General features: G+C 53.3%; 54 protein-coding genes. 35 read left to right on the top strand and 19 right to left on the bottom strand.

The window, feature by feature from the left end; genetic code table 11:
* Positions 1–124: 124 nt before the first annotated feature.
* Complete coding sequence (locus C8R31_RS11550; protein ID WP_107694228.1) at positions 125–541, bottom strand: biopolymer transporter ExbD; 417 nt, start codon at positions 539–541, stop codon at positions 125–127.
* A 30-nt stretch (positions 542–571) separates the two neighbouring features.
* Positions 572–1,183, bottom strand: coding sequence for a MotA/TolQ/ExbB proton channel family protein (locus C8R31_RS11545; protein ID WP_107694227.1), 612 nt, complete (start codon positions 1,181–1,183; stop codon positions 572–574).
* Positions 1,184–1,479: 296 nt separating this feature from the next.
* On the opposite strand from C8R31_RS11545, the gene xseA reads away from it, so the two are divergent.
* The 5 genes from xseA to htpX all read left to right on the top strand — a co-directional run bounded on the left by xseA (position 1,480) and on the right by htpX (position 6,167).
* On the top strand, positions 1,480–2,823 hold the full coding sequence (gene xseA / locus C8R31_RS11540) for an exodeoxyribonuclease VII large subunit (protein WP_107694226.1): 1,344 nt from the start codon (positions 1,480–1,482) through the stop codon (positions 2,821–2,823).
* Between the two features lie 179 nt (positions 2,824–3,002).
* On the top strand, positions 3,003–3,377 hold the full coding sequence (locus C8R31_RS11535) for a DUF423 domain-containing protein (protein ID WP_107694225.1): 375 nt from the start codon (positions 3,003–3,005) through the stop codon (positions 3,375–3,377).
* Positions 3,378–3,400: 23 nt separating this feature from the next.
* The gene (locus C8R31_RS11530) at positions 3,401–4,603 is read left to right on the top strand and encodes a class I SAM-dependent RNA methyltransferase (RefSeq protein ID WP_107694365.1); all 1,203 of its coding nucleotides are present in this window, start codon (positions 3,401–3,403) and stop codon (positions 4,601–4,603) included.
* On the top strand, positions 4,596–5,114 hold the full coding sequence (locus tag C8R31_RS11525; protein ID WP_107694224.1) for a disulfide bond formation protein B: 519 nt from the start codon (positions 4,596–4,598) through the stop codon (positions 5,112–5,114). The genes C8R31_RS11530 and C8R31_RS11525 overlap by 8 nt, the downstream gene beginning before the upstream one ends.
* A 174-nt stretch (positions 5,115–5,288) precedes the next feature.
* A complete protein-coding gene (gene htpX / locus C8R31_RS11520) occupies positions 5,289–6,167 on the top strand; it encodes a protease HtpX (protein WP_107694223.1) in 879 nt (292 codons plus the stop codon).
* A 151-nt stretch (positions 6,168–6,318) separates the two neighbouring features.
* Here htpX and C8R31_RS11515 read toward each other — a convergent pair whose 3' ends face one another.
* Positions 6,319–7,329 (bottom strand): VacJ family lipoprotein, encoded by a 1,011-nt coding sequence (locus C8R31_RS11515; protein WP_258192683.1) that lies wholly within the window; start codon positions 7,327–7,329, stop codon positions 6,319–6,321.
* 103 nt (positions 7,330–7,432) lie between these two features.
* Complete coding sequence (murJ, locus tag C8R31_RS11510) at positions 7,433–8,971, bottom strand: murein biosynthesis integral membrane protein MurJ (RefSeq protein ID WP_107694222.1); 1,539 nt, start codon at positions 8,969–8,971, stop codon at positions 7,433–7,435.
* A 172-nt stretch (positions 8,972–9,143) separates the two neighbouring features.
* Between murJ and rpsT the strand changes: the two genes are divergently transcribed.
* A complete protein-coding gene (gene rpsT, locus C8R31_RS11505; protein WP_107694363.1) occupies positions 9,144–9,407 on the top strand; it encodes a 30S ribosomal protein S20 in 264 nt (87 codons plus the stop codon).
* A gap of 77 nt (positions 9,408–9,484) precedes the next feature.
* Here rpsT and C8R31_RS11500 read toward each other — a convergent pair whose 3' ends face one another.
* Positions 9,485–10,264, bottom strand: a complete 780-nt coding sequence (locus C8R31_RS11500) for a slipin family protein (RefSeq protein ID WP_107694221.1) — start codon at positions 10,262–10,264, stop codon at positions 9,485–9,487.
* Between the two features lie 16 nt (positions 10,265–10,280).
* A complete protein-coding gene (locus C8R31_RS11495) occupies positions 10,281–11,675 on the bottom strand; it encodes a nodulation protein NfeD (RefSeq protein ID WP_107694220.1) in 1,395 nt (464 codons plus the stop codon).
* A 116-nt stretch (positions 11,676–11,791) separates the two neighbouring features.
* Here C8R31_RS11495 and C8R31_RS11490 point away from each other — a divergent pair, with 116 nt between their 5' ends.
* The 5 genes from C8R31_RS11490 (at position 11,792) to C8R31_RS11470 (ending at position 17,893) form a co-directional block, all read left to right on the top strand.
* Complete coding sequence (locus C8R31_RS11490) at positions 11,792–13,771, top strand: aminotransferase class I/II-fold pyridoxal phosphate-dependent enzyme (protein ID WP_107694219.1); 1,980 nt, start codon at positions 11,792–11,794, stop codon at positions 13,769–13,771.
* 97 nt (positions 13,772–13,868) lie between these two features.
* Positions 13,869–15,041 (top strand): aspartate aminotransferase family protein, encoded by a 1,173-nt coding sequence (locus C8R31_RS11485; protein WP_107694218.1) that lies wholly within the window; start codon positions 13,869–13,871, stop codon positions 15,039–15,041.
* A gap of 77 nt (positions 15,042–15,118) precedes the next feature.
* Positions 15,119–16,045 (top strand): ornithine carbamoyltransferase, encoded by a 927-nt coding sequence (gene argF, locus C8R31_RS11480; protein WP_107694362.1) that lies wholly within the window; start codon positions 15,119–15,121, stop codon positions 16,043–16,045.
* A 90-nt stretch (positions 16,046–16,135) separates the two neighbouring features.
* Positions 16,136–17,353: an argininosuccinate synthase gene (locus C8R31_RS11475; protein WP_107694361.1), complete on the top strand. Its 1,218-nt coding sequence runs from the start codon at positions 16,136–16,138 to the stop codon at positions 17,351–17,353.
* 54 nt (positions 17,354–17,407) lie between these two features.
* The gene (locus tag C8R31_RS11470) at positions 17,408–17,893 is read left to right on the top strand and encodes a YajQ family cyclic di-GMP-binding protein (RefSeq protein ID WP_107694217.1); all 486 of its coding nucleotides are present in this window, start codon (positions 17,408–17,410) and stop codon (positions 17,891–17,893) included.
* Between the two features lie 24 nt (positions 17,894–17,917).
* On the opposite strand, the gene C8R31_RS11465 is transcribed toward C8R31_RS11470, so the two are convergent.
* From C8R31_RS11465 to C8R31_RS15855, 7 genes are all read right to left on the bottom strand, one after another.
* Positions 17,918–18,619, bottom strand: coding sequence for a type 1 glutamine amidotransferase (locus C8R31_RS11465; protein ID WP_107694216.1), 702 nt, complete (start codon positions 18,617–18,619; stop codon positions 17,918–17,920).
* Between the two features lie 136 nt (positions 18,620–18,755).
* Positions 18,756–19,277: a FecR domain-containing protein gene (locus C8R31_RS11460; RefSeq protein WP_107694215.1), complete on the bottom strand. Its 522-nt coding sequence runs from the start codon at positions 19,275–19,277 to the stop codon at positions 18,756–18,758.
* Between the two features lie 106 nt (positions 19,278–19,383).
* Positions 19,384–19,803 (bottom strand): biopolymer transporter ExbD, encoded by a 420-nt coding sequence (locus C8R31_RS11455; RefSeq protein WP_107694214.1) that lies wholly within the window; start codon positions 19,801–19,803, stop codon positions 19,384–19,386.
* Complete coding sequence (locus C8R31_RS11450) at positions 19,803–20,567, bottom strand: MotA/TolQ/ExbB proton channel family protein (protein WP_107694213.1); 765 nt, start codon at positions 20,565–20,567, stop codon at positions 19,803–19,805. Before C8R31_RS11450 ends, C8R31_RS11455 begins: the two co-directional genes overlap by 1 nt.
* A gap of 4 nt (positions 20,568–20,571) precedes the next feature.
* Positions 20,572–21,222, bottom strand: coding sequence for an energy transducer TonB (locus C8R31_RS11445; RefSeq protein ID WP_107694212.1), 651 nt, complete (start codon positions 21,220–21,222; stop codon positions 20,572–20,574).
* 2 nt (positions 21,223–21,224) lie between these two features.
* Complete coding sequence (locus C8R31_RS11440) at positions 21,225–21,716, bottom strand: redoxin domain-containing protein (protein WP_107694211.1); 492 nt, start codon at positions 21,714–21,716, stop codon at positions 21,225–21,227.
* Between the two features lie 141 nt (positions 21,717–21,857).
* The gene (locus C8R31_RS15855) at positions 21,858–22,385 is read right to left on the bottom strand and encodes a hypothetical protein (protein WP_146164589.1); all 528 of its coding nucleotides are present in this window, start codon (positions 22,383–22,385) and stop codon (positions 21,858–21,860) included.
* Here C8R31_RS15855 and C8R31_RS11430 point away from each other — a divergent pair.
* The 4 genes from C8R31_RS11430 (at position 22,296) to C8R31_RS11415 (ending at position 24,129) form a co-directional block, all read left to right on the top strand.
* Positions 22,296–22,868, top strand: coding sequence for an RNA polymerase sigma factor (locus tag C8R31_RS11430; protein ID WP_107694209.1), 573 nt, complete (start codon positions 22,296–22,298; stop codon positions 22,866–22,868). The two genes, C8R31_RS15855 and C8R31_RS11430, sit on opposite strands and share 90 nt — an antisense overlap.
* Complete coding sequence (locus C8R31_RS11425; RefSeq protein WP_107694208.1) at positions 22,865–23,239, top strand: DUF3619 family protein; 375 nt, start codon at positions 22,865–22,867, stop codon at positions 23,237–23,239. The genes C8R31_RS11430 and C8R31_RS11425 overlap by 4 nt, the downstream gene beginning before the upstream one ends.
* A complete protein-coding gene (locus C8R31_RS11420; RefSeq protein ID WP_107694207.1) occupies positions 23,221–23,613 on the top strand; it encodes a DUF3106 domain-containing protein in 393 nt (130 codons plus the stop codon). Before C8R31_RS11425 ends, C8R31_RS11420 begins: the two co-directional genes overlap by 19 nt.
* Positions 23,614–23,712: 99 nt before the next feature.
* Complete coding sequence (locus tag C8R31_RS11415) at positions 23,713–24,129, top strand: RDD family protein (protein ID WP_107694360.1); 417 nt, start codon at positions 23,713–23,715, stop codon at positions 24,127–24,129.
* A gap of 224 nt (positions 24,130–24,353) precedes the next feature.
* On the opposite strand, the gene tldD is transcribed toward C8R31_RS11415, so the two are convergent.
* The 3 genes from tldD to C8R31_RS11395 all read right to left on the bottom strand — a co-directional run bounded on the left by tldD (position 24,354) and on the right by C8R31_RS11395 (position 31,046).
* On the bottom strand, positions 24,354–25,814 hold the full coding sequence (gene tldD, locus C8R31_RS11405; RefSeq protein ID WP_107694205.1) for a metalloprotease TldD: 1,461 nt from the start codon (positions 25,812–25,814) through the stop codon (positions 24,354–24,356).
* Between the two features lie 31 nt (positions 25,815–25,845).
* Positions 25,846–26,709 carry a carbon-nitrogen hydrolase family protein gene (locus C8R31_RS11400; protein WP_107694359.1) on the bottom strand — a complete coding sequence of 288 codons (864 nt, stop codon included), beginning with the start codon at positions 26,707–26,709 and terminating at the stop codon, positions 25,846–25,848.
* Positions 26,710–27,203: 494 nt separating this feature from the next.
* A complete protein-coding gene (locus C8R31_RS11395; RefSeq protein WP_258192682.1) occupies positions 27,204–31,046 on the bottom strand; it encodes a YhdP family protein in 3,843 nt (1,280 codons plus the stop codon).
* 656 nt (positions 31,047–31,702) lie between these two features.
* Between C8R31_RS11395 and glnE the strand changes: the two genes are divergently transcribed.
* From glnE to C8R31_RS11370, 5 genes are all read left to right on the top strand, one after another.
* Positions 31,703–34,456, top strand: a complete 2,754-nt coding sequence (gene glnE, locus C8R31_RS11390) for a bifunctional [glutamate--ammonia ligase]-adenylyl-L-tyrosine phosphorylase/[glutamate--ammonia-ligase] adenylyltransferase (RefSeq protein WP_107694357.1) — start codon at positions 31,703–31,705, stop codon at positions 34,454–34,456.
* 248 nt (positions 34,457–34,704) lie between these two features.
* Positions 34,705–35,625: a branched-chain amino acid transaminase gene (locus C8R31_RS11385; RefSeq protein ID WP_107694204.1), complete on the top strand. Its 921-nt coding sequence runs from the start codon at positions 34,705–34,707 to the stop codon at positions 35,623–35,625.
* Between the two features lie 52 nt (positions 35,626–35,677).
* Entirely contained in the window at positions 35,678–35,884 is a 207-nt protein-coding gene (locus tag C8R31_RS11380; protein ID WP_107694203.1) for a zinc-finger domain-containing protein, read from the top strand.
* 202 nt (positions 35,885–36,086) lie between these two features.
* Positions 36,087–37,463: a phosphomannomutase/phosphoglucomutase gene (locus tag C8R31_RS11375; RefSeq protein WP_107694202.1), complete on the top strand. Its 1,377-nt coding sequence runs from the start codon at positions 36,087–36,089 to the stop codon at positions 37,461–37,463.
* A 202-nt stretch (positions 37,464–37,665) separates the two neighbouring features.
* Positions 37,666–38,151, top strand: a complete 486-nt coding sequence (locus tag C8R31_RS11370; RefSeq protein ID WP_317652002.1) for a low molecular weight protein-tyrosine-phosphatase — start codon at positions 37,666–37,668, stop codon at positions 38,149–38,151.
* A 124-nt stretch (positions 38,152–38,275) separates the two neighbouring features.
* Here C8R31_RS11370 and C8R31_RS11365 read toward each other — a convergent pair whose 3' ends face one another.
* Positions 38,276–41,149 carry an Rne/Rng family ribonuclease gene (locus tag C8R31_RS11365; protein ID WP_107694200.1) on the bottom strand — a complete coding sequence of 958 codons (2,874 nt, stop codon included), beginning with the start codon at positions 41,147–41,149 and terminating at the stop codon, positions 38,276–38,278.
* 411 nt (positions 41,150–41,560) lie between these two features.
* Between C8R31_RS11365 and C8R31_RS11360 the strand changes: the two genes are divergently transcribed.
* Together C8R31_RS11360 and C8R31_RS11355 are read left to right on the top strand one after the other, a co-directional pair.
* Positions 41,561–42,565, top strand: a complete 1,005-nt coding sequence (locus C8R31_RS11360; RefSeq protein WP_107694199.1) for an RluA family pseudouridine synthase — start codon at positions 41,561–41,563, stop codon at positions 42,563–42,565.
* A gap of 203 nt (positions 42,566–42,768) precedes the next feature.
* Positions 42,769–43,719 carry a S49 family peptidase gene (locus tag C8R31_RS11355; protein ID WP_107694198.1) on the top strand — a complete coding sequence of 317 codons (951 nt, stop codon included), beginning with the start codon at positions 42,769–42,771 and terminating at the stop codon, positions 43,717–43,719.
* Positions 43,720–43,894: 175 nt separating this feature from the next.
* Here C8R31_RS11355 and C8R31_RS11350 read toward each other — a convergent pair whose 3' ends face one another.
* Positions 43,895–44,602, bottom strand: coding sequence for an SAM-dependent methyltransferase (locus C8R31_RS11350; protein WP_107694197.1), 708 nt, complete (start codon positions 44,600–44,602; stop codon positions 43,895–43,897).
* Entirely contained in the window at positions 44,599–45,195 is a 597-nt protein-coding gene (locus C8R31_RS11345; protein ID WP_181320568.1) for a Maf family nucleotide pyrophosphatase, read from the bottom strand. The genes C8R31_RS11350 and C8R31_RS11345 overlap by 4 nt, the downstream gene beginning before the upstream one ends.
* Positions 45,196–45,423: 228 nt before the next feature.
* Here C8R31_RS11345 and C8R31_RS11340 point away from each other — a divergent pair, with 228 nt between their 5' ends.
* The 13 genes from C8R31_RS11340 to C8R31_RS11280 all read left to right on the top strand — a co-directional run bounded on the left by C8R31_RS11340 (position 45,424) and on the right by C8R31_RS11280 (position 57,331).
* Positions 45,424–45,924 carry a DUF177 domain-containing protein gene (locus C8R31_RS11340; protein WP_107694196.1) on the top strand — a complete coding sequence of 167 codons (501 nt, stop codon included), beginning with the start codon at positions 45,424–45,426 and terminating at the stop codon, positions 45,922–45,924.
* Between the two features lie 21 nt (positions 45,925–45,945).
* Positions 45,946–46,125 carry a 50S ribosomal protein L32 gene (rpmF, locus tag C8R31_RS11335; RefSeq protein WP_107694195.1) on the top strand — a complete coding sequence of 60 codons (180 nt, stop codon included), beginning with the start codon at positions 45,946–45,948 and terminating at the stop codon, positions 46,123–46,125.
* Between the two features lie 63 nt (positions 46,126–46,188).
* Positions 46,189–47,250 carry a phosphate acyltransferase PlsX gene (gene plsX, locus C8R31_RS11330; protein WP_107694194.1) on the top strand — a complete coding sequence of 354 codons (1,062 nt, stop codon included), beginning with the start codon at positions 46,189–46,191 and terminating at the stop codon, positions 47,248–47,250.
* Positions 47,247–48,206 carry a beta-ketoacyl-ACP synthase III gene (locus C8R31_RS11325; protein ID WP_107694193.1) on the top strand — a complete coding sequence of 320 codons (960 nt, stop codon included), beginning with the start codon at positions 47,247–47,249 and terminating at the stop codon, positions 48,204–48,206. The genes plsX and C8R31_RS11325 overlap by 4 nt, the downstream gene beginning before the upstream one ends.
* A 221-nt stretch (positions 48,207–48,427) precedes the next feature.
* On the top strand, positions 48,428–49,366 hold the full coding sequence (fabD, locus tag C8R31_RS11320; protein WP_375136132.1) for an ACP S-malonyltransferase: 939 nt from the start codon (positions 48,428–48,430) through the stop codon (positions 49,364–49,366).
* Positions 49,367–49,434: 68 nt separating this feature from the next.
* The gene (gene fabG / locus C8R31_RS11315) at positions 49,435–50,175 is read left to right on the top strand and encodes a 3-oxoacyl-ACP reductase FabG (RefSeq protein ID WP_181320567.1); all 741 of its coding nucleotides are present in this window, start codon (positions 49,435–49,437) and stop codon (positions 50,173–50,175) included.
* A 168-nt stretch (positions 50,176–50,343) separates the two neighbouring features.
* Positions 50,344–50,580 (top strand): acyl carrier protein, encoded by a 237-nt coding sequence (acpP, locus tag C8R31_RS11310; protein WP_091139682.1) that lies wholly within the window; start codon positions 50,344–50,346, stop codon positions 50,578–50,580.
* A 38-nt stretch (positions 50,581–50,618) separates the two neighbouring features.
* A complete protein-coding gene (fabF, locus tag C8R31_RS11305) occupies positions 50,619–51,857 on the top strand; it encodes a beta-ketoacyl-ACP synthase II (protein WP_107694190.1) in 1,239 nt (412 codons plus the stop codon).
* Positions 51,858–52,352: 495 nt separating this feature from the next.
* Positions 52,353–53,369: an endolytic transglycosylase MltG gene (mltG, locus tag C8R31_RS11300; RefSeq protein ID WP_107694189.1), complete on the top strand. Its 1,017-nt coding sequence runs from the start codon at positions 52,353–52,355 to the stop codon at positions 53,367–53,369.
* Positions 53,370–53,649: 280 nt separating this feature from the next.
* A complete protein-coding gene (locus tag C8R31_RS11295; RefSeq protein ID WP_107694188.1) occupies positions 53,650–54,597 on the top strand; it encodes a CoA ester lyase in 948 nt (315 codons plus the stop codon).
* A gap of 192 nt (positions 54,598–54,789) precedes the next feature.
* Entirely contained in the window at positions 54,790–55,980 is a 1,191-nt protein-coding gene (locus C8R31_RS11290; protein ID WP_107694187.1) for a malate--CoA ligase subunit beta, read from the top strand.
* Positions 55,981–56,868, top strand: a complete 888-nt coding sequence (gene sucD, locus C8R31_RS11285; protein ID WP_107694186.1) for a succinate--CoA ligase subunit alpha — start codon at positions 55,981–55,983, stop codon at positions 56,866–56,868.
* Positions 56,869–56,935: 67 nt separating this feature from the next.
* Positions 56,936–57,331 carry a hypothetical protein gene (locus C8R31_RS11280; protein WP_107694185.1) on the top strand — a complete coding sequence of 132 codons (396 nt, stop codon included), beginning with the start codon at positions 56,936–56,938 and terminating at the stop codon, positions 57,329–57,331.
* Positions 57,332–57,671 lie beyond the last annotated feature (340 nt).

The raw sequence follows: 57,671 nt of genomic DNA, 5'->3' as shown, positions 1-57,671 counted from the left end.
GGGCTCCAGCTTCAGACTCCGGGGTTGCTGGCTTCCTACTCCCGAGCCGATGTTGTTCAGCTGAGCTGCTCCGCCGGCGTTGTTCCCTTGGTGCGACGAGGGACACGGTGGCTTCGCAGGTGCCTTACCTGGAATTCTGAGTCGTGAAAGTGATGTGATTGTATCCCGCCAAACGTGCTGCTTCCATCACCGTTATTACGGACTGATGTGTCGCTGCCGCGTCGGCGCCGATGACAATGACCGGGTCAGGCCGATTCCCGGCTGCCTTGCGCAGGTCCTCGCTAATCTGCTCCGCGCTGGGGGACTCCACCTGATTACGATTGATCGTATAGCTCCCGTTGGCGCTCACCGTTATGTTGATGACATTCGGGGACTCCGTCGCTTGCTGCGATGTTGCCTGAGGCAGGCTAATCTCGAGTTCCGAGAATTTCGAGTAGGTAGTGGTAATGACCAGGAATATCAGAATGACCAGCAATACATCAATCATCGGTACCAGATTGATCTCCGGTTCTTCTTTTTTCCGTCCGCGCTGAAAATTCATGGGTATTCAGTTTTCCTGCTTTACCGATCGTCAGCCCTGCCGCTCTCCGTGAACGATTTCCACCAGTTTTAGTGCCTGCAATTCCATTTCTACCACCAGCTCGTCTACCTTGGCGCGGAAATGGCGGTAAAAAATCATGCTGGGGATGGCCACCAGAATACCGAATGCCGCATTGTAGAGCGCTACGGAAATCCCATGGGCGAGTTGGGCCGGGTTGCTGTTACCAGCAGGAGAGCCTGTCCCGAAAATTTCAATCATCCCGACCAAAGTGCCAAACAGTCCCATCAGGGGGCTCAAAGACGCAATGGTGCCAAGGGTGGTGAGGTACCGTTCCAGGTCGTGAGCAACGGCACGGCCGGCTTCCTCGATTGACTCTTTCATGATCTCCCGGGTACTTTTGTCATTTCTCAAGCCCGCGGCAAAGATTTGACCCAAGGGCGAGTGTTGTTGCAGGCGTGCAAGCATTTCGGGCGTAACGCCGCTGTTGCGGTACTCCCGCACCACTTGGGGCAGAAGATCCCTCGGCGTCACCATGCTCAGCCGCAAGGCCCACAAACGTTCGCCTATAATGCCGAGAGCAACGATAGAAGCTAATATGATCGGCCAGATCGGCCACCCGGCAGCTTGAATCAACGCGAACACCGACAATCTCCCGCAGCGCACAAATCAGAGCCGTAAATGTATCTTGCCCCTGTGATTTCAGCAAGAACGGCAGGGCTTTCTTTTCCACAATTGCTGTGGATAAGTTTGTGGGTAATATGGCGGCAGGACCAATAAGTCGTCCAGCCATAAGAACTTTTTCTGATTAGATTAATTTTTAAACTTCTATATAAACATTACAAAACATGTACTTATCGATTAATCTCTGAATTCCGGCGGTTTCCCCCGGAGAATCATGCAATTTTCGTGACAGATGTGGATTATTGTAGAATGTCAAGATGAACCTGTTTCTGGAAATGGAAATCGCTCGGGCCGTCCTGAGCGTAAGCGAATTAAACCGTAGCGCCAAGGACTTGCTTGAGCGCGCATTCCCATTGTTGTGGGTCGCGGGTGAAATCTCGAACATCAAGCGCTATGGCTCCGGACATTGGTACTTTACGCTGAAGGACGCGGATGCCCAAGTGCGGTGCGTAATGTTCCGGGAAAAAAACCAGTACCTGGACTGGCAGCCCACAGATGGCATGCGAGTGGAGGTGCGAGCGCTCGTGACGTTATACTATGCTCGCGGCGATTTTCAGTTGAACGTCGAGACCATTCGTCGCGCCGGACTCGGCGCGCTGTTCGAAGCTTTCGAACAGCTGAAGGCCAGGCTTGGCAAGGAAGGACTGTTCGACTCCGAGCGCAAGAAGCCTTTGCCCCCGTGCCCCAAGCAGATTGGAATCATTACGTCTCCAGCGGCTGCTGCGCTGCACGACGTGCTTTCGACCCTGCGGCGTCGGATGCCGTCGGTGCCGGTGATCATATACCCCGCACCGGTCCAGGGCGCGGGCGCTCCCGCAAAAATCGCCGCAGCTATTGAAAAGGCGGAAAACCGGGCTGACTGCGACGTGCTCATTCTATGCCGTGGCGGTGGCAGTATCGAGGATTTATGGGCGTTTAATGAGGAGGTTGTGGCCCGGGCGATTGCCGCCTGTTCCATTCCCATTATTAGCGGTGTGGGGCACGAGACCGATTTTACCATTGCCGATTTCGTGGCCGATGTTCGCGCTCCCACCCCAACGGGAGCCTCGCAACTGGTCTGTCCCGATCGGGAAGAGTTGGCCCGGCAGGTTGGAACCCTGGGCGCTCGCATTCATCGCGCTGTGCAACGCAGTCTTGAAAGCCGCATGCAGAGTGCTGATATGCTCGGCTGCCGACTGGAGCACCCCGGTAAGCGGATCGATGGCCAGCTTGCGCACTTGCAGCGTGTGCGCGAGCGGCTGGCGGGCTCATGGATGCGCAGGACCGAAAGCAGCTACTGGCGTTTACGCGAGCTTAGCCAGCGGATAACGATGGCCCGCCCGGATGTTTCCCTGATGACCGAACGCCAGCGTGAACTTCAGTTGCGCTTGCGCCGGGCCACGAGTGTTCGCCTGGATACACTCATGGTGGGTTTGCAGCGTCAGCGTGCGCATCTTGCTCATCTGAATCCCGAGTCGGTTCTTGAGCGCGGTTACAGTATCGCTTATGACGCTGACGGTGGCGTATTGCGAAGTAGCGACCAGATTGAGGTCGGCGATAAAATAAGGGTAGCGTTCTCGAAAGGGTGGAGCAGAGCGCGCGTGACAGAGAAGGGCAGCTAGGGAAACCGTAACTGCTGATCACTGGTGGACATTTAGGCCTCGCTGATGCAGACTTGAATGTGTCAGAGGTCGTGCATGTTCCGGGATGTCCAGTTTGCTGTTTTCCCCCATATCCCTGAAGTCCCTGATATCCCGGCGACTCATTCTTTTACTCCTCTCATCATGAAACGTAACTCCTCATGTCAAGAATCTTTTTATCGCTAGGTGCTATTAACGCTTTTATTTGCGTGGGTTTGGGCGCTTTCGGCGCGCATGGCCTGAAGCAAAGGCTTTCCGTCGACATGCTTGCCGTGTATCAAACAGGGGTGCAGTATCATTTCTATCACGCACTGGGTCTTATTGCGGTGGGACTCATACTGTTCCACTATCCCGGGTCCAGACCCGTGGCTATATCCGGATGGCTGATGCTTGCCGGAATCATCCTGTTTTCCGTAAGCCTCTACGCGTTGAGCCTCACCGGGTTGCGCGGGCTCGGTGTCATTACGCCGTTTGGCGGCCTCGCGTTTCTCAGCGCATGGGCGATGCTCGCTTATGGCGTGCAGGCCTCGAAATAGGGCACCGTAGCTTTGGCCTCCTTGTGACGCTTTATAATTTTTTCGCTCCTTGTCCGCGTGGGCTGGAGCCCGCGCTCATTACTGAGTTGGAGAAGCTTGGCGGCTCATCTGTCCTCGGGCGCGACGGCGGAGTGCAGTTCCAGGGAGATTGGCTGACCTGTTACCGCGCTAATCTCCAAAGCAGGATAGCCAGCCGCATTTTGTGGCAGGTCGCGAATGAGCCTTATGCCACTGAAGCGGACGTGTATGCCGCAGCCCGGGCATTGCCGTGGAGCCAGTGGTTTAGTCAGTCTCTCACGATCCGGGTCAAGGTGGCGGCGATAAGATGCCCCTTACGTAGCCTCGACTTTGTTACTCTCAAGATCAAGGATGCGGTTTGCGACAAATTTCGAGAAACGACCGGAGGGCGTCCGAACGTAGACACGGTGCAGCCGGACATGCGGATCCACGGCTTCCTTGATGCCCGGCGATTCTCGTTGTATCTCGACACGTCCGGTGACGCACTGTTCAAGCGCGGTAACAGAAAAAATACCGTCGCGGCTCCGATACGGGAGAACCTTGCGGCGGGAATCCTGCATCTGACGGGTTGGAAGCCGGGCGTTCCGCTGCTTGACCCGATGTGCGGCAGCGGCACATTTCTACTCGAGGCGGTCCAGGTCGCGCTGAACATTGCGCCAGGATCGGGACGGCGTTTTGCATTTGAAAAGCTGAAGAATTTTGATGCCCAGCAATGGAAGCAGCTTAAGGAGGAAGCCCTGGCCCGGCAAAGGCCACTATTGCGCCAGCCGATATTCGGCAGTGATCTGTATGGCGATATCCTGGCCGCCGCGCGGGCGAATTTAGCTGATGCGGGATTTTCGGAGGCAGTTTCGCTCAAGCAGGCAAACGTGCTGGAAATGGCGGCTCCCGCGGCCGCTGGGTTCCTTATTACCAACCCGCCGTATGGGGTGCGCATAGGCGAGCAGCAGCAGCTTGCAGAGTTTTACCCTCGGCTGGGGGATGCGCTGAAGAAGAAATTCAGCGGCTGGAGCGCATATATCCTTACCGCCGACCCGCTTCTGCCAAAATTAATCCGGTTAACAGCCTCACGGCGAATCCCTTTGTTCAATGGCGCGCTGGAATGCCGCTTGCTGGAATACAAGATGGTTGCTGGCGGGATGCGCAGGGTCAAAAATCCCCCGGCCTCGCCGGCCGCTACCCCTGGTCTTGAGGTCAACGATGGATAGTTACCGTCGAACAAACAGGGCGGGAAGAGGGATATTTTTTCTGGTATTTCTGGGTTGTATTGGCCTGATCGGTTACGCCCTCTATCTACAGTTGATAAAAAATCTGCTGCCTTGCCCGCTTTGTGTAGCTCAACGCATTGCATACTGGCTGGTCGGCGTGACAGCGCTGTTGGCTTTTTTCCACTCGCCCGGAGCAACGGGTAGCCGAATCTACCACGGTCTGTTGGCGCTCTTTGCTTTCGGTGGAGCAACTGTCGCGTTGCGTCAAGCCTGGCTGATACGCTATCCGGAGGCCTTCGAATGCGGTATCAGCCCGGAGGAAAGATTTTTGAATGCATTGCCGCTTGCCCGCTGGTGGCCAAGCATGTTTGAAGCAAACGGGGATTGCGCCGATGTGACCTGGAAGTTCGCTTCGCTTACTCTTCCGGATTGGTCGGCTATTTTTTTCATCATTTTTGGCGGGTTGGCTTTATATGGTGTCTTTTCAGCCAGGCGCCGTCGCCGCTGGTGAAGCTGATCAACAGTGGGCGGAGTTCTCCTTCTCAAATTCTTGCCTCTTTGAAAAAACGGAGGTTGCGACAATTAGCTTCAGTTTCTTCATCGATTGATACCGCCGCCTTCTTGAAAACTGTACTTGAATCCCTATATATGAGCCATCCTTCTCATCAGTAACAGGAACGCATCTATGAAACGAATTTTTCTCTTTGTTGTTACGAACCTGGCCATTCTCCTGGTCCTGAGTATTACCCTGCGCCTATTGGGCGTAGACCGCATGCTGGACGCGCAGGGCGGGATAGACTTTAACTCGCTGCTGATTATGGCGGCTGTGATAGGGTTTGGGGGTTCGCTGATTTCTCTCGCCATGTCCAAGTGGACTGCGAAACGCATGACTGGCGCGGTAGTGATCGAGCAACCATCCGATCCGACCGAACGCTGGCTGGTGGAAACTGTCCGGCGACAGGCCGAGCTTGCCGGTATTGGAATGCCTGAAGTGGCAATTTATGACGCGCCCGATGTGAATGCCTTTGCGACCGGCATGAACCGTAACGATGCGTTGGTGGCAGTGAGCACGGGCCTGCTTCAGAACATGCGCAAAGATGAAATCGAAGGTGTGCTGGCGCATGAGATTAGCCATGTTGCCAACGGCGATATGGTGACGCTCGCGTTGATTCAGGGGGTGGTTAACACGTTCGTGATTTTTCTTTCCCGAATAATCGGACATTTTGTGGATAGGGTGGTATTCAAAACTGAACGGGACTATGGCCCCGCTTTCATGATTACAAGCCTTGTGGCCCAAATGGTACTGGGGATACTGGCGAGTATGATCGTCATGTGGTTCAGCCGCCACCGCGAATTTCGAGCGGACGCTGGCGGCGCGCAGTTGGCCGGCCGGAATAAGATGATTGCTGCGCTGGAGCGACTGAAACAACGGCACGAGCCATCGCAACTGCCGGAAAGGCTGGCGGCATTCGGGATTTCTGGAGGAGAAGGCCGCTTTAAAGCCTTGTTCATGTCGCATCCTCCGCTTGAGGAGCGGATTGCGGCGTTGCGGGCGGTGGCCTGATTCTGATCCGTAAAAGGTATTAAAGAAGATATTTAAATTAAAAGAGGCGGGGGCATGTAATGCCCCCGCCTCTTTTGTTTTTTCTTATTCGCTTCGCTCTTTTCGAATGAGCTTGTCCTGGCCTCATTCAGACATGGCGCAATGCTTCGACTTATTCGGTATCTTCGTCTTCTTTTCTCTTCGGCGGGTTGCCGTCGTGTACCAGATTCCGCCTCCGCTGGAGATATGCTTCACGGATGAATTCATATTTATCCAGCGCTGCTTCATCTACCGTTTTTTCCGATTTAAGCAGGCCTGCCCGGGTATCAGCAGCGCGGGTGGATCCAACTATGGGCCCGATGAACGGCGCGACGAAGAAGCTGCCCACAAAAACAGGATCGGTCGCTATATCAAGCACACGACCTCCTGCGTCTCGCGTTGAACTGGGGCCAAGGAAAGGAAGAACGATGTAAGGCCCGCTTGCGACTCCGTGGTACCCGAGGGTTTGGCCGAAGTCTTCATCATGTTTCTCCAAGCCAATGCCGGTGGCCACGTCGGCCACGCCGGCCAAGCCCAAGGTACTGTTGACTATGACGCGCATGCTGCTCGTAAGCGCGTTATTGAACTTCAACTGTAGAAGATTGTTGAGCGTGACCGGGATATCATTCAAATTGGAAAAAACGTTTCCCACCGCTATTTGAAGGGGATCAGGCATCACCCATCTATAGCCGTTGGCGAGCGGTCGGAAGACGTAATCGTCAACCTTCTCATTAAAGCCGAAAACCTTGCGATTTACCGGCTCCCATGGGTCTTCTTTACTGCGAAAAGTTGCGGGATCCGCGGGCGCGGCATTCTTGAAGACCGGTCCGTCGAACGATTCCGACGCATCTTTCCGATTGTTGTCAGCCTTTACGCCTGTGCTGGCGGGAGCACTGGTCGTCGCGGGACTATTCGAAACGGAGGAAGCACTTGTCGTCGCGGGAGTAGTCGTAACGGCAGCAGCACTGGTCGCGGCGAGGAGAGTGGCGCTCGTGGAGTCGCTGGTACTCGCATTGGCGGGAATGCTCGTGCTAGCCGAAGTGTTCGTATCGGCCGTCGCGCTCTTATTGGTGGTAGCGCAGCCATTGAGGAAAAACCCCAAGAGTAACGATAATAGAATAGAAGGTTTGACGGTACGGGTCATATTCGAATTGATCAAAATTTGCGGTTAGGGGGAGCAAACGGCGACATTATATTGGCTAATTCACGTGCGGAATACATTTTTTTTCACGCTCGAAGAACACTGCTCAGGTTGTTCCGCGTCTGGCAAAATCCTTCAAACGGAAACCGAGCAGCCACAGCATGAGGAAATAGCTTATTCCTCCCGTTGCCACCACGGCTCCGAGCCGTAGCACACGGTCCGACGTCGCGCCTGCCAGCCATGAAGCTTCGGTACCTGAGCCAAACCAGAGTACCGCACCCATCGTCGCCAGCGCCAGCGCTATCTTTGCCATAAAAATGGCCCACCCCGGCTGTGGCTGGAATATTTGATGGCTGCGAAGTTTATAGTAGAGCATTCCTGCATTAAGGCACGCACCTAAACCGATGGCCAGCGCCAGCCCTGCGTGCTGCAGCGGTATGATGAACGCGAGGTTCATCAGTTGTGTCGCGGTGAGCGTTATAACGGCGATTTTTACCGGAGTCTTAATATTCTGCCGCGCATAAAATCCTGGAGCCAGCACTTTCACCAGGATAAGCCCCAGCAGCCCCACACTGTAGGCAATCAACGCATTCCGCGTCATCCACACGTCGTTGGCGGAAAACTGGCCATGATAAAACAGTGTGCTGATAAGCGGCGTGGCAAGTATCGCCAACGCCAGCGCCGCCGGCAGCGTTAACAGCATGGTGAGGCGCAAGCCCCAATCCAGCAGCCGCGAATATTCAGTGGTGCTGTTGGTCGCATAATACCGCGACAGCGACGGCAGCAATATGGTCCCCAGCGCAGCCCCCAGCAGCCCGGCGGGAAATTCCATCAGGCGATCAGCGTAGTAAAGCCAGGATACACTGCCGGTGATAAGAAACGAGGCAAATATCGTATTGATTAGTAGGCTAATTTGGCCGATCGATACCCCGAACACTGCGGGACCCATTTGCCTGATCACGCGCCATGCACCGGTGTCGGGAGACCTGAGGCGCGGCCTCGGCAGTAATCGGATGCGCATAAGAAACGGCACCTGGAAAGCTAGTTGGAGCACGCCGCCGATTAACACAGCCCATGCGAGCGCCATTACCGGTGGGTCTATCATGGGTGCGAGCCAAATCGCGCAAGCGATGAATGAGAGATTCAGCAATGCCGGCGTTAACGCCGGCACCGAAAATTTGCCGAACGTATTGAGGACCCCTCCCGCGAGTGATACGAGCGAGATGAACAGGATGTAAGGAAAGGTAATACGCAATAGTTCGATCGTCAGCGCAAATTTTTCAGGGGTCGCGGCAAACCCTGGCGCGCTCACATATATTATCCACGGGGCAGCAATTACGCCCAGGAGCGTAACCAAAAAAAGGACGATAAATAGCAGTGTGGCAACGTGGTTGACCAGCTCTTGCGTCTCACCGAATGAGCGGCGATTGTTGTATTCAGCGAATATCGGCACGAATGCCTGTGCGAACGCACCTTCCGCAAACAATCTTCGCAGCAGGTTGGGTATGCGAAAGGCGACAAAAAACGCATCGGTTTCGACGCCGGCCCCGAAGATACGGGCAATAAGTACGTCTCGTACGAACCCGAGGACACGCGAAATCAGCGTCATCCCGCTGACGGTAGCGAGGGCTTTTAGCAAATTCATGGAGGGGTATGTTAACCTGAATAGTACGGTCCATTTGTCCCGGGTAGAAAATTCAGGCGACTATCGCGCGAGCGAGCTGCAGAATGGCACGCCTTCCTGTTTTTCCTTGCAATATGCCGGAAACGTCCGTATCATTTCGCAATTTTCAGCACCAGATAATTCAGGAATTTTCATGGCTAATAGTGCACAAGCGAGAAAGCGTGCCAGACAGAACGTCGCTCAGCGCGACCGTAACATGAGCCTGCGCTCGCAATTGCGCACCGCGATCAAGCACGTAAGAAAAGCGCTCAGTTCTAGCGACAAATCCAATGCGCAGACTGTGTTCCAGGAGTCCGTCGCTATGATCGATTCAATTGCTGATAAGGGCATCATCCATAAGAATAAGGCTTCGCGCCATAAAAGCCGCTTGTCCGCCGCCATCAGGACGATGGCCTGAGCAGTAAGTTTTCAATAAAAAGCCCGGGCGTTCCCCGGGCTTTTTTATTTTCCTGATTTCTTCAGATTCGGGTTCGCTCACGGTACATTTCCGGAGGGCTCGAGACGGTCTTTCTTGAAGACCTCTGTTAGTGGGGATACCAGGTCCATGGGTATTGGAAAAACGATGGTATTGGATTTATCACTGGCGATATTAGTGAGGGTCTGCAGATAGCGAAGCTGCATGGCACCGGTGTGCTGTGATAGGATTTCTGCCGCTTTCGTTAATTTCTCGGATGCCTGAAGTTCGCCTTCGGCATGTATTACCTTTGCACGCCGCTCGCGCTCGGCCTCAGCTTGGCGGGCAATGGCCCTTATCATCGATTCATCGATATCCACGTGCTTGATCTCGACATTGGCGACTTTGATGCCCCAAGCATCGGTTTGAATATCCAGCACCTTCTGAATGTCCATGTTAAGTTTTTCCCGTTCAGCCAGCATCTCGTCAAGCTCATGCTTTCCAAGTACAGAGCGTAGCGTGGTCTGTGCGAACTGACTGGTCGCGGCAAGAAAATTTTCTACCTGGATAATGGATTTTTGCGGGTCAACAACGCGAAAATATACGACGGCGCTGACTTTCACCGAAACATTGTCGCGTGAGATAACGTCTTGGCTGGGTACATCCATAACCACGGTACGCAGATCAACTCGGACCATCTTCTGGATACCAGGGATAATGACGATGAGTCCAGGACCTTTTACCTTGTAGAAGCGACCCAGCAGGAACACGACACCTCGCTCATATTCGCGCAATATCCGGAACGTTGTTAACAGTGCCACAAGGAGGATAATGACAACAGAGCCGAAAGTGGTGAACATGATTGTCTCCTTTGGGTTATTTCTCTGCCGAAGTTACGATTAAAACCAATCCCTCCATTCCCACTACGCGTACCTTCTGCCCTCGGAAAAGACGCTGCGCAGAACGGGCGCTCCAGAGCTCACCATGAACACGAATCATGCCCTCGTCCAGGATATCCTCCAGAATTTCTCCTTCCGCTCCAATCAATTCCTCCCTGCCGCTGACAATCGGGCGCCGCCGTGCCCTGAGTGCCATGCCAACGACAAAAACCAGGAATAGCACACTGACCATGGCTACCAAGGCAATCAGGAGCCAAGGAATGCCGTAGCCGGGCATATCACTGTCGATCAGCATTAAGGAGCCCACGACGAAGGCAACAATTCCGCCGATCCCGAGCGTACCGAAGCTTGGCAGAAAGGCCTCCGCCACCATGAACGCGATGCCTAGCAGGATTAAGGCAAGACCGGCGTAACTTACCGGCAACAACTGAAACGCATACATGGCGATCAGAAGACAGATGCCGCCCGCGACCCCGGGCAATACAAAGCCGGGATTGGAAAATTCGAAAAATAATCCGTAAATGCCTATAAGCATCAGCACATAGGCCACACTCGGGTCGGTGATTATCGCCAGGAACCGTGTGCGCCAGTCGGGTTCTACTACGCGCACCTCGGCAGACGCTGTATCAAGAATAATCTTTTCTCCACGTATGTCCACTCGCCTGCCATGCACCTGTTTCAATAGATCTGCCACATCAGTGGCTACATAATCGATGACTTTAAGTTTTAGCGCGTCGGCCGCCGATAGGCTTACAGCTTCTTTCACTGCCAGTTCCGCCCACTCCGCGTTCCGATCGCGCATTTGTGCAAGGGCGCGAATATATGCTGCCGCATCATGTATTGCTTTGCGCGAGATTGCACTATTTGCAGGAGTTTTCTCATCTTTCGATATTTTTCTGTCGCTGCTGTTGTTCGATGGCGTTTCAGCCGGTCGCGGTGCAGATTTTGGCTTGGTCTCGGGCTCAGGCTGGGATTCCGGCATACCTCCAATCTGTATTGGTGTGGCAGCGCCCAGATTTGTGCCCGGCGCCATCGCCGCGATGTGGCTGGCATACAGGATATATGTTCCGGCACTGGCAGCCCGAGCTCCGCTGGGTGCCACAAAAACCGCTACGGGCACGGGCGACGCAAGAATGGCGCGTATAATCTGCCGCATTGAGGTGTCTAGTCCACCGGGCGTGTCCAGTTGCATTACGACTAGGGGTGCACCTTCAACCGTGGCATGCTGCATACCCCGCTCGATAAAGTCAGCGCTCGCAGGAGCAATAGGACCGCTCACGGTCAGTACTACGACAGGTGCAGCAAGAACCGACACCGGTAGCAGAAGTATTGCTGCCAGGCTGTGCCGCAAAAAACCGGTTACCCGTTTCATGTCTCAAATATAGACGGTTTTAGCCTCGATTGCGTTCGGTGGAACAGGGTCTTTCGCTGTTGCAATCAGGATTGTTTTAGCGCATAAAGCGCCTTCCATCGTAAAAGCACTATTTCATGAGAAAACCAATAAGCCGAATACTGATCATCAATGATGAAAAGCTGATATTGAAGGAACTGATCCGGGGGTTGAATGCTGCCGCGAAATCTCTGGAGAACCCCTTAGGTATCAGTTTTGCGGGCGTCACTACGGCGCGGGAGGCGCTGCAGGCCATCCAGGACGACGGCGACATTCAGTCGGTGCTGGTGGATGACACGCTCTACACCCTGAAAAACGGCGAGAAGGGTTCCCGCAATCTGCAGATGACTGCACTAAAGCTGGTGCAGGAGATCACTCGTTTTCGTCCCGAACTGGATATTTACATATTAATTGCTCAGGAAAATGAAGACGAAGTGGTGGACGCGCTCTTTTCTGAAACCGTGGATGGCTATTTCTATCGCGAAGAGCGCGATTATCGCGGTATTTACCGCATCCTCAACGCCCAGCTTCAGGAAAAAGCACGCACGCCATTTTATGATCAGCTCAAAAACTACGTATTGATGGCAAAGGATGCCTGGCACACACCGGGACATTCGTCGGGGGATTCGCTGCGTGACAGTCCTTGGGCGAGCGATTTTTACCAGTTCATCGGTGAGCATATATTCAGGGCTGACCTGTCGGTCTCGGTGCCAATGCTCGACTCCCTGATGGAACCTTCAGGCGTAATTGCCGAAGCCCAAAAGATTGCAGCTAAGGCATTCGGGGCGCGCCGCACCTTTTTCGCCACTAACGGCACCTCGACGGCGAACAAGGTCATTTTTCAGACACTGCTCGCACCGGGCGAGAAGCTGCTGCTGGATCGCAACTGCCATAAATCGGTGCATCACGGCGTGGTGCTATCCGGTGCGCATCCAATCTATCTCGACTCGTCGGTCAACAAAAAATACGGCGTTTACGGCCCGGTGCCGAAAAAAACGGTGCTACGCGCCATCGAGGAAAATCCGGACGCGCAGGCACTCATACTCACCAGTTGCACATACGACGGCTTGCGTTATGATCTTCCTCCCATCATTGAGGCGGCGCATGCAAAAGGCATCAAGGTTATTATCGATGAAGCCTGGTACGGCTTCGCCCGCTTTCACCCGGCCTTTCGCCCCACTGCGCTCGAGGCGGGCGCCGATTACGCTACCCAAAGCACGCATAAAGTACTGTCGGCTTTTTCGCAGTCGAGCATGATTCATGTGAATGACCCTGACTTCAACGAACATCTGTTTCGTGAGAATTTCAACATGCATACGTCGACGAGCCCCCAGTACAGCATGATCGCCAGCCTCGATGTCGCCCGTAAACAGGCAATGCTGGAAGGGTACAAACTTCTGTCGCGCACGCTGGAACTGGCAAAGGAAGTCCGTGAGCAGATTAATTCCACTGGGGTATTTCGCGTGCTGGAGCTTGCTGATCTGCTGCCGGACGAAGTAAAGCAGGACAATATCCAGCTTGATTCCACCAAGGTTACTGTGGACATCTCCCGCTGCGGCTTTACCATAGAAGATCTGATTCGTGAATTGTTCGAGCGCTATAACATTCAGGTAGAGAAATCCACTTTCAATACGCTTACGCTGCTTCTTACCATCGGCACCACCCGCAGCAAGGTTTCGCGTCTTTATGATGCATTGATGCGCATCGCGCGCGAAGGCCGAGCCCCCCGGCGCCTCTATCAGATTCCGCAGATCCCGGGCTTTACTGATCTCAAGTATCTTCCGCGCGATGCTTTCTATTGTGGGGGCGAACAGATGCCGCTGCTGGACGAACAGGAGCGGATAAACAATGAGCTGAATGGCAGGGTTTGCGCGGATCAGATCACGCCGTATCCACCGGGTATTCCTGTACTGGTGCCCGGACAGAGCATTACGAGCGAGGTCGTGCAATATCTCGTAAGCATGTTGCGTTCGCAAAAGCGCGTCGAAGTACATGGCATTGTTTATGACGGCTACCTGCCATGCTTGCGACTACTGACTGCCGCTGAGGAAAAAGGCTTGAAAAAGCTGGTTAAATAAGTAAATATACCAGAGTTTACAACACAACCATTCATCGGCGCACGGCGGCTTATGCCGCCGTGTCCCTTTCTGACCCTGGCTAACAAGGGTAATCCTTATGTCCAATGTAATGAACACCTACCTGCGTCTCCCCGTTACTTTTGCCAAAGGCGAAGGCGTTTGGCTCTGGGACCAAGAGGGTAAGCGTTATCTCGACGCGCTGGCGGGTGTTGCCGTGTGCGGGCTCGGGCATTGTCACCCAAAACTTGTTAAGGCCATTTCCAGCCAAGCAGGCACGCTCATCCATACTTCCAACCTTTACCATATTGCGAAGCAGGAACAGTTAGCGAGCAGGCTCGCCCAATTGTCGGGCATGGATAACGCGTTTTTCTGTAATTCGGGAGCGGAAGCGAATGAAGCCGCTATTAAGCTGGCCCGGCTGTACGGACATGGCAAAAATATAGATTTGCCGACAATTATCGTGATGGAGAGATCCTTTCATGGTCGCACCATGGCGACCTTGACTGCCAGTGGAAACCGCAAAGTACAAGCGGGTTTCGAACCGCTTCTCACCGGGTTCGCGCGCGTTCCCTACAACGATCTGGAAGCAGTGTCGCAAGTGGCGGTTCACAACAAGAATGTTGTGGCGATTCTGGTCGAACCTTATCAGGGAGAAGGCGGGGTCAACGTCCCGCAAGCAAACTATCTGCAAGGTTTGCGCCATCTCTGCGATCAAAACGGTTGGTTGCTGATGCTGGATGAGGTGCAATGCGGAATCGGCCGTAGCGGCAAATGGTTTGCCTTTCAACACAGCGATATAGCGCCGGACGTGGTTACGCTTGCCAAAGGGTTAGGTTCCGGGATGCCTATAGGCGCCTGTCTGGCGAAAGGTACGGCGGCGGGCGTGTTCAAACCAGGCAATCATGCTTCTACTTTTGGCGGCAATCCACTCGCTTGTGCTGCCGCACTCACCACGCTTGAAGTGATCGAGGAAGAGCAGTTGCTCGAAAATGCGTTGTTAATGGGCGATTACATGCGAGCCATGCTTAAAGCACAACTGACGGGCCTTGCAGAGATCAGGGAAATTCGTGGGCAAGGGTTGATGATTGGCATTGAGCTTTCCAGACCGTGCGTCGAACTCGTCAAAGACGCATTGGAAAAAGGCCTCCTCATTAATGTGACTTCCGACAAGGTCGTGCGTCTGTTGCCACCGCTGGTGATTCAAAGGGCAGAAGCGGAACTGGTGGTAAGTACTTTATCGGGTATCGTGAAGGAGTTTTTGATGACTTGACTGACTCTCAGTCGGAAAACGTGAACCGTAAAGATGTCACGTTTTCGAGTTTTGATCCAATCCATGGCCAAGGCGTTATGCAGATCAAGCACTTTTTGCAGTTCAACGATTTTTCCCGAGAGGAATACGAATATCTGTTTGAGCGAACGCGCTGGATCAAGCATGAGTTCAAGCAATACCACCGCTATTGGCCTCTGGAGGATCGTACGCTTGCGATGATTTTTGACAAGCACTCGACCCGCACCCGGTTATCGTTTGAAGCAGGCATGCACCAGCTGGGCGGCGCCGCCATCTATCTTTCCACCCGCGACACTCAACTTGGACGAGGCGAGCCTGTGGAAGATGCGGCGCGCGTTATTTCCCGCATGGTGGACATCGTGATGATCCGCACTTATGAGCACGAGATCATCAGGCGTTTTGCCACTCATTCCAGGGTTCCCGTGATCAATGGACTAACCGACGAATATCACCCATGCCAGATCATGGGAGATATTTTTACCTTCATTGAGCAACGTGGGCGTATTTCAGGCAAGACCGTGGCGTGGATCGGAGATTCAAATAACGTCTGCAACACCTGGCTTCAGGCGGCAGAAGTCTTCGATTTCAATGTGCACGTGTCGACCCCTCCGGGTTACGAAGTTGAACCGGAACGCGCCGGACTTTACGGCACGAGCCACTACGAGGAATTCGCTGATCCGCACGATGCCGTGAAGGACGCCGACCTGGTGACAACCGACGTCTGGACGAGCATGGGGTTTGAAGCGGAAACCGAGGAGCGGAAAAAAGATTTTGCCAATTTCCGGGTAGACGCGGAAATGATGTCCTGTGCCAAGCAGGATACATTGTTCATGCACTGCCTTCCGGCGCATCGCGGCGAAGAGGTTGCGGCTGAGGTGATCGATGGTCCGCAATCAGTCGTATGGGAAGAAGCGGAGAACCGGCTGCATACACAAAAGGCATTAATCGAATATTTATTGTTGGGAAGATTGAAGGAACACGAATAGCGCGGAGTTATTACGCGTTTTACGCATCCAACTGAGAAGCAGGTTTTACCGTAAACGAGTCAAAGCATGAACATAACAACCAACATCGATATGCCTGAAATAAACAAAGTGGTGCTCGCATTCTCCGGCGGGCTGGATACATCCGTGATCCTCAAATGGCTGCAGGATACCTACCGCTGTGAAGTGGTCACGTTTACCGCGGATATTGGTCAGGGCGAGGAGGTTGAGCCCGCGCGGGCGAAGGCCGAACGGCTGGGTGTGAAGGAGGTCTTCATTGAGGACCTGCGTGAGGAATTCGTCCGCGATTATGTCTTTCCCATGTTCAGAGCCAATACCGTATACGAGGGCGAATATCTCCTCGGCACCAGTATTGCCCGGCCACTGATAGCCAAGCGCCAGATCGAGATCGCTCGCGAAACCGCCGCGGACGCGGTTTCTCATGGCGCGACCGGAAAAGGCAACGATCAGGTGCGGTTTGAACTTGGCTATTACGCGTTGCAACCTGATATTCGCGTGATTGCGCCATGGCGAGAATGGGACCTTACCTCCCGTGAGAAGCTGTTGAAGTATGCTGAAGCGCATGGCATTCCAGTCGAGATGAAAAAAAAGGGCGGCTCTCCCTACAGCATGGACGCAAACCTGCTGCACATCTCGTATGAGGGCCGCATTCTGGAAGATCCCGCGCAGGAGCCCGAGGAATCGATGTGGCGTTGGAGCGTGTCGCCGGAACAAGCGCCGGACGTGCCGGAATACGTTGAACTGGAGTTCAGGCAAGGCGACATTAGCGCATTGAACGGGCAAAAGCTCTCGCCAGCTCAGATACTGGAGAAACTCAATCAGTTGGGGGGCAAGCACGGCATCGGGCGCCTGGATCTGGTCGAGAACCGCTACGTAGGCATGAAATCCCGGGGTTGTTATGAGACTCCTGGCGGGACCATCATGCTGCGCACTCATCGTGCAATCGAATCGATTACACTCGACCGCGAAGTTGCCCATCTCAAGGATGAGCTGATGCCGCGCTATGCCGAGCTGATCTACAATGGTTATTGGTGGAGTCCCGAGCGCAGAATGATGCAAACCATGATTGATGCGTCCCAGGTGCACGTCAATGGCTGGGTACGGGTAAAGCTATACAAAGGAAATGTTATCGTAGTGGGACGCGACTCTGAGACGGATTCGTTGTTTGATCCCAATATAGCGACCTTTGAGGAAGACAAGGGCGCGTACAATCAGGCTGATGCCGCTGGATTCATCAAGCTGAATGCGCTGCGGATGCGTATTGCAGCAACCTTGAATCAGCGCGGATGATTCACCATCAACGTTTCGCCTGCTCCACGTCAGTATTTACCGGGAGACTTGCTCATGCCATCGTTCGATATCGTTTCCGAAGTCGATAAACAGGAAGTCAGAAACGCGGTTGATCAGGTAAACAAAGAGGTGGGAACACGGTTCGACTTTAAAGGTTCAGACGCTCGTGTGGAACAGGCAGACTATGCGCTCACCATTTTTGCAGATGATGAATTCAAGCTGGACCAGGTGCTTGACATTCTGATGGCGAAGCTGGCGAAGCGCAATGTCGATGTGCGTTGCCTGGAGAAGGGGGAGTCGGAGAAAATCAGCGGTAATAAAGTCAAACAGCAGGTTACGGTCAAAACCGGGGTGGAAAGCGAACTGGCGAAAAAAATAATCAGACTCGTCAAGGATAGCAAGCTCAAGGTTCAGGGCAGCATCCAGGGCGAGACAGTGCGTATTTCAGGGGCAAAGCGCGACACGCTGCAGGAAGCGATACAGCTGGTCAAGAAATCTATATCCGAATATCCGCTTCAGTTCCAGAATTTTCGTGAGTAACTGGACCAACCTGTCGGTAATACTTTAAGCCAAACCCGAGATCCATCGCTCGTATAAGCTCCGCGCCACGTTATTCAATCGGTTTACTCGCTCGATCAGGTTTCTCTGAATTGCCTCCGGCGATTGCACTGATGGAATATTGCTGGTGGCGATTTCCGCCGCCCCTGTCTGACACCAGGTTTTTACCATTTCTTCAGTCATCTCGACATGGCATTGAAGCGCAAGGTGCCTGTCGAGCGCGAATGCCTGATTTTCACAGCAGGGGCTGGAAAGAAGAAGGGCGGCGCCCGCCGGAATGGTAAATGCTTCCCCGTGCCAGTGGAATGCCTCGAACCCCGTCACCTCGCCGAACCATTCGCGTGCGGCGGCGTTGTCCGCGACGCGTACCTCACCCCAGCCGATTTCCTTGACCGGGCTTTGATGCACCTCTCCGCGGAGGGCTTTCGACATCAATTGCCCACCAAGGCAATGGCCCAGCACGGGGACATTATTCGCTACTGCTTGCTCAATTAGAGCAAGCGCTGGCGCAATCCACGAAAGGTCATCATTGACGCTCATCGGTCCACCCATGAATACGAGCCCGCTAAAGCGGTTGGGGCTTGAGGGAACGGTTTCGTTGGCGTCGATTCTGACGAGCTGCCAGGGGATAGAATGGGAATCAAGAAATGCGGCGAAGTAACCCGGACCTTCCGTCGGAAAATGTCTGAAGATGGCAACGGGTTTCATGCAAGAGACCGTTTCGAGCCTTACGCGTTAAGTAACAAATAAAGCTTTTGCTTTAAGTCGCCCTCAGATTGTTTGGTTTCAGATCACGCGAAGGCCCCCGAGGCCCAGGTAGTTCGGCGCTTGCAGTTAAGGGAATCTATACACCCCGCCGCCACGGCGCGATGGCTGAGTCCGGGATTATTCTCTGACCGGTGACCCTTACGCCATCAAAATTGGCCGTTTCATGGGCTCCAATCAGGTACGTTCCCATCTCGACCTGAACCTCCACTTGACCGCTGGCTACGGCAATGCTGCCCCCGGCAGGGGTTTTGCTGACACTGAAACGAGTCCCGGTATCCCTTATGTAAGTGGTGCCCACTTTGAGTTGCAATTTTCCGGGCCCCTCGCCCCGTACATCGAAATAAGCATTGCCGCGCAATAGCTCGATACGAGGGGGATCGGTATTGCTGACGGTAACGCTGCTATCGGCGTCAAGACTGATATCAATGTTTGGCGTAGCGGTAACCGTGATGCGTTGCCCCGGTTCAGTTTCGTGTAGCCGGGTGCTCAGGGGTTTCGCGATGAACCATGAGATTAACCCGAGGCTCACCGCCGCGGCTACTATGGAACCATGCACGAGGAAACGCTGCCAGACAGGGGGACGACCTAGGGTAGCCATACGTGCGAGTCCCCGGACATATTCCTATCCCATTCGTGGGACCGGATCGCAGTATTTAAATTTTCAGCTGCCGACATCGTGTTCCGGCTATATGGTGACATGGGTCCTATGGTTTTGACGGATCGGTAACAAACCCGATTCGGACGAGTCCGGCTTTTGCCGCGATGGACATCACACGTGCCACATGCTCGTAATGCACATGCCGGTCAGCCCTAATATGCAACTCGATGTTGGGGTTCTCCTTGGCCGTCGCGGCAAACCGCGGGGCCACCTGGTCCATTGTAACCGGCTCGCCATTCCAGTAAAGGGTCGAGTCCTCACGAAGAGCAAATTCGATATGATCCGGTTGAGTGATATTTGGATTGCTCGACGCTTTGGGTAGATCCACCTTAACCGAATGTGTCAGCAACGGCGCGGTGATGATGAAGATCACGAGCAATACGAGCATCACATCCACCAGCGGCACCACGTTGATTTCGGACAACGGTGGCGGTCTGTTACCACTATTCATCGTGCCAAATGCCATTACAACCTCCTTTCACCGGGCACAACTGCGGGCGCAACGACAGGCGCAACAACGCGTAGCTGACGTTCGTCGCCAGCAGAGCTATTGGTTTTTGCTCCCACCGTAATGAGTACGAAGAGGTCGTGAGCGAAGGCATCCAGACGTGCCAGCCAGATGCGATTGCGCCGCACGAAGGTGTTGTAAGCCAGCACGGCCGGAATCGCTACAGCCAGCCCCAGCGCAGTCATAATCAATGCTTCACCCACCGGACCAGCCACTTTATCCAAGGTACCCTGACCGGATAGTCCAATTTGTATCAGGGCGTGATAAATCCCCCACACAGTACCAAACAAGCCGATATAAGGAGCGGCCGACCCCGCCGAAGCGATCAGTGTCAGGCCGTTTTCCACGCGAGTTGCCTCCTGATCGAGTCCATTGCGCAATACGCGGGTTATAAATTCCCCCGCTCCGCCTCCTGCCGCCAGCTTCTGCAAACCGTGTTTTTCGGAATCGGCGGCTGCATCCATCGCAAGGTGTGCAAGTTGGGCAAATGCGTTATCGCGCGAGCCATCATTCAGTGTCGAGTTGACCTCCTGCAAAGAACCGGCGCTCCAGAAGCGTTTGAGAAATGCATCGGCACGCCGCCCGGCGAGAAAATTCGAAATACTCTTTGTCAGGATGAGGTACCAGCTCGCCACCGAAAGCATAAGCAGCAGCAGGAGTACGCTCATGCCTACGCCATCGAGCTGCGTGATGAAATTCGAGAAGCCTAGACCTTTTTCCATTGAATCAATCTCCTTGCAATACAAAGTTGAAGGGTTGCAGGGCAATAGCTCGGACGGGCTGGCCATTGCGCGTTGGTGGGTTGCAGCGCCATGTTTTTACCGCTGCCATCGCTGCTTCGTCGAGACGCTTGTAGCCACTGCTATTGGCGATCTGCGCTATATTAACCTGACCGCTCTCGTCCAGTTCCACTCTTAATACCAGCTTTCCTTCCTCCCCCAGTCGCCGAGACAAGGGGGGGTAAACAGGCGCATTCAAATGGGGGCAGGCAACGGAAAGCTCCGAGGATAGCGTGACTGGACCGGCCGGCATCTGCGGAGCGGCCGGCGCTTCCGGCGCCGCTACCGGTTCTGGCTCGGGATCTGGTTGGAATGACAGTGCTACCGGCTCACTGGGCGCGACCACCGGCGCTTCCGCGACTAGCTGGCGTGACTGTGGCTTCTTTGCCGGCTGAGGCTTGGGTGTTGGGGGAGGAGGGGACTCAGGCTTGGGCTCTTCTTTCGGTCGCGCTGCAGGGATAAAGTTGACGAACACCGTCGCCAGCTGTTCCGGGGGTGGGATCAGCTGCTGTTTAAACAAGAAATATAGCAGCGCGCCATGAGCCGCGAGCACGAGCATCAGGCTGGGCAAGAAAGCAGGATTGCGATTGATGACCATGCTCAAGGTGTCGGCCCGGCTACGGCGGTGCTAGCCAGCCACTGTTCAAAAAATTGCTTGCTGACCAGGCCAGTCTTGACGTCGCGCTGGTGTTTCCGGTCATAAAAATAGGTTCGTGGCACCTCCCCATACCAGCGGGCATCAATTTCGCGACGCAGGCGTTCCGGCATATCATCCGCAAAAACCCATTGCTCCACTTGGCCCATGCCATGGGCTGCAGCCTTTAAGGCCAACTGCGGTGCATCACTTATGGTGTCTGTGGCAACGAGGACCACGTCCAGATTGGGATGGCTACGACGGAGCTCACTCAACGTTTTCAATTCGGTGGGACAATATTGACAGTCAAGCGACCACAAGACGAGAATGAACGGTTTGCCCTGGCGAGCTGCAACGACCTGTCCCAGACTTCCCTGAGTAAAAGGCCGGACGGCTTCCGCTGCAACCGCAACATTCACGCAACAGAGCATGAATACAAGAATAACGAGTCGCAACATTGTATGATCCCAGCCGTACATAAACTGTTCTCTAGAGCCGGAATTTGTCGTTGAGTTACTCAGCGTTGACATTTCGAAATGTGAATCTAATTGAGAATCAGTTCCACTCAGAAGGTGCAATTTTACCATGAAGCTGCAAACCTACGTAAAGTGCGCGCCGTAAAATATATTTTTTTGCCAATCTGCTATCTGATATAGGTCAGAAGCATGATAGGCGGGTGGGAACATAATCACAATGCGGCAAATTGTCGCAGGACGCGTCGAAACGCCGATATGTGGAATTGTCCTTATGACTAAGTTCTCGCTGTTTGGTTCGAACAAAACCCCGGTGTTTACCTGCCGATACGATACGGCGGTTGGGATGCCAGAATGAGAATATATGGCTATCATTTCGTGCGCGCCGAGTCGCTGCTCAAGGATCAGCGGGATGCAAGGAAGTATCAGTTCGATAAAGTTGACTCGATCCAGCGAGCGATGCTGTGTCCGTTTCCAGCCGAAGTTTCGTCCGGTCGGATTTTTGTTAACATTGCTGTAGACGTTACGTCGGTTTTTTCCGTATTTTTGCGATAGGCATTTGTCCTGGCTACTCAACAGGAACTTTCTAATTTTCTGGCTGAAACCGAGCGGCGCGCGTACAAGCAGGCGATGTTCGCGGTGCGTGACGAACATTTGGCCATGGATATTGTTCAGGATTCGATGACGAAGCTCATTGAGAGTTACTCCATGAAGCCGCCGGAAGAATTGCCCCTGTTATTTCAGCGTATACTTCAGAATACTATTCGGGATTTTTACCGCCGGCAAAAAACCCGCTCCCTCTGGACAACGCTGTTTTCGTCATTCCTGCCTGCTCATCAGGAAAAAGAATCCGAAGATTATGACCCGTTAGAAACTTTGGAGTTGGAAGGGTTATCTAATGCAAATGACCCCCGTAAATTACTGGAACAATCCCAGCTTATCGGTTTGCTGGAGAAGGCTATTGAATCGCTGCCCGCACGTCAACGGGAAGCGTTTCTTTTGCGTTACTGGGAGGAGATGGATGTTACCGAAACCGCAAAGGTCATGGGGTGCTCTGAAGGAAGCGTGAAGACACATTGCTCCCGTGCAACCCATGCACTTGCTACGCTGCTGAAAAAAGAAGGAATTGAGTTATGAGCGAAGACGAAATAGGGAAGAACGTTACGCGCCTGTTGGATCACGGCTTGGACAATCTCAAGCAGAGTACATTGAACCGCCTTCAGGCGGCCCGCAGGGCAGCCCTCGAAAATTATCATATGACCGAGGCAGAGGTCGGCGTGGGCGTAGGTCAAGGCGCTTCCGCACGGGGCGGGCACGAGTGGCAGCTTAAAACGCCCAAACTGTTATCGGCCATTACGCTGCTGCTTGCCCTCGCTGGGGTTGTCTATTGGCAGACGCTGCAGCCCACCGATGAAAACGAAGAAATCGATATCATGCTGCTGGTCGATGAACTACCTGTGAATGCGTATCTGGACAATGAGTTAGATGCATGGCTCGATCCTTCCTAGCGGTCGCGTTCTGGCTGTGCGTTTCGTTCTCCGTGTCCGCTTCAGCCACAGCGGCCAAACCTTCGTGGGATGAATTAAAGCCCCAACAACGGGAGGTCCTGGCTCCACTGGCGCAAGAGTGGAACAATATGGACTCTGCAAAAAAGAAGAAATGGCTAGGCATTGCCAAGCGTTACCCGGGAATGACGGCTGAAGAGCAGCAACGCACCCAATTGCAGATGCGCGACTGGTATTCTCTTACTCCCGAGCAGCGCGAGTTGGTTCGCGAGAAGTACAAAACGATTAAAAAGCTCCCGCCAGAGAAGCGTCACGAAATAAAACAGAAATGGCTTGAATATGGGCAGACCTCCTCTGGAGACCAGGGCCGGGATTAGCGGATATATTTCTGCCTCGGCTAACTGGCAGGAGGACAACTATGAAGGGGGCGATCTATGAATAAGGGCGAAAGCGCGCTCTGAATGAGTTCCGGAACGATAACGGCGTCTGCGCCTGGATTTTTGCGGCGGCTGCTGAGCATGGTTTATGAATTGCTGATACTGGTGGCAGTTCTATTTATCGCCAGCTTCGTTTTTCACCTTGTGTTTCAGGATACAAGCTCTATTCTTTTCCGCCCCGTGTTTCAGATTTATCTCCTCCTGGTCGCCGGAATTTATTTCACGTGGTTCTGGACTCATGGGGGACAAACACTGCCCATGCAAACGTGGAAGCTTCGCTTGGTAAGCGCCGATGGGCATCAGCTTTCTTTGAAGCAGGCGATCGCACGGTATTTATTTGCTGTGATTGGCTTTTTTTTCTTTGGTTGCGGAATTCTTTGGGCGTTCTTCGACCGGGACGGCCTTTTTTTACATGACCGATTGGCCGGTAGCAGGATCGTTAGAATAGAGGGATAGGCCTTCGCGGCTGGCCGTTGGGCCGATGCTTGGTGCTCGGCACCATCATATGAAATACACCGGGGTGTCACCGAGAGGTAAGGTGCGTTCCTTCGCGGGCGGGGTCACCTGAAGATCAGGGGGAGCTTGTTTCTGAGGTTTGGTTCTGGGCTTATCCTCAAGGCGTATTGCGTGACCCCCCTCGATCACAGCCCTGGCCGCCCCCAGATCTGCGTCAGGCTTTCTCAAGCAGTTCCGCCTACCGTTAACCCATCTATACGCAGCGTCGGCTGGCCTACTCCCACTGGCACGCTTTGCCCTTCCTTTCCGCAGGTACCGACGCCGGGATCGAGCGACATGTCGTTACCTATCATCGAAACCCGCGTAAGGACGTCCGGACCATTGCCGATGAGGGTGGCTCCCTTTACCGGATAGGAAATCTTACCATTTTCGATCATGTAAGCTTCGGCAGCCGAGAAGACGAATTTCCCGCTGGTAATGTCCACCTGGCCGCCACCGAAATTGACCGCGTACAAGCCATGTTTAACCGAAGCGATAATCTCCTCAGGGCTCCGGTCGCCGTTTAACATATAGGTATTTGTCATGCGCGGCATGGGAATGTGAGCAAATGACTCACGTCTGCCATTCCCGGTGACGGGAACATTCATCAGTCGCGCGTTCAGGCTGTCTTGCAAGTAACCCTTGAGTATGCCGTTTTCGATCAGCACTGTGCACTGAGTGGGGTTTCCTTCGTCATCAATATTCAACGATCCGCGCCTTCTCGCAATCGTGCCGTCGTCCACTACGGTCACGCCCGGGGCGGCGACCCGTTCGCCGATGCGTCCGGAGAATGCGGAACTGCCTTTGCGGTTGAAATCTCCTTCCAGTCCGTGGCCTATAGCCTCGTGCAGCAGTATTCCCGGCCAGCCTGCGCCCAGAACGACCGTCATGGTGCCGGCGGGCGCAGGTTTTGCATCCAGATTGACGAGGGCTTGATGCACGGCTTTCGCGGCGTAATCCCGCAGTACATCGTCGGTAAAATAAGCATAGTCAAAGCGTCCTCCTCCTCCCGCTGCGCCTTGTTCGCGCTGCCCATTTTCCTCGGCAATGACTTGTACCGAAAGTCGCACCAGCGGGCGTACATCAGCCGCTACAAGACCATCGCCGCGGGCGACGAGAACTACCTCATATTCTCCAGCCAGCGATGCCATCACCTGGATGACACGTTTATCTATTGCCCGCGCATACCCTTCGAGCTTTTCGAGCAATGCGACCTTATCGGTGTCATTAAGACTGGCAATGGGATCCTGTGGCAGGTAGAGTTCACGCCCCTTGCTGCGCTTCACTGCTTGTACCGATTGGGTATCGCCATGGCGCGCGATGGCGCGGGTGGCCTGAGCCGCAGATGCCAAAGCAGGCATACTGATATCGTCAGAATAGGCGAATGCTGTCTTATCGCCACTTACGGCGCGGACGCCGACACCTTGGTCGATATTAAAGCTGCCGGACTTGACGATGCCTTCTTCTAAGGCCCAACCTTCAGCGCGGCTGTATTGGAAATACAGGTCGGCATAGTCGATGCGGTGCGAGAGCATTTGACCGAATACCGTCTGTAATGCGGCTGTATCAATCTCATGAGGCATCAATAAGCAACGGTTGGCCGTGGCAAAAAGATCCTCGGGTTGGGTGACAGGTTCAGTGGTCATATGTCAGTGTACCCATTATGGGGGGAAAAATTCAACAGTGATGGAGGGTTCGATGATTCAACGCCGGCAAACTATTGCGCAAGCTGGCCTGGTAGTCAGGATTAATATCCGCCGTCACCACCCCGGATCCTCGGGGAAGACGATTGAGGATCACTCCCCAGGGATCGACGATCATGCTGTCCCCGTGTGTCTCGCGCCCGTTGACGTGATACCCCCCCTGCGCGGGCGCGACGACGTAGGCGAGATTTTCGATCGCGCGAGCACGAATCAACGTTTCCCAATGCGCCTTCCCGGTCGTTGCGGTAAAGGCTGCCGGGGCAAAAATGATATCCACTTGCCCCATGGATCGGTAAAGCTCGGGAAAACGGAGATCATAACAAATGGAAAGCCCCATGCGGCCAAATGGCGAGTCGACGACAACGACTCCACAACCCGCTTCGATCGTTTCTTCCTCGGCATAGCGTTCGTTGCCAAGCTCCAGGCCAAATAGATGAATTTTGTCGTAACGCCCAACCTGCTCGCCTTTGTCGTTATAAACGAGGCAGCTATTTCTCACCTTATCCGGTCTGGAGGAAACTAATGGTACCGATCCACCCACTAACCAGATACCCAGGCGCCGAGCGATTTTACTCAGGAATTCCTGTATCGGCCCATCGTTAAACTGTTCGCGCGCCGCTACTCTGTCGGCATCGCTCATTCCCATCAGGCAAAAATATTCGGGTAGCGCCACTAGTTTGGCCCCTTGGGCAGCCGCAATTTCCAGCAGGCGTGCAGCCTCTTCCAGATTGCCCCAAATATTCGGCCCTGCTGTCATCTGGATTGCGGCGACACGAGTGAAGCTCCCGCGGGTCCCAGTTAATTCAGGTTCCTTACCAACCGTCGAGTTATCAAGCATGTTCATGAGCTACTTCATCGCCAGCAATAATAAGACTAAGATTACGTTTTTATCCGCAGCCGCAACGTAAGTGTCAGGGAAGCAAGGGTAACCGAAAATGATGTATTTAGGAACCTCTGAATAAGCCCTTCGCGGGCGCGACAGAAGCTCTGCGGGCGGGATCTGCGAAAGGCGACAACGCTAATGGCTGATCATGGCTGGCCCCTCCGCCAAGAGCCCCGCCCGTCCGCCAAGAGCCCGGCAAAGCAGGGCACCCGCAAGGCTTGTTATAGTGCAAACCGTTCCACTCCTTAAATCACAGATCAAACCATGATGTGCGCAGGATGTGGGGCCGCCTTGAAAGCCTCCCAATCTTACCAGCAACGCGCACCGCTAGGACTTGGGGACAGATTTCTTTATATTCCCCTTCGAGACTCCTTGTCGTTTGTAGCGGAATCCGTCGATCCATCGCAGCGAGAGACACGGTTTTAGTGTGCGCATGCGGACAAGAAGTTCTATTGTTCGTGTTTGACCGGTTCTTGTTCCTGTCGCATTATTCTCGCGACAACCGGCTCAGTCCAGCTGCCGGTAATGTCGTATTCTTTAGAAGTGGCCGGCTTTTGCAATGCTGTGTTTGCAATTACGGATGCCATGCCGACCACCGGGGTGGCTAATCCATATGACGGCGTCACCTTTATATGCAGCTTTTGAGTTTCTGCTTCGAGATTCATCTCTCCATTCATAAAGATTTTTACGGAGGGCCCTTCGATCCGGAGGTCATCGGTCGTTGCTAGGCCACGCCTTATTTTTACCCCACCTGAGATATCATCAAACCCCAAACCCTCACTGAACACATCATGAAAATCCAGCGTAATCCTTCGCGGCAGCGCTTGGAGATTGAAAATACCGAATAATCGGCCGAGACCGGGTTCGAATTTTGGGAACTGTCCACGCTTTGCGTTCAGCTTGAAGGTTCCTGACAAGGTGGAGTAATCGATCGATAGTGGGTTACCGTGCCACGACAACACTCCCTCAAGCCTGCCGCTCCCACGCCTCACTTGGTCGGGAAGGCCGAGACGGGTAAGAAAAGTTCCGATATCGCTGGCCTCCAATATGAGATCAGCCTGTACCCGTGGGGCGCCAGTACGATTCTGCCAGAGGCCATGAGCGGTAATCGAACTGTCGGGACTGCTTACATGCAGTTTCTCCACGCGCCAAAAGTTTTCCTGTTGGCCAGCGATCAGTTCCAGTCTGCCGAGTTCCTTATCGCCCATAAAAAACGTGTCGACAACAACGTCGAGTGCAGGCCACGTTTTGCTTTGGAGCCGCTTTTGCGCCTCTACGCCGGATCTTGAAGGAGATTTAGCAGGGATTGCCAGCCTGTGCAATCTTGCGGTCACCGTGCCGTTGGCGGACGGATCCCATTTGACATCACCGTTGATCTCGTTCCCGACCACAGTCGAATGCCATGCGCCTTCTTTTTTGTCCGCGTTCAGCATCAGATCATGGAAGCGTTTACCCAGAAAGTCGAGGGTGCCGACATGCACTTGGATGCCCGCGAGATTGGACGAAAACTCCGCCTCGTCCTTGGATTGACCGAGGAGACTACGCCATCGATCCAGGTTGAGTGTCGGCAATGCGCCGTTTACAAATATTCCTGCTTTCTCGGTGGGGCGTCGGGATGCTGCACCCAAGGTGATTTCGCCGGTATCAACACGATAATCGCCTGCGCTATCACGAGTTCGGGTGATTTTGGCGTTCGCAACGCTTCCATAGCTGACGATGAGGCGATCCCTTTCGGGGCTTGTGACTGTACGCTCAAAACGAAGTGGCACAATATCCGCGGCGGCCTTGGCAAAAGGCTCGGGTAAATCGGAGGTGAGACCCCGTAGTGCCGATTCAACCGAAGCCTCCACAATTTTGTTGCTCAGATGGATCGAGGCCCGCCAATCCGTGCTGCCGCGTAAATATTGCACCCACGGCTGTGGAGCATGTGCCAGCGGGTCTCGGGAAGGCGAAGCCAAATTATCGAGGTCAATCTTCCCGAGGACAGATAGGCGCACGCTTCCATCCGATGCATTGGCTGAACTGATAGCAACCGGTCCCCCGAGCAGTCGCGCCGTTATATTTTCTATCTTGAGTCCGGATTCATTAAAAGCCATCACGCCGTTAATTTTCGTCAGGCTCGGCATCCTTGGACCCGGATCGAGCTGATTATCCACGAACTCGTAGTTGCCGCTCAGTTTGACCGGTCCGGTCCGTTGCAGGGGCAGATCAAACTGCACTGCCAATTTTCCATTTCCGGAAACGGGAATATCGTCGGCCAAGGTGCTCTGCCCCCCTTTCGCCATTGTTTGGGCAGCAAATTTTATAAATTGCCGCGTCGCGCCACTCGCTTCAACTTCGCTGTGCAGTACCGCATCGGGGTCGGATATGTCGGCAATATGAAAGCTGGCTTTGGTAACGGTAGCGCCTAATACACTGGCTTGAGACGCGTCGAATTCCATACGGCGGCCATGAACCTTCACATTTCCCCATATATTCTCTATGCGCGGCCATTCAGGAATGTTTTCGAGGATTAACCCCGAGACTTTCGAATTTAGCGTGAAGATTCCGTCATTTTGACCGAAGGGAAAGTCGGCAAGATTTCCCCGGAGATGTAGCCGGGTATCGGAGAATTGTCCCTCGACGATTGCATCGCCAAACCACTCAGGAAAGTAACGCGTTGCGAAGACGGGTAAATATTCCTTGAAGTAGTGCGCATCGGCACGCGTCAGATGACCGGTCATATCTATAACGCCAGGGCCATCGCCCGCCCCCCAGTAATTTCCGTGGGCTAATCCGGCAGCGTAGGCATTGAAGAAGGAAATATTACTGAATTTGAGTGCAATGGAGTTGTCGGTGGGCAACCTGCTCCAGCTCGCCTGACCAGTGAGCTTATCCAGCTTCAACGGCCTATGAAACACATCCTGCCAATCGACCGTGGCATTCTGGGAATTGAGGTTAAGGGTACCGGCCCGCTCGGTAATGTCGAGATTGCCCGTGATGCCATCAAATGCCGGTAGCATTTCGGACTTTTTCATCCCAAGGTTGGCAAAATGTCCCTTCGCGCTAAAACTTGACGGTCCCGACAATTCGTCCACCCACTTTGCCCGCATATAATGCAACTCGCCCCGCGGGGAGAGTTTTTCCAGTTTCTTGCGCAGTGTCTCGCCCAGCGGCAGATATTCCGCGAGGTCGCCCAGGATTCGCAGGTTCAGCCTATCTATATTTAATATTCCGCTAGCAGGATTGCCGCCGCGACGCGGAATCATCCGTAATGAAAAATTGACGGGTTGGGATTCGGGGTTATGGCGCGTGGCAGCACTTAAATTTTTTGCGAACAACTCGAAACCACCCGCTCCGCTGCCTATCTTTTGCCATCCCACTCTTCCGCGCACCCGCATAAGGTTTAGTTCGGGCAAATCGGGAGCCAGCTGTGTCTTGACCTGACGCAAACGCATATCTGCTGTCAATCTCGTCATATCCAGCCCTTCGATACTCGCCCACATTCGCAGCGTTCCGGTACCGTGATTCAACTGGATTTCCTCGGGGAAGGGCAGCCAGACACGCCACGCGGCAATATCCGCGCGGTCGATTTGTGTAAACAGCCTGCCTCGCCATTCTTCGGGGATATCCAGAGATTCTCCAAACAGATCCCCCCGCAGATCGAGACTCGCTGCAAGTTCGGCTGGGGGGGTGGCGCGCAACCCAAAACGATGGTGGTGGCCCCGATTTTCAAGGCGCAGGTTCACCAGCAGTTCCAGTTCGGGCGCGCCACGATAGTCATCCTGCCAAAGAATACTGGCGTTTTTGATAATGACGCGTCTCTGGTTTAATAACCAATCGGAAAAGCCATTTTCGCTTCCAGTCCACTCTTTGTTGAGTGCGAATCCTGCTACATGAATGACACCCGAGGGATCGCGACGCACAACCAGGTCGGGTTGGTCGATCTCCATTTCGCGGAAGTGCAGGTTTCCATCGAAAACCGAGCGCCACGAGAGCGTGCCTTCCAGGCGGTGCAGCAGCAGCATGACATCGCCCTCTTTGTCGTGCACTTGTATGGCGCGCATCACCATATGAGGGCGAAGTCCGTCCCAGTTCGCGCTGATCTCGCCTATTGTGAGACGCTGCCCAGACGCTTGGCTGATGGCCTGGGCGATATTCTCACGGTATTGCTCGATATCGGGGAGTAGCCAGTAGCGAAATGATAACAGTAGCAGTGAAACGGAGGCCGCGATGACAATCAGGACCCATGTCAACAGGCGGAGCAAAAAGTTGCCAAATCCCCCGAGACGTGACGTTACCGAAAAATTCAATACTTATTTCCAGTTATCTACTTTGAGAAGGGCACCATTAAGTACCATGCGGCTGAGCCTGTTCAAGGCACACGATAAAACGGTTAGACAGGCTTGGCAGGCTTTGTTCAGTCCCGCGTTCGAATGAGGATATACCATTCAATTATACCGGCGGTATTTTTTACTCATTCCAGCGCCGAATTCCGCGAGCTAGCGAACAAATGGCCGCAGCGTGTACGTTCGGCGCCATATGCGGTTCAGTTTGCGACTCATTTAGGAACTCATGTGACAACTGAGTGATAAAATCGTAATGATGACAAGCTGTCAGACAAACCCAAAAAACGTAGTAGCTTAGTCTACGATAACGAGGAGTGCAATGCAGCGAGCGTATATGTTCACCCGTACACCGAGCAGGGGCTCTCGCAAGCCAGTGCGTTGGAAAACCGAGGGCGAAACCTTGGAGTCGCACGCCGTGAATGAGGACTTCGCATGGCGGGTACGACTGTAGCGAAGGTGGGCGCGCCACGCTTTGCTTTCGTTGCCTCAATCCTGACCGGACCGCACATACGCTTCTCCGCCCTTCAGGTGCCCCCATCCCACGATTCCGTCGTTGATCATGGGCGAGTTGTCCAACGTACCGATAACCATGCAAGCCGATTTCCCGGGCAAAAAAATTGATTAAGTCTGCCCTGCCATTCAGCCGCTACCTGCAACGTTTACTGGAGAGTGAACCCGAGTTATTGCCCGATCTGGAGCAACACTTGGGTCACCCGTTTCTCCGGGACGAGATGCTCGCTTTTCTCAACGCTAACGCAAACAACACGAGAGATGAAGCGGGGTTGCACTACATCTTACGGAGCTTGCGCAAACGAGTAATGTCGCGTCTGGTGGTGCGTGATCTCGGCGGGCTGGCTAATCTTAAGGAAGTGATGACGACAATGACCGATCTGGCCGAAGTTACCATCGCGTCCGCACTCGAACATCACCGGCAGTGGTTGACTGATCCCGGCCGTTTCGGCCAACCCACCAGCGGGGGGAACAACAGCTCGAACCAGGGACTGCTGGTCGTCGCCATGGGGAAGCTTGGGGGGAATGAACTCAACGTTTCCTCAGACGTGGATCTGGTTTTTATATATCCGGAGGACGGCGAGACCGACGGTTACCGGCGTATCTCAAACCAGGATTTTTTTTCCCGTCTCGGGCGAAAACTGATTGGCAGCCTAAACGATATTACGTCCGACGGATATGTTTTTCGCGTCGATATGCGCTTACGGCCTTATGGCGAAAGTGGCCCGTTGGTAATGAGCTTTGCCATGCTAGAAGAGTATTTTATTGCGCAGGGGCGGGAATGGGAACGGTACGCGTGGATCAAGGGCCGGGTCATAGCCGGTCCTGTAGCGGCAAGACAGCCGCTTGTGGAACAGATAATGCAACCGTTCGTGTTCCGGAAGTATCTGGACTTCGGCGCCTACGAATCCATGCGGGCTCTTCACGCGCAAATCCGGCAGGAAGTGAACCGGCGGGAAATGCATGAGAATATCAAGCTTGGACCGGGCGGTATCCGCGAGGTGGAATTCATTGCGCAGGTATTTCAACTCATACGTGGCGGACGCGATATCGATCTTCGCATCCAGCCGACATTATTGATATTGCAGCGTCTGGGAGAAAAACAGCATCTGCCGGAAACAGCCGTCGCCGAACTGTCGGCCGCCTATTCCTTTCTGCGCAATCTCGAACACCGCTTGCAGTATCTTGATGATCAGCAGACCCAGACCCTACCTGATGATCCGGCGGATCAGGCGCTGATAGCACAGTCTATGGGCTTCCCGGGGTATAACGAGTTTTTGCAGCGGCTTGAGAGTCATCGCGACAATGTTACTCGCCACTTCGAGAAGATTTTCGCACCGCGGCAGTCCAAAGCCCCCGATATGCTGACATGGTTGTGGCAAGGAGAAGGAGAGGGCGGGGAGATTGCGGCCGAGGCCCTCTCCACGCAACTGGTCAAAATGGGGTTTGCCAACCCAAAAAACATGCTGGACCGTTTGAGCGAATTTCGTAAAAGCGCCCGGTATCGACAACTGCCAACGTCAAGTAAAACGCGAGTAGACACCCTTGTACCACTTCTTATTGAAGCGGCAGCCAGATTCCCGTCCGCTGATATTACGCTTGAGCGTTTGTTGGGATTGCTGGAGAACGTGAGCCGGCGTGCGGCCTATCTCGCACTACTGGGGGAGCATCCCCAAGCGGTGGAACGGGTAGCCAAGCTTGTGAGCGCGAGTCAATGGGCGAGCGAATATCTTGGACGCCACCCGATTTTGCTGGATGAGTTGCTTCACCCCGGTGATGTCAAAAGCGCGCCCGACTGGTCCCGATCCAAGACCAGGTTGATTCATCAATTAAAGGACGCAGGTGGACCTTCGGGCGATGATCTCGAGCAACAGATGGATGTACTGCGCGACTTTCATCATTCCCGGATATTCCAATTGCTGGCCCAGGACTTGGAAGGAATGGTCCCTCTGGAAACGTTGAGTGACTATTTGACCGATCTGGCGGATCTTATGCTTGAGAACGTGTTGCGACTGGCATGGGCAGGGTTGAGGAAGAAGCACCGGGAGGAACCGGCTTTTGCAATTGTCGGCTATGGCAAACTGGGTGGCAAGGAACTCGGTTACGTGTCGGATCTCGATATCATTTTTTTGTATGACGATCCTCATCCTGATGCGCCGGAGATATATGCGAGGCTGAGTCAGCGCATCAACTCCTGGCTTACCAGTTATACTTCAGCTGGATTGTTATATGAAACCGATTTACGCTTGCGCCCCAACGGCAGCAGTGGCTTGCTGGTGAGTTCGATCGAAGCTTTTGATCAATATCAGCGGAAGCAGGCATGGGTCTGGGAGCATCAGGCGTTAACCCGGGCGCGTTTCGTAACTGGTGATACTCAAGTGGGAAAAACGTTTGAGCGTATCCGCGACGAGGTTCTTCGCCAGCCACGCGAACTGCCGGCGCTCAAGCGCGACGTGCTGGCGATGCGGCAAAAGATGTTGGAAGCCCATCCCAATTCAAGCGGACTTTTTGACGTAAAGCATGACCGTGGCGGTATTATTGATGTTGAATTCGTCGTGCAGTATCTGATTCTGGGTTACGCTTGCGAGCATCCCGGACTGACTGAAAATATCGGCAATATAGCCCTGCTAAAACTGGCATCAAATCTGGGGCTTATCCGTAGGGAAACCGGCGAAAGGGCTCTGAGTGCGTACCGGGAATTCCGGCGCGTGCAACATCGGTTAAGATTGAGCGGGGACGCAAACCTGACGGGGCCGGCCTCAACGGGTAACAAATCACAAAAATTTGTGCGGGTCGAAGTAGAACAGTTTGGTATCAGCATCGCCGCAGTGCTGCAGCTATGGGGTGAAGTGTTAACCCCTTAACCTTCTCGCCTCTCGCATCGATACGTCATCTGGTCACAAGTTGGCGGACTCCCGTTTTATTCTTTTACTACCGCATGCCGGATTTTCTCGGTCGGCCGTGCTCAATACCATGGATTTTCGCTCTCCCGGCTTCCATGACCGGCATGTTGCTGTGCGCGCCTTGACACCCATTCCTGCCCCCGCTGCGCCATTTTTAGTTGAGAAATGCGTTAGAATACGCGGGTCCCAATCCTTTCCGGAGTTTGTGAATGTCAATGGCTGACCGCGACGGTGTAATCTGGAGCGATGGTAAAATTATTCCGTGGCGTGATGCGACTACACATGTGCTTACACACACGCTGCATTATGGAATGGGTGTGTTTGAGGGCGTGCGTGCTTACGAGACACCGCGGGGGCCGGCGATTTTCCGCCTGAAGGAGCATACCAACCGTTTGTTCAACTCGGCGCATATTTTCATGATGAAAATGCCCTATGACCAGACAACTCTGATGCAAGCCCAGCTGGATATGGTAAGGCAGAACCAGCTGCAATCATGTTATATCCGCCCAATTGTTTTTTACGGCTCGGAAGCCATGGGGATTTCAGCTAAAACGCTCTCGGTGCATATCGCCATCGCAGCATGGCCATGGGGCGCATACCTTGGCAGCGATGGTCTGGAAAATGGCATTCGAGTCAAGACGTCGTCGTTTACGCGACATCATGTGAACGTCAATATGTGCCGTGCCAAGTCTGTCACGACCTATGCTAATTCCATACTGGCCCATCAGGAGGTAGCTCACGACGGATATGATGAGGCGCTTTTGCTGGATGTAGATGGCTACGTGGCGGAGGGAGCGGGGGAAAACATATTTATTGTCAAGCAAGGCAAATTGTATACTCCCGACATGACTTCGTGCCTCGACGGCATAACCCGTGCTTCTATTGTAGAACTGGCGGGAGAGATTGGAATTCCGGTAATTGAAAAGCGGATTACACGCGACGAGGTGTATTGCGCAGATGAGGCTTTTTTTACGGGTACAGCGGCGGAAGTAACGCCCATTCGGGAACTGGATAACCGGAAAATTGGCAACGGAACGCGCGGCCCCGTTACGGCCCGACTACAGGGCATGTTTTTCGACTGCGTCAGCGGCAAGACCGACAGTCATGCTGACTGGCTCACGTATGTTTGATGATCCACTCTATGTCATCCAAATAAGAAAATAAGGAAATAAGGGAATATCGATGCAGAATCAGGCCACCGATAACAAACAGCGTGAAATTGAGGTTACTGCCGATGATTTACCGCTTCACTGCCCCATGCCATCCATGCTGTTATGGAATTCGCACCCGCGCGTATTTCTGCCGATAGAAAACACGGGCGAGGCGCTGTGCCCATATTGCGGAACGCGCTACGTGCTCAAGGGCGGGGCGGTTGCAGGTCACCATTAAATTTTCCAGCTTGGCTAACCCTTGTAGATTGTGATTTTACCAAGGGATTCGCTATTCCTTCATGCCCGCCCGCCTTGTCTGCCCACCAGTCGATCCCTCCACAGCCTATCGGAGGCTTTTTCGTTCTGGAGTACCGAGCGCTATTGAAAGGAGCGCGTATTGTCCCGTCTGAATTGGCGGGCTCACTATTTCCATATATATCATGCATAAACTTCCGCACGAAATCTTCAAGGCCTATGACATCAGGGGCGTTTTCCAAAAAACCCTAACCGCAGAACTGGTTGAGGCTATCGGACACGCTATCGGCTCTGAAGCGCAGGCGCGCGGGATCTCATCAATCGCGATCGGCCGGGATGGCAGATTATCAGGTCCGGAGCTTGCAAATGCGCTGGTGAGAGGCCTGCAAAAGAGTGGAGTTGATGTAATAGACGTGGGCATGGTTGCTACCCCTATGCTCTACTTCGCCGCGCACACACTGTGCAATTATTCTGGTGTCATGGTGACTGGCAGTCACAATCCTCCGGACTATAATGGTCTAAAAATGGTGCTAGGTGGTGAAACTTTAGCTGCAGAGGCGATCCAGGGCTTGCGCGCGCGCCTCGAAAATGATGACTTCACATACGGTAGCGGCGAGTATCGCGAGCACGACATTGCTGAGACATATCTCCGGCGCATCACTGCAGACGTACGGCTGAAGCGTCCTATGAAAATAATAGTTGATTGCGGCAATGGCGTGCCTGGCGCGTTCGCACCCACGCTATATCGCAGACTAGGGTGCGAGGTAACCGAGCTGTTTTGTGAGGTCGATGGTACTTTTCCTCATCATCATCCAGACCCGTCCGTACCCGAGAATCTTAGAGACCTCATCCGTGCGCTTAAAACCACCGACGCCGAATTAGGACTTGCTTTCGACGGTGATGGTGATCGCGTGGGGGTGGTTACCAAAAGCGGCGCGATTATTTATCCGGACAGGCAGTTGATGTTCTTGGCGGCTGATGTATTGTCAAGAAATCCAGGGGGGAAAATCATTTTCGATGTGAAATGTACTCGAAATCTGGCACCGTGGATTCAGCAACACGGCGGCGAGCCCATCATGTGGAAAACGGGGCATTCGTTTATCAAGGGGAAATTGAGAGAAACCGATGCGTTGCTGGCCGGGGAAATGAGCGGCCACATATTTTTCAATGAACGCTGGTATGGATTTGATGACGGCCTTTATGCAGGCGCCCGTCTGCTCGAACTACTCAGTTTCCACGCAGATATCGACGAGCAATTCGCCGCAATTCCCGACGCGCTGAGTACGCCGGAGTTGCAGATCAGATTGAGCGAGGGAGAGAACTACGCGGTTATCGCACGACTGCAAAATACTGCGCGCTTTGATAACCCTGAAAACATTGTCACTACGGATGGATTGCGGGTGGAGTATAAGGACGGTTTCGGCTTGGCGCGGTCATCGAATACCATGCCCGTGATCGTGCTCCGCTTTGAGGCCGACAATGAGACCGCATTAAAGCGCATACAGGAGGATTTTCGTAGGGTCATTTTACAGGCTAAGCCGGATGCAGAATTGCCATATTAACGTGATTGAATGAAAGGAGAGGTCGCTATATTTCTGCCAGTGCGACGTATCGGCTTTAATTGTCGCCGAACCGTGCAGATGAGTGGAATTATTTGGAAAGGTTCCACCGCCGTCGGGCGTATGGAGTATGGAAAAACATTATTATTGAATTGTGATGATGAGCCTGGGAGAAATTAAAAAAGTTAATGTCTTGTTTGTTTGCATGGGTAACATCTGTCGTTCACCCACAGCGGAGGCCGTATTCAGACAACAGGTCAAAGCCGCTGGCTTCGAGAAAATGATTTACATCGACTCGGCAGGTACACATGATTATCATATCGGCGCACCGCCGGACGAAAGAGCACAGAAAGCGGCAGTACGCCGCGGTTATGAAACAAACGACCTACGCGCTCGCCAAGTAAGCGAAAAAGACTTCGATTTTTTTCATTATATCCTGGCGATGGATAGAGCCAATCTTGCTGTACTCAAGCGTGAGTGCCCTCCTGAACACAGCCATAAGCTTGCGTTGCTGATGCAGTATAGCGATAAATTTTCGCATGATTTGGAAGAGGTGCCTGATCCCTATTTTGGGGGAAATCAGGGGTTCGAACACGTCTTGAATATGGTGGAAGACGCGGGGCGCGGATTGCTTAGCCGGATCCGCCAGCAACTGGAACACGATCCGGTACAGCACGGTACTTACCGTTAAATTCATTTTGCGCGCTATGCGAATCACGTGGACGAGCGTTCGAAAATTGTCCGGTGGGCTCTGACTCTGAAAATCGCGGGAGTCCATGTCCGCGCTTTTTCAGAGGTCCCTTAGGATGCAATCTTCACTTATGCGTTTCGACTTGCACTAACGGCTCATCCGGTTCCACGGCCGGAGCCGATGGAACTCTTTTTCGGCGACGTTGCGGCAGTAACGGTTCCTCAGCTGAACCCTGTTCGACGGGCTTTATTTTTTCGGGAATAGTCTCAACCATGACGAGACCGCTCGCGACCAGATCCAGGGGTTCTATTACCGGGGGTGGCTTGGGAGTAGGGAATTCTTGTCCTTCCGTTGTGTAAGGATGTTCGGCAACTTGCGTTGCAGGTTTTTCCTGCTGTATTCCGATTGCTTCGACTGCTTCGACTGCTTCGACTGCTTCGACTGCTTCGACCGCTTTGACTGCTTCAACCCTTTCGACTGTTTCGACTGTTTCGACTGTTTCGACTGTTTCGAGTTTTTCTGCTTTTTCAGTCTCAGCAGGCTCAAGCAGCGTTCCTGAACCAGAGACGGGAAGGCCTGGAGTGAGCTCGGGGGCAGGCTCTTGAACAGGTTCCTCTCGGTCCGACCCAGCTTCACGCCCGCCTGCCGGTTCTGCCTGTGCCGCGTCAGAGGCTGCCGGTACAATTACATCCACAGCCTCCTCTACGGATAAAGATTCAGAATGGGGGCTGACTTCTTGGCCGGAAAGTGTCATCTCCTCTAGCGATAGAGGAGGAGTCAGAGCGACTGTTAAAGGCTCCGGGGGTGGTGCGGAAATGATTGCCGGCACCGGACCTGCATCGATTACCTCGGCCGGTTTACCTTCTCGCGCAGGCCGATCCAAACGTTCGGCTCGTTCGCGCTGTCTTCCCCCACGACGCCGGCGTCGCCCCCCTTCTTCGCTTTGCTGAGAGCCTTGTAAGCCCTCCTGAGCAGCAGGCTGTTCCTCTGCCGGCAATTTGCCCTCGGAACGTATCTTCTCGTCCCGCGGTGGACGTGGATGTTTTTTTTGCGCGAATCGTTCACTCTGCAGTTTGACTTCGGTGCGCTCGGGACGCTGAGGCACCGCGTCATGGGTTGAGCCTAAAGCATCGTCCGCGTTGATGCTTCGTTCGCCCCGGTGATCGCCCACGCGTTGGGGAGTCCGCAGCGATTTCTCATTTTCCTCGCGCCCTTCGCGTCCACGTTCTCGCCGTACTCGTCCGCGCTCCGGCCGTTGCGCCACTGTAGTGGCCGGAGCCGGCCGCACTTGTTTTTCCGCTCCCCCCATTTGCTTGAACCAGCCGAATATTTTATCCACAAAGGATATTTGCTCGGGTTCGTATTGCGGTTTTGGCGCTCGTATCGGCGCGGGTTGTGACGGCGTGATACCCCGCACCGCTGCTTGTTGGCGAACTGGCTTGGCTTCTGGCGCAATTGATGGCAAAGCAACGTCCTGAGCCGGTTTTTCTACCATCTGATAGCTGGTTTGAATTTCGCTAAGCTTTACATCGTCATGACGCAAGCGAGTAATGCTGTAGTTCGGCGTTTCAAGATGAACGTTCGGGATCAGTACCACATTTACTTTTAATCTCGCTTCAACTGCATGGATTTCCGACCGTTTCTCGTTTAGCAGATAGGTGGCGACGCCTACCGGCACCTGGGCATGAAGTACGGCGGTATTCTCTTTCATCGCTTCTTCCTCGATAATCCTGAGGATATGCAATGCAGAAGAGTCAGTGCCGCGAATATGACCGGTCCCGTGGCAGCGAGGGCATGTGATATAGCTGCCCTCGCCCAGCGAAGGACGTAAGCGCTGGCGTGACAGTTCGAGTAAACCGAAGCGGGAAATTTTGCCCATCTGAACACGTGCGCGATCATAACGCAGCGCTTCATGCAACCGGTTCTCCACCTCGCGCTGATTGCGCGCTACTTCCATGTCGATGAAGTCGATCACCACCAGTCCGCCCAGATCCCGAAGACGCAATTGCCGTGCGATTTCATCTGCAGCTTCAAGATTCGTATGGAGTGCGGTCTGCTCAATATCTGAACCGCGAGTGGCTCGTGCAGAATTTACGTCCACGGACACCAGCGCCTCGGTGTGATCAATAATGATTGCGCCGCCGGAAGGCAGCGTGACCTGCCGCGAATAGGCAGTCTCGATCTGGTGCTCGATTTGAAACCGGGAGAATAGCGGAACATCGTCGCGATAGAGCTTGACGCGGCCCACGTTAGCGGGCATGACATGGCTCATGAACTGGCACGCCTGTTCGTAAATACTTTCCGTATCAATCAGGATCTCTCCGATCTCCTGGTGAAAGTAATCACGAATTGCACGTATTACCAAGCTGCTTTCCTGGTATATCAGAAAAGCGCCGCTTTGACTTTTGGAGGCGTCTTCGATGGCGCGCCAAAGCTGGAGCAAATAATTCAGATCCCACTGCAACTCTTCTTCGCTACGACCTATGCCAGCAGTCCGAGCGATAATACTCATGCCTGCGGGGATACTCAATTTCGACATGACATCGCGCAATTCAGCGCGATCTTCCCCCTCTATTCGCCGCGATACCCCTCCACCGCGAGGGTTATTGGGCATCAGGACCAAATAACGGCCGGCGAGGGAGATATAGGTGGTAAGAGCGGCCCCCTTCGTTCCACGCTCATCCTTGTCCACCTGAACGATGAGTTCCTGGCCCTCATGAAGCGCATCTTGAATGCGGGTTCTCGCCGGTTCTGCGCTTTCCTTGAAGTACGAGCGGGATATTTCCTTGAATGGAAGAAACCCGTGCCGTTCGCCGCCATACTCGACAAAAGCGGCTTCAAGGCTGGGCTCAAGACGGGTGATGACTCCTTTGTATATATTACTTTTGCGTTGTTCCTTGCCAGCAGACTCAATGTCAAGATCGATCAGCTTTTGGCCATCGACAATAGCGACACGAAGCTCTTCCGGCTGTGTCGCGTTAAATAGCATGCGTTTCATTATATGCCTCCCGCGCTCTGGTCACGGGTAGACAGCCTACGCGCAAGGGAAACAAATATCCTTACACGTATAAGAGAATATTTAGTCAGGCAACTTGATCATGGTGTCGGGCTGCGTATAAAAGATGACGATGACTATTTCTCTGGCTTGTCACTGAGGCCCTGCTTTTCTTGAAGCAGAACCTGGAATTAGTTTCAATCAGGTTTCGACTATGGCAGCCCGCGAACAGGCGCTACGAAACTGAAAACTGAAATCGACGTGTGCTTTGAGCGCGTAAATCCATTACTATCGCTACTTTATTGGTGAGCGACTTTAACCAGATTTTCGGAGTCGGCTCTTGTCCATGTGGGACAAAATCCCATCAACAGCGCCATTTTGCGCACCGGATAAAGGATAGGCTGGAACTCCGATTTGGTAAGTATAAGTAGAATTAAGGATTTAGGCAAAAAAATTCCACTGAGTGCTGCGGTCACGGAAATTATAGGTGAGGACAGCAAGGGTCAGCGTATTGACAATTTTTTGATCAAACGCCTTAAAAATATACCCAAGAGCCATATCTACCAACTGCTGCGCAGCGGGCAGGTGCGGCTCAACAGTAAGCGCACTCGCCCTGAGCATCACCTTCAATTAGGCGATGCCGTTAGAATTCCCCCGGTGAGAATGGCGGAAAGGAGTTTTCCGCTAGCGAAGAAAGTAACTGCCAGCGGGTTTATTCGTTTCAATATTCTGTTTGAGGATGAGGCACTGCTTGCCATTAACAAACCGCCTGGCGTCGCGGTTCATGGTGGCAGCGGGGTGAGCTTTGGGGTGATTGAACAATTGCGTGCCCAACACCCGGAATGGAAGTTTCTGGAGCTTGTTCATCGCCTCGACAGGGAAACATCCGGCGTTTTACTGCTCGCCAAGACCCGCCCGGCGCTGGTTGAACTACATGGGCAGATTCGTGCGGGGGCGATGATAAAACGCTACCTGGCGCTTGTGAAGGGTAAGTGGCGCAACCAGAGACAGAACGTAAAGCTGCCTCTAAATAAATATCTCACCGCGGCGGGCGAAAGACGGGTGGCGGTAGCCGACGGCGCCGGATCAGAGGGAGTGCCAGCTCATACTGTTTTCAGCCTCAGGAAGGCCTGGCAGGACTTCAGCCTGCTGGAGGCGGAACTAAAAACCGGCCGTACTCATCAAATTCGCGTTCATCTTGCTTACCTCGGGTTCCCTATCGCGGGTGACGACAAATACGGGGATTTTGCCTTGAATAAGGAGCTGGCCAGACGGGTTCCGGGGCCCAGTCTTAGTCGCATGTTTTTGCATGCTCTCACGGTTGAATTGACTCATCCTTTAACGGGCGAGCGGCTCTATTTGGAAGCGCCCCTGACGGACGAACTGCAGCGCTTCCTGCTTGGACTGAATTCCAACTGAGCGACGTTTGTTACCAGCAAACCCTGGCTGGATGGAAATACTCACTTAATGTTGATCTTACCCGCCCGCGTCTCTTCAATATCGCACTCATGGTGCGATATCGAATGGATGTGCGAAAATGAAGAAGAAGGGCACGACCGAATTGGTTCCCGAGGCTGTTTTGCAGGTCTGGTACCTTACTTTACTTGAAGGATTGAATCATTATGGCTGATGCGGAAAACCGGACGGAAGGATGGGAGAAGCAGGTACTTGAGAAGCTGGCGCTCGCGTCTCTGCAAGAACATCGAAGAACGCGTCAGTGGAGTATATTTTTCAAATCTCTTACTTTCATCTACTTGTTTATTCTTTTGTTTCTCGCTACGGATTTGTTTACCGGTGATGAGATGTCGAGGGTCCGCAAGCATACCGCCCTGGTTGAGTTGCGCGGCGTGATTTCCCCTGATAGCGTGAGTAGCGCCGATAATGTTAACGCGGGCTTGCAACAGGCATTCAAGGATGCGAAGACTCAGGGTGTGATTCTGCGAATCAATAGCCCCGGTGGCAGTCCGGTGCAGGCGGGCTACATCAACGATGAAATCCGGCGTCTGCGCGCCGAGTATCCTCAAATTCCGCTTTATGCCGTCATCGAGGATGTTTGCGCCTCAGGTGGTTATTACGTGGCGGCCGCTGCCGACAAGATTTACGTGGATAAAGCCAGCGTCGTCGGCTCGATCGGGGTGCTAATGAACGGGTTCGGTTTTATGGGTGCGATGGAAAAGCTCGGTGTCGAGCGGCGATTGATCACGGCAGGGGAAAACAAGGCCTTTCTTGATCCTTTTTCTCCGCTCAATTCGCAACAGGAAAAATATGCTCGGGAAATGTTGAGCGATATCCATGCGCAGTTCATTCAAGTCGTGCAGCAAGGGCGAGGCGCCCGATTGAAAGAAACGCCTGAAATGTTCAGCGGCCTCGTCTGGACAGGTCAGAAAAGTATCGAACTTGGACTTGCCGATGCCATGGGCAGTGCGGAGTATGTCGCGCGGGAAATCATCAAGGCCGAACACATTGTCGATTACACAACCCGGGAAGGGTTCACTGAGCGATTGGCGAGGCGTTTTGGCGCAGTGGCCGCAGAGACGCTGATCAGTACCGGATTCGGCTGGGGATTGAGATAGGCTTTACCTTTCGATGAGGTAGAGAAGCGAAGGGGTCTGGCCGGATCAAGCCACGTACGATACCAGGTCGGGTTTGAGCGCTGCGGCTGGGTCTGCGGGCGGTACCGTCTTCGCAGCCCCATCATTCTTGAGCAACGTTGTTATTCATAAACTGCCGTAGAGGATGTCTCCAGTTCTAGCCGTGCAGGAGGAAAACGGCGGGCTGATTATGCAAATCCGGCAAGGCCTGTTTCCAGTCATTAATTGTTCTGGTAGAAATATACTCTCCCGCCAAGGTGAGATTGGACGCGACGCAGAGGATCGTGTCGCCCCGACATGCATGCAAGATGGACTCCAGCAGTTTCTGGTTCCGATATGGCGTTTCAATGAAGATCTGGGTTTGGTCGCGAGCAATGGAGTCTTTTTCCAGCTGAACCAGCTTTTTGGCACGTCGGTCGGGCTCCACTGGCAGGTAACCGTGAAACACGAACCGTTGACCATTCAATCCGGAGGCCATCAGCGCGAGCAGTATCGAAGAGGGCCCGACCAATGGCCTTATCCGGATATTTTTTTGGTGAGCGAGCCGCACTAAACCCGCTCCGGGGTCGGCTATCGTGGGGCAGCCGGCTTCCGATAACAGTCCGGTGTCATTCCCTGTGAGGACCGGCGCAAGTAGCTTTTCATACTCTGTGGCGCGGGTATGCTCATCCAGAACCTCCATTTTGATTGTCTGTATCGGCAAGACACAACCAATTTGTTTCAAGAATTGCCGAGCGGTTTTTGGGTGTTCGACGATGAAATGGCCAAGCCCTGCTACACATTGTCGGACCGCAGGAGGGATTGCCCAGGCGATGTCCCCCAAACCAAGCGGGGCAGGAATGAGATAGAGAATTCCGGCGTTCACACTACCTCAATCCCCTCGTGTACGAGCATGTCCGACAGCGCAATCAACGGTAACCCGATCAACGCGCTGGGGTCGTCACTTACGATACGTTCGATTAATGCAATACCTAATCCTTCGGCTTTGGCACTTCCAGCGCAGTGATATGGCTGTTCCTTATCCAGGTAATTATTAATTTGCCGATCACTCAATTGACGGAATTTCACGTGGCTTGGGACAAGCCGGGTCTGGAGGCGGTCTGTCTGGCTGTTAAGCAGGCTTAGCGCGGTGAAAAATACGACTTCTTTTCCGCGGACATGCTGCAGTTGGCGCGTCGCATTCTCTCGATTCAGAGGTTTGCCGAGCTGAATGCCTTCCAGGACCGCTACCTGATCCGCGCCAATTATCAGTGCACCGGGATGAGTAATCGCGACTGCTCGAGTTTTCGCGGCGGCCAGGCGCAAAGAGGTAACATCAGGGCTCTCGCCTGCCAGGGGCGTTTCTTCTATATCTGGATTGGCGATTTCGAATGGAATCTGCAGCCGTTGAAGCAGTTCGCGTCGATATATCGAACTGGAACCCAAAACAAGCTGCTGGCCGATTTGTTGTGTTTTCAAAGCTTGTTATTGGAGATTTTGACACTCGGGAGCAAAAAATATATTATGCTCGACGTATACATGGCTTAAAAAAATCAAATATCTAAAGTGCCCGTTTGTCAATTGTATCTTATAAACATTATTAACGGGATGTTTGTCATCACATTGATAATTAGGTAAAAAACTGAAGCGGGGAAGCCGCGCGCAGAGCAAGTGCCCCTCAAGTTGATTTTGTAATATTCTACCTTTATGCCGGAAAGGCTCATCATAGATCCTGTCGATTTTGCCCATCATGCGGAGACGCATCATGGTAAAATCGCACTTTCCGAGTTTGAACGGTTACACGATTATCTGGCCGCGAATAGCGGAGAGTTGCAGTACGGCGTTACCGGCGGCGTTGATAAAGACGGCAAGCCAGTCTTGCAAATTTCGGTGAGAGGGAAAATAACCCTTCGCTGCCAGCGCTGTCTAGGTGATCTCGGGCATGTGCTCGATTTGAGCACAGTGCTGCTGCTGGCACAAAATGAAAATGAGCTTTCGCGCCTGGACGAAGATGAATCAGCTGATTGCATTTTGGCCACGCGTGAAACAGATGTTCTGGGACTGATCGAGGACGAAATAATTCTGAGCCTGCCGATTTCTCCACGGCACAACGAGGCTGAATGCTCGTTTGCCGCCCTGGATGGCCAGGGTGGTATAGCACGCGACAAGCCGCTCGCCGCATTAGCGGGGCTGAAAAAATTGCATTAAATTTCTTTAGGAGTTGAACGTATGGCAGTCCAACAAAACAAAAAATCTCCATCCAAGCGCGGTATGCACCGCTCGCATGATTTTTTGACCAGTTCACCGCTAACGGTGGATACCGGCACGGGTGAAGTGCATTTGCGCCATCATATCAGTCCCAACGGTTACTATCGCGGCAAGAAGGTCGTCAAGACAAAAGAAGATTAATCATTTCGCCCCCACCGTTCTGAGGCTGCTAGAAGCTTATCCCTGCCTTGAGGGCGCTCAAAATTGGATATTACCGTAGCCGTAGATTGCATGGGCGGCGATCATGGCCCGCAAGTGACGGTTCCCGCAGTCGTCGATTACCTCCATCGTAATCCCGGAACCGACATTGTTCTGGTAGGGCTGCCCGATGTTATCGAGTCAGAGTTGAGGGCCCTCAAGGCTACGCCGAATCCGAGGTTGAGAATTCAACCCGCAAGCGAAGTGGTCGGCATGGACGAGTCGCCAGCGCTTGCGTTACGCGGCAAAAAAAATTCCTCGATGCGAGTTGCGCTTGATCTGGTCAAAAGCGGCGCGGCTCAGGCATGTGTCAGCGCAGGTAACACCGGCGCATTGATAGCGACCTCTCGGTTTGTTCTGAAAACCCTTCCCGGCATCGACCGCCCGGCGCTCGCCGTCGTGCTGCCGACGATAAGAGGACATACCTATGTTCTCGACCTGGGCGCCAACGTCGATTGTAGCGCGGAGCACTTGCTTCAATTTGGCGTAATGGGGGCTACGCTCGTCGCTACTGTGGAGAACAAGGAGCGGCCCAGCATCGGCTTGCTTAATATAGGCGAGGAAGAGATCAAAGGTAACGAAGTGGTAAAGCAGGCCGCGGAACTGCTGCGTGACAGCGGCCTGAACTTTTACGGCAACATCGAGGGTAACGATATTTATAAAGGAACGACGGACGTGGTTGTGTGTGACGGCTTTGTCGGCAATGTGGCATTGAAGACGTCGGAAGGGGTGGCGCAAATGCTCTCCACCTTCCTCCGGGAGGAGTTCAAAAGAAACCTCCTCACTAAATTTGCTGGACTCGTCGCGTTACCGGTCATCAAGGCATTCAAACGTCGTGTGGATCACCGTCGTTACAATGGCGCGAGCCTGCTGGGATTGCGCGGCATCGTCATTAAGAGTCATGGCTCGGCTGACCGTCATGCGTTTCGTTTTGCCATCGCACGAGCGGTGGACGAGGTTCGTGGCGGAATGCTGCGCCGAATGAGCGAAGGCGTGGCGCAGTTGCCGGATCATCTGAAAAATCCATCAGCAAATCCCGGACCGTTGACCGCAGCGAGTCCGGTATGAGGTACTCGAGAGTCATAGGAACAGGAAGCTACTTACCGGAAAAAGTCCTTACCAATCAGGACCTCGAGCGCATGGTGGACACGAGCGATGAGTGGATACGCACTCGTACCGGGATTGCGCAGAGGCACATCGCGGCGGACGATGAAATGGCGAGCGATCTAGCGCTGAAAGCCAGTCGTGAGGCGATAAAGTCGGCGGGGATTGGCCTGGAAGAAATCGATCTGATTATCGTGGCTACCACGACGCCGGATGTGATTTTTCCAAGTACGGCATGCATTCTGCAGAATAAACTGGGTGTCGGAAACTGCGCGGCATTTGACGTGCAAGCGGTATGCAGCGGTTTTATTTATGCGCTAGCCACAGCCGATATGTTTATACGCGCAGGAAAATGCCGTTCGGCCCTTGTGGTCGGCACCGAGATCTACTCGCGCATACTCGACTGGAGCGATCGCAGCACCTGCGTGCTGTTCGGTGATGGCGCTGGCGCCGTTGTGCTGAGGCAAAGCGACACCCCTGGAATCATTTCCAGCCATTTGCATGCTGACGGCAGCCACAGCAGTATTCTTTCTGCACCCGGCAGTATATGTGGGGGTAAGATTCAAGGTCGGCCCTTCGTCGTGATGGAAGGAAATGCGGTTTTCAAATTTGCGATAAAAGTGCTTGAAGAGGTAGTGCAGGAGGCCCTCGCGGAAAACAATTTACAAGTCTCGGATATTGATTGGCTGATTCCTCATCAGGCCAATATCCGCATTATTATTTCCACAGCAAAAAAATTGGGCATACCGATGGAAAGGGTGGTTGCCACCTTGGACAAGCAGGGCAATACTTCCGCTGCCTCTATTCCGCTGGCGCTGGATATCGCCGTACGCGACGGGCGTATCAAATCCGGTCAGCGGATCCTTCTGGAGGGCGTGGGGGGTGGGTTCACCTGGGGGGCAGTATTGATGATTTGGTGATGAATTGCCTAGGCAAGTCACTAAACCGGAATTCCAGATCGAATAATTTCCTGTTGGAAGTCCGGATATTTCCGTCAAAACCCGTCGCGCTGCTGGGTCAAACGGCATTAGAGGCAATCAAGTTCCAGTTTGTCATTATCCATGTGGTTGAAGCACCATGAATCCATCTGCCAATCCCGTAGGCTCATCTCGTTAATATGCTGACAGCAACGGAACATCCCCTGAAATTCGCATGTGTTTTTCCTGGTCAAGGATCGCAATCGCTAGGGATGATGGCGGGTTATTCGGATTTCCCCATCGTGCGTGAGACATTTGTGGAGGGCTCCGATGTTCTTGGGGAGGATTTTTGGGCGCTGATTAACGATGGTCCGGCCGATAAACTTAACCTGACTATTAATACCCAGCCCCTCATGTTAATCGCCGGCATTGCAGTATATCGCGCTTGGCAAAGCCTCGGCGGACCTGAGCCCATGTTGTTGGCTGGCCACAGTTTGGGCGAATACAGTGCATTGGTCGCGTCCGGTGCCATGGAATTTGTCGACGCACTGCCATTAGTGCGTTTTCGAGCAGAGATAATGCAACAAGCAGTACCTGAAGGTGTTGGGGCGATGGCTGCGATTCTGGGCTTGGCTGATGAGGTGGTGAACGCAGTCTGCGAGGAGATTTCAAATTCTTCCGACGGGGAGTTGTTGGAACCAGCGAATTTCAATTCTCCAGGTCAGATAGTGATCGCCGGTCACAAGGGGGCTGTTCTGCGCGGGATGGAACTGGCGCAAGCCAAAGGCGCAAAACGCGCAATAATGTTGCCGATGAGTATTCCCTCGCATTGCTCCCTGATGGTGGCAACGGCAGATAAGATGCGGCAGCGGCTCGAGTCAGTTGCATTGAGATCTCCGCGGGTACCGTTGTTACATAATGTGGATGTGCAGCCGCACGAAAATGACCGGGATATAAAAAATGTCTTGGTTAAGCAACTGTTCAGTCCGGTGCGCTGGACAGAAACTATCTGCTCTTTGGCCGCAGCTGGCGTCGGATACGTGGTGGAATGCGGACCTGGCAAGGTTTTGTCGGGTCTGAACAAACGGATACATTCGAATTTGCACAGCCTGGCGCTGACAGACAGTGCGGCGCTGCGGCAGGCAGCAGGCATATTTGTCTAGTTTTACGTCCGTGAAGTTTTCCTGCGCAAATGGTTCTTATTGACCCTAATTGAACAGACTGGAGAATAATGCTTCAAAATCAAATAGCGTTTGTAACCGGAGCCAGCCGGGGCATCGGGCACGCCATCGCACTCGAACTGGGCAGCAGAGGCGCCACTGTTATTGGCACTGCCACTACAGAGGATGGCGCTCAAATCATCAGTAATTACCTGCAGGAAGCCGGCGTCAGCGGTAGAGGAATGGCACTGAACGTAAATAATCCCGCTCAGATGGAATCCGTTCTTAAGGTCGTGCACGAGGAATTCGGAGATATTACAGTATTGGTTAATAATGCAGGTATTACCCGCGACAACCTGCTTCTTCGGATGAAGGATGAAGAATGGGACGAGATTCTGGAAACTGATTTGAAATCAGTGTTTCGTTTGAGTCGCGCGGTGCTGAGAGCGATGATGAGGTCTCGTTTTGGCCGCATCATCAACATTTCTTCGGTCGTGGGCGCGACAGGTAACATTGGACAAAGCAATTATGCTGCCGCCAAAGCCGGACTCATTGGCTTCAGTAAATCGTTAGCGCGTGAAATAGGAAGCCGCAACATTACAGTTAATTGCGTTGCTCCAGGTTTCATAGCAACCGACATGACCCGCTCCCTCACCGAAAAACAGCAGCAATACCTTATGCAACAGATCCCGCTTGGCAGACTGGGTCAACCCGAGGATGTGGCATCAGCCGTTGCATTTATCGCTTCACCGGCCGCGGGCTATATTACGGGGGCGACGCTTCATGTTAACGGTGGTATGTTCATGGATTAAGGGCTTACCCTTATATATCACCCGTTAATATCTTGCGTTACTCAGCACTCAGACTATCGCAGCCGATGAGCCAGCAGGCTTTTTGCTGTTGGCAGGTGCTGCGATTTTATTAATACCGAAAACTTGCTAGAATAGCGGCGTTTTTCTTACCGGAGAAGAGGTAACTAGATGGAAAATGTAGAACAGCGTATAAAAAAAATCGTGGCTGAGCAATTGGGCGTTAATGAGGCCGACGTCAAGAGCGAGTCTTCTTTCGTAGATGACCTCGGTGCGGATTCGCTTGATACCGTGGAACTGGTCATGGCCTTGGAAGAAGAGTTTGAATGTGAGATTCCCGACGAACAAGCAGAAAAAATAAATACCGTTCAACAAGCCATAGATTATATCAACGCTCACACCAACTAATATCTACTTGCTTCGCGCATACCGAAATCGGAGTCATCTTGTCCAAACGTAGGGTGGTTATCACCGGGATGGGCATCATATCGCCCGTGGGTAACACCATTCCAAATGCATGGGCCAATGTTCTTGCCGGAAAATCGGGTGTTGGACGTATCACGCGTTTCGACGCTTCCGCATTTGCTTCCCAAATTGCAGGGGAAGTGAAAGATTTCGATGTTACGGATTATCTCTCCGTAAAAGATGCGCGCCGGATGGACGTCTTTATACATTACGGCATGGCAGCGGCGATCCAGGCAGTAAAAGACGCTGGTATTGAGGATGCTCGGCATGATGCCGAGCGGATCGGCGTCAACATTGGCTCTGGTATTGGCGGGTTGTCGATGATTGAAGCTACGCACGACGCATATCACAGTGGTGGCCCGCGCAAAATTTCGCCTTTCTTCATTCCTAGCACGATTATCAATATGATTGCCGGAAATCTGTCGATCATGTTTGGCTTCAAGGGGCCGAATCTGGCTATCGTCACTGCCTGCACCACCGCGACCCATTGCATTGGCGATTCCGCTCGCATGATCGAATATGGAGATGCGGACGTGATGGTCGCCGGTGGCGCCGAGTCATGCGTTACACCCCTCGCCATCGGTGGCTTTGCCTCGGCACGCGCGTTGTCCACTCGCAATGATGATCCCGCGACCGCCAGTCGTCCGTGGGACAAGGACCGTGATGGCTTCGTTCTCGGTGAGGGCGCGGGAATACTCGTTTTGGAAGAAATGGAACATGCAACACGCCGCGGGGCGAAGATCTATGCTGAGCTAGCAGGCTTCGGTATGAGCGCGGATGCCTATCACATGACTGCCCCGTGCGAAGATGGAGAAGGCGCCGCGCGTTGCATGACCAATGCTTTGAAAATGGCAGGGGTAAATGCGACCGAAGTGGACTACATTAATGCTCATGGCACTTCGACGCCACTCGGCGATATTTCGGAAACGATAGCGGTTAAACGCTGTTTTGGTGATCATGCAAAAGAACTGGTGGTGAACTCTACAAAATCCATGACCGGCCACTTGCTTGGCGCGGCAGGCGGAGTAGAGGCCATTTTTTCCGCTCTCGCGGTATACCATCAGGTTTCGCCGCCGACAATCAATATCTTTGACCAGGATCCCCAATGTGACCTGGATTATGTAGCAAATGCTGCCCGAGAGATGAAGATTGGCGCCGCAATGTCGAACTCCTTCGGCTTCGGCGGTACAAACGGGACGTTGATTTTCCGCAAAACGTGACTGTTATCACCAGAGACCCCCAAAAACCCATTGGGGCGACGGCGTCATGATGCGGAGGGGGTGCGTCAAAAGTGTAGGCGCCAAGAATGCAGTCGTAGCAAGGCGTTCCCCAAAAAAGAGGCAATCCGGGAGGGGAACGGCGCCGGTGGCGTGGCGGCAGCATTCCATCACTGCCCGATTTTCCTTCACGCAGTTGGGGAAAGGCTTTACAGCGGTCCGTCTGCCACGGGAACTCGTGCCAGAGAGGTCCAAAAGGAAAGCCCGAACCACCGAAAGTTCATCCACTGTTCGTTCACAACGGTTTTACGTCTCTCATCTCCACGGGCGCCGGCAGCAAAAAAGGGGCCCAGCTTATCCAGATCGTAACAAGCTTTGTGGCTATCGCACTTTCGAGGGTGGGTTTGTTTTAGAGCATTCCGCCGAGCACCCGGGCTTTCGCCGAGATTTGCATGGTAATGCACTCTCTGAGGGACCGGGACACAGGCTCCGCTACCTATGCGCACCTTAAAACGCCTGATCGTCGCCCTATTTATAGGCATCCTGCTGGTTATAGGGTGGCTTGCCTACCAGTTCACTGCTCCCGTTCGGCTTCCGGTCATTCCATACGAGTTCTCGATTAAGCAGGGCAGCAGCTTAACCAGCGTTGCAAATCAATTAGCCAACGCTGGAATTCTGGGTGATGCGCGGCTATTCATATTGTTGTCGCGAATCAAGGGGCTTGCCTCGTCCGTAAAGGCGGGCGACTATGAGTTGGCTGCGCCCATTTCACCACTTGAGCTGCTTGAACGGATTACGAAGGGTGATATCACTCAAAGCGAGATAAAATTCATAGAAGGCTGGACATTTTCACAACTCAGGCAAACGCTGGATGAGCATCCCGCGCTGCGGCACGATACCGCCAACCTGAGTAGTGGTGAAATCCTGCAACTCATCGGTGCTACCGAAACGGCGGCGGAAGGTTTATTTTTCCCGGATACCTATTTTTTCGCGCGGGGCAGTAGCGACACCGCAATTTTGAAGAGAGCCTATCGCGTGATGAAAAATCATGTTGATAGCGCATGGGACCAACGTGCGGCCGATCTGCCGCTGAAAGCTCCGTATGAGGCCCTGATTCTTGCCTCAATCGTTGAAAAAGAAACCGGCAGAGAGAGCGACCGTGGCATGGTGGCTGCCGTATTCGTCAATCGGTTGCGGTTTAACATGCTGCTGCAAACTGATCCCACAGTCATTTATGGGATGGCCGACAAATTTGACGGAAACCTGCGTAAGAAAGATCTTTTAACTGATCAGGTATACAACACCTATACGCGTCGTGGTCTTCCTCCAACTCCTATTGCTTTACCTGGTTTGGCCTCTATCCACGCTGTGCTCAACCCTGCGAAGACGGATGCGCTCTATTTTGTTGCAAAGGGGAATGGTGAATCTCATTTCTCCACAAATTTAGCAGATCATAATCGCGCGGTATTGAAGTACCAGAAAGCACCGAATGCAGCACCAAGGGCAGTAAAGTGAAACCCTTCATATCCACTCGGGATAATGTGCCGGCGATTTTGCGTTAGGGCTGGCCGATCAAGCTCGATGTGGGGGAGATCGCTTGTACGCTTACGTTATGAAAGTATGAATTGAACATTCCCCCCTAGAAAAGTAAAATAGCGCCCTATTTGATAATAAACAACAAAAAAGAACAGGCAAGATTGCGTTCTTTTTTCAGCCGATGCTGGGAAAAGCCAAAGATCCCCGACTTTTTCTCGTCACCCCGCTAATTTTTAGTTAATTCCAACGGAATAGGTAAATGAGCCATACATTATATGAAGCTGCCATCGTGCGCGTACAGCGCTGTGAATTAGCTGTACCCGGTTCAAATCCGGGGATGTTTGAAAAGGCGATGAAAAGCGGTGCGGATTTTGTTTTTCTTGATCTTGAAGATGCCGTTGCCCCGGACGATAAACTCTCGGCTCGCCGGAATGTCATTGAAGCACTCAACGATCTGGACTGGAGGGCTCATGGAGTAACTATTTCCGTGCGTATAAACGGGCTGGATACACAATACATGGTTCGCGACGTAGTTGATCTGATCGAAAAAGCGGGCGACAGGATCGATACCCTGTTGGTCCCAAAAGTTGGCGTTTACGCGGATGTATATATGGTGGAGGCGATGCTCAATCAGTTGGAGATGCAACAAGGGCTCAAGAGCAGAATAGGTGTCGAAGCATTGATCGAAACAGCCTTAGGTATGGCGAATGTAGACGATATTGCCCGGAACGGGGCGCACGGCCGCCTCGAAGCGCTGCATTTTGGCGTAGCCGACTATGCGGCTAGTAACCGGGCCCGCACTACAAATATCGGTGGACTGAATCCCGACTATCCGGGAGATCAATGGCATTACGCTATCAGTCGTATGACCGTCGCCTGCCGTGCCTACGGCCTGCGTCCCATTGATGGCCCGTTTGGCGATATTAAAGACCCCGATGGCTATAGGCTGGCAGCAAAAAGGGCCGCTGCTCTGGGTTGTGAGGGAAAATGGGCCATACATCCCTCACAGATCTCCCTTGCGAATGACGTGTTTACGCCGCCGGCAACGGAGGTGGAGAAGGCGCAACGTATTCTGGCCGCGTTGGAAGAAGCGGCAGCTCAAGGGAAAGGAGCGGCCGCGTTGGATGGGCGTCTCATCGACGCTGCTTCCGCGAGGATGGCGAATAACGTGGTTAAAATGTCGGAAGCTATCGGCGCCAGAGGCTAGTGCTCTGTTCAGAGCCGCTTTCAAGCGGCTTTTCTTTTATCTTAATCACCGGTTGAGTCAGAGTAATATCGCGAACAACGTCGAACGCAGCCGCTGTCTTCATGCAGCAGGATCGAGTGGCGCTGGCTCGGCAGCGGGCGGGATAGTTAATTGAACATCCATTGAATATCTATAAACGAATAAGGTGATGCATTGGATATACACGAGTATCAGGCAAAAGAGATTTTGACGAAATATGGCGTAAAGATCGCAGAAGGAGGTCTGGCTTACAGCCCTGAGGAGAGCGTGCAGCGGGCCCGGGAGATCGACGGAAATGTTTGGGTGGTAAAAGCACAGATTCATTCCGGCTCGCGCGGCAAAGCGGGCGGCATCAGGGTATGCAGATCGCATGAAGAAATAAAAGCGGCCGCAGAGGAATTACTCGGCAAAATTTTGGTTACTCGTCAAACGGGGCCAATGGGTAAGGTTTGTTCACGGGTTTATGTCGAAGCAGGAACTCAAATCGCGAAAGAAATGTATCTCTGCTTTCTCATAGATCGCAGTTCCGAACGAATTGTCATGGTGGGATCCGCGCAGGGAGGAATGGAAATCGAGGAGTTGGCCCAAACCGATCCTGACGCTATCAAAAAGATTTTTATTGAACCCGCGGTTGGTCTCCAGGATTTTCAGGCGCGCGAGATGGCTTTTGCCTTGGGGCTGGAATCGACACATTTGAGTCACGCGGTTAAAACCATAAGAGGTTGTTACCGTGCCATGCGTGACCTGGACGCAAACATGCTCGAAATCAATCCGCTCGTTGTCACCGGGACCGGTGAACTGATCGCGCTCGATGCGAAAATGAGCTTCGATGACAACGCCTTGTTTCGGCGACACGAAATCGCTGAGTTGCGGGACAAAACCCAGGGGGATACGCGCGAAGTCGCTGCTGCTGATCATGGCTTGAGTTATATCGGCCTGAACGGCGACATCGGTTGCATGATCAATGGTGCCGGTTTGGCGATGGCCACCATGGATATGATTAAACTGGCAGGGGGAGAGCCGGCAAATTTTCTTGACGTTGGAGGGGGTGCGTCGGCTGAGCGTACGGAGAAGGCCTTTCGTCTGGTTTTGGCTGACAAGGGCGTCAAAGCAATGCTGGTCAATATATTTGCGGGAATAAACCGTTGTGACTGGATCGCGGAAGGCGTCGTGCATGCGGTGAAGAATATCGACATGCAGGTCCCCCTGGTCGTGCGGTTGTCGGGCACCAACGTTGCCGAGGGCCAGCGAATCATTGCTGAAAGCGGGCTGCCCATCATTACAGCGGGAACATTAGCGGAAGCGGCCGAGAAGGTTGTTCACGCCCGTAACGAAGTGATTGCGAAAGAGTGTGAAGGAAAATAAATGGCAATCTTAATTGACGAGAGTACACGTATCGTAGTTCAGGGTTTCACGGGCAAAACCGGCACCTTCCATGCGCAGGACATGATTAATTATGGTTCCAATGTGGTCGCTGGTGTGACTCCTGGCAAGGGCGGACAGCAGCACTTGGGGTTGCCGGTATTCAATACGGTAAAAGAAGCGGTGCTGCAAGTCGGGGCAGACGCCAGCATTATATTCGTGCCACCGGCCTTTGCCGCGGATTCAATTATGGAAGCGGCTGATGCCGGCATCAAGTACTGTGTGGCGATCACCGACGGGATTCCAACGCAGGATATGATGACAGTTAAAAATTTTTTGCGTCGCTTTCCTTTCGGAGAAAGAATGGTACTCACCGGTCCAAACTGTGCCGGTACCATTAGCCCAGGCCGCGCGATGCTAGGAATCATGCCCGGCCATATCTATCTTCCAGGTGATGTTGGAATTGTTGGCCGCTCGGGAACGCTCGGGTATGAGGCGGCCGACCAGATGAGGATGTTGGGTATCGGAATCTCGACTTCGGTTGGTATCGGCGGCGATCCCATTATCGGCAGCTCGCACCGGGATATCCTTGAAAGATTTGAAGAGGATCTCTATACCAAAGTAGTGGTTATGATCGGTGAGATCGGAGGCCCGCAGGAAGTAGAAGCCGGAATTTTTGCCAAAGAACACATGACGAAGCCCGTGGTCGCTTATATCGCCGGTTTAACCGCGCCGGAAGGCCGTCGCATGGGACATGCTGGTGCGATCATTTCCTCGGCCGGTGAAAGTGCCGCGGAAAAGGTCGCTGCTTTAAGGGATCTTGGTGTAACCATCTCGCCGACCCCTTCTGCCATCGGCGACACAGTTGCGGCAGTGCTGGCCAGGATGTAGAGTGTGATTAGAGGAGGGTGATAGCCCGAACTGCTTGTCCGGTGCGCTGTTAAAGCGGAGGCTGAGAATGGCATTTGGCTGGATGACTGCGTTAAAAATAATTCCATGGGGAAGCGTACTCGAATCCGCGCCCCATATTGTCAAGGCGGCGAAGCAACTTTTTTCTGCGGTAAAGACTGATACGAGCGGTTTTTCGGCAGAGCGCGGCTCATCCGGCGATGATGGAACGGTGAGCCTGGAAAAGTTGAATAAGCGTACGCGCCTTATCGAAGCAAAACTCGTTGAATTGAGCGATGAGCAGAAATCGTCAGCGGAATTGATCAAGTCGCTTGCTGAGCAAAATGCGCTTATCGTTGACGCTATCGATGTTTTCCGGGTTCGCGTCAGGATATTGCTTATTGCCTGTATATTTCTGATCACAGTGCTGTGTGGCCTGATATTCTGGCTGGTGATTAATAAGTGAACGTCCTTTGAAATGGCCATGTGGACGAGGTTTTAGCGTTTGCATAGAGGACGATGGCCTGTGTAATTCTCCTGTAATTTTCTTGACACAACAGGGGGATGCGGGTTAGGCTATGCGGCGTTTTAGAGTAGGCTGGGATTGCCCTGGGGGATTTATTGGGCGGACCGGATTGAAATAGGGATGGACCGCGTGCCGGTAATAATAAGATCAATAAGATCAGGGGCGGCGCCGGTAAGTTTAAGCAAAAAAAATTACTACGGAAGATAGGAGAGAAGAGATGGCATCGAAGCCTTGGCTGAGGGTGGTTACGCTGGCATGTGGAGCGCTGTTGAGCGCGACT

The sequence above is a fragment of the Nitrosospira sp. Nsp2 genome (genome assembly GCF_003050965.1).
Classification (GTDB): Bacteria; Pseudomonadota; Gammaproteobacteria; order Burkholderiales; family Nitrosomonadaceae; genus Nitrosospira.
The sequence above is the reverse complement of the archived record's forward strand: the minus strand, read 5'-3'. Positions and strand labels throughout refer to the sequence as shown.

Excerpts from the sequence above, each read along its gene's own strand:
- C8R31_RS11550 (WP_107694228.1), bottom strand. The coding sequence starts at position 541 with ATGAATTTTCAGCGCGGACGGAAAAAAGAAGAACCGGAGATCAATCTG.
- xseA (WP_107694226.1), top strand. The coding sequence starts at position 1,480 with ATGAACCTGTTTCTGGAAATGGAAATCGCTCGGGCCGTCCTGAGCGTA.
- C8R31_RS11535 (WP_107694225.1), top strand. The coding sequence starts at position 3,003 with ATGTCAAGAATCTTTTTATCGCTAGGTGCTATTAACGCTTTTATTTGC.
- C8R31_RS11525 (WP_107694224.1), top strand. The coding sequence starts at position 4,596 with ATGGATAGTTACCGTCGAACAAACAGGGCGGGAAGAGGGATATTTTTT.
- htpX (WP_107694223.1), top strand. The coding sequence starts at position 5,289 with ATGAAACGAATTTTTCTCTTTGTTGTTACGAACCTGGCCATTCTCCTG.
- C8R31_RS11515 (WP_258192683.1), bottom strand. The coding sequence starts at position 7,329 with ATGACCCGTACCGTCAAACCTTCTATTCTATTATCGTTACTCTTGGGG.
- murJ (WP_107694222.1), bottom strand. The coding sequence starts at position 8,971 with ATGAATTTGCTAAAAGCCCTCGCTACCGTCAGCGGGATGACGCTGATT.
- rpsT (WP_107694363.1), top strand. The coding sequence starts at position 9,144 with ATGGCTAATAGTGCACAAGCGAGAAAGCGTGCCAGACAGAACGTCGCT.
- C8R31_RS11500 (WP_107694221.1), bottom strand. The coding sequence starts at position 10,264 with ATGTTCACCACTTTCGGCTCTGTTGTCATTATCCTCCTTGTGGCACTG.
- C8R31_RS11495 (WP_107694220.1), bottom strand. The coding sequence starts at position 11,675 with ATGAAACGGGTAACCGGTTTTTTGCGGCACAGCCTGGCAGCAATACTT.
- C8R31_RS11490 (WP_107694219.1), top strand. The coding sequence starts at position 11,792 with ATGAGAAAACCAATAAGCCGAATACTGATCATCAATGATGAAAAGCTG.
- C8R31_RS11485 (WP_107694218.1), top strand. The coding sequence starts at position 13,869 with ATGTCCAATGTAATGAACACCTACCTGCGTCTCCCCGTTACTTTTGCC.
- argF (WP_107694362.1), top strand. The coding sequence starts at position 15,119 with ATGCAGATCAAGCACTTTTTGCAGTTCAACGATTTTTCCCGAGAGGAA.
- C8R31_RS11475 (WP_107694361.1), top strand. The coding sequence starts at position 16,136 with ATGCCTGAAATAAACAAAGTGGTGCTCGCATTCTCCGGCGGGCTGGAT.
- C8R31_RS11470 (WP_107694217.1), top strand. The coding sequence starts at position 17,408 with ATGCCATCGTTCGATATCGTTTCCGAAGTCGATAAACAGGAAGTCAGA.
- C8R31_RS11465 (WP_107694216.1), bottom strand. The coding sequence starts at position 18,619 with ATGAAACCCGTTGCCATCTTCAGACATTTTCCGACGGAAGGTCCGGGT.
- C8R31_RS11460 (WP_107694215.1), bottom strand. The coding sequence starts at position 19,277 with ATGGCTACCCTAGGTCGTCCCCCTGTCTGGCAGCGTTTCCTCGTGCAT.
- C8R31_RS11455 (WP_107694214.1), bottom strand. The coding sequence starts at position 19,803 with ATGGCATTTGGCACGATGAATAGTGGTAACAGACCGCCACCGTTGTCC.
- C8R31_RS11450 (WP_107694213.1), bottom strand. The coding sequence starts at position 20,567 with ATGGAAAAAGGTCTAGGCTTCTCGAATTTCATCACGCAGCTCGATGGC.
- C8R31_RS11445 (WP_107694212.1), bottom strand. The coding sequence starts at position 21,222 with ATGGTCATCAATCGCAATCCTGCTTTCTTGCCCAGCCTGATGCTCGTG.
- C8R31_RS11440 (WP_107694211.1), bottom strand. The coding sequence starts at position 21,716 with ATGTTGCGACTCGTTATTCTTGTATTCATGCTCTGTTGCGTGAATGTT.
- C8R31_RS15855 (WP_146164589.1), bottom strand. The coding sequence starts at position 22,385 with ATGTTCGTCACGCACCGCGAACATCGCCTGCTTGTACGCGCGCCGCTC.
- C8R31_RS11425 (WP_107694208.1), top strand. The coding sequence starts at position 22,865 with ATGAGCGAAGACGAAATAGGGAAGAACGTTACGCGCCTGTTGGATCAC.
- C8R31_RS11420 (WP_107694207.1), top strand. The coding sequence starts at position 23,221 with ATGGCTCGATCCTTCCTAGCGGTCGCGTTCTGGCTGTGCGTTTCGTTC.
- tldD (WP_107694205.1), bottom strand. The coding sequence starts at position 25,814 with ATGACCACTGAACCTGTCACCCAACCCGAGGATCTTTTTGCCACGGCC.
- C8R31_RS11400 (WP_107694359.1), bottom strand. The coding sequence starts at position 26,709 with ATGCTTGATAACTCGACGGTTGGTAAGGAACCTGAATTAACTGGGACC.
- C8R31_RS11385 (WP_107694204.1), top strand. The coding sequence starts at position 34,705 with ATGTCAATGGCTGACCGCGACGGTGTAATCTGGAGCGATGGTAAAATT.
- C8R31_RS11380 (WP_107694203.1), top strand. The coding sequence starts at position 35,678 with ATGCAGAATCAGGCCACCGATAACAAACAGCGTGAAATTGAGGTTACT.
- C8R31_RS11375 (WP_107694202.1), top strand. The coding sequence starts at position 36,087 with ATGCATAAACTTCCGCACGAAATCTTCAAGGCCTATGACATCAGGGGC.
- C8R31_RS11370 (WP_317652002.1), top strand. The coding sequence starts at position 37,666 with ATGGGTAACATCTGTCGTTCACCCACAGCGGAGGCCGTATTCAGACAA.
- C8R31_RS11365 (WP_107694200.1), bottom strand. The coding sequence starts at position 41,149 with ATGAAACGCATGCTATTTAACGCGACACAGCCGGAAGAGCTTCGTGTC.
- C8R31_RS11355 (WP_107694198.1), top strand. The coding sequence starts at position 42,769 with ATGGCTGATGCGGAAAACCGGACGGAAGGATGGGAGAAGCAGGTACTT.
- C8R31_RS11340 (WP_107694196.1), top strand. The coding sequence starts at position 45,424 with ATGCCGGAAAGGCTCATCATAGATCCTGTCGATTTTGCCCATCATGCG.
- rpmF (WP_107694195.1), top strand. The coding sequence starts at position 45,946 with ATGGCAGTCCAACAAAACAAAAAATCTCCATCCAAGCGCGGTATGCAC.
- C8R31_RS11325 (WP_107694193.1), top strand. The coding sequence starts at position 47,247 with ATGAGGTACTCGAGAGTCATAGGAACAGGAAGCTACTTACCGGAAAAA.
- fabG (WP_181320567.1), top strand. The coding sequence starts at position 49,435 with ATGCTTCAAAATCAAATAGCGTTTGTAACCGGAGCCAGCCGGGGCATC.
- acpP (WP_091139682.1), top strand. The coding sequence starts at position 50,344 with ATGGAAAATGTAGAACAGCGTATAAAAAAAATCGTGGCTGAGCAATTG.
- mltG (WP_107694189.1), top strand. The coding sequence starts at position 52,353 with ATGCGCACCTTAAAACGCCTGATCGTCGCCCTATTTATAGGCATCCTG.
- C8R31_RS11295 (WP_107694188.1), top strand. The coding sequence starts at position 53,650 with ATGAGCCATACATTATATGAAGCTGCCATCGTGCGCGTACAGCGCTGT.
- sucD (WP_107694186.1), top strand. The coding sequence starts at position 55,981 with ATGGCAATCTTAATTGACGAGAGTACACGTATCGTAGTTCAGGGTTTC.
- C8R31_RS11280 (WP_107694185.1), top strand. The coding sequence starts at position 56,936 with ATGGCATTTGGCTGGATGACTGCGTTAAAAATAATTCCATGGGGAAGC.